This window comes from Pantoea sp. DY-5 (assembly GCF_019795955.1).
Lineage (GTDB): Bacteria > Pseudomonadota > Gammaproteobacteria > Enterobacterales > Enterobacteriaceae > Pantoea > Pantoea leporis.
Genome location: NZ_JAIMIE010000009.1, coordinates 111598 through 168913, shown reverse-complemented (window position 1 = coordinate 168913; position 57316 = coordinate 111598). Strand labels below are relative to the sequence as shown.

Genomic DNA, 57316 nt, shown 5'->3' with positions numbered 1-57316 from the left:
CGAAAGGCAAAACCTTCCGTGATGAGCTTTTTGAACACTACAAATCGCACCGTCCGCCGATGCCAGACGATCTGCGTGCGCAGATTGAGCCGCTGCATGAAATGGTGAAGGCGATGGGCCTGCCGCTGTTGGCGGTATCTGGCGTTGAGGCGGATGATGTTATCGGTACGCTGGCGCTAGAGGCGGAAAAACTCGGCCGTCCGGTGTTGATCAGCACCGGCGATAAAGATATGGCGCAGTTAGTGACGCCTGCGATTACCTTGATCAACACCATGACGAATACCGTGCTCGGTCCGGAAGAGGTCGAGCAGAAATATGGCGTGCCGCCAGCACTGATTATCGATTTCCTCGCCATGATGGGCGACAGCTCCGATAACATTCCAGGCGTGCCGGGAGTCGGTGAGAAAACCGCGCAGGCGTTGCTGCAAGGCTTGGGCGGTATGCAGTCAATCTATGACAATCTCGATAAAGTGGCCGATCTCTCGTTCCGCGGTGCGAAAACCATGGCGGCGAAGCTGGAGCAAAATCGCGACGTCGCGTTCCTGTCTTATCAGCTGGCAACCATCAAAACCGACGTTGAGTTGGATCTGACCTGCGATCAGCTTGTCGTCAATGAACCCAATGTCGAAGCGCTGCAAACCTTGTTTAGCCGTTATGAATTCAAGCGCTGGATCACCGATTTGCAGGATGGTTCATGGCTGCAACAAGGTAAGAAGAGCAACGCGCAGGCTAAGAAATTGCAGCTCAGCGAACCTGCTGCGCCCGTTGCCGAAGCGACCAGCGTGCTCTCTGCGGATGGCTACGTCACTATCCTCGATGAAGCGACATTTGCCGAATGGCTTAAAAAACTGAAAAGCGCCGAGCTCTTCGCTTTCGATCTTGAGACCGACTCGCTGGATACCTTAAGCGCCAATATTGTCGGCATTGGTTTTGCCGTCGCGCCGGGCGAAGCAGCTTATCTGCCGGTTGCCCATGATTATCTGGATGCGCCAGATCAGCTGGATCGCAGCGAAGTGCTGAAGCAGCTAAAACCGCTGCTGGAAGATGGCAACGCGGCGAAGGTTGGGCAGAATCTCAAATACGATCGCGGCGTGCTGAAGAATTACGACATTGAACTGAACGGCATCAAATTCGACACCATGCTGGAGTCTTATTGCCTGAACAGCGTGGGCGGAAAACACGATATGGATAGTCTGGCCGCGCGCTGGCTAAACCATAAAACGGTGACTTTCGAAGAGATCGCGGGTAAAGGTAAAAATCAGCTCACTTTTAATCAGATTGCTATCGAACAAGCGGGCCACTACGCGGCGGAAGATGCCGATGTCACGCTGCAATTGCATCTGAAAATGTGGGAGAAACTGGAGCCGGAAGCGGGGCCGAAACAGGTATTTGAAGAGATCGAAATGCCGTTGTTGAAGGTGATATCGCGGATTGAGCGCAACGGCGTGCTGATTGACCAGAATATCCTGGCGAAACACTCGCAGGAGCTGACCACGCGTGTGGCCGAGCTGGAGCTGAAGGCGCACGAGCTGGCAGGCGAACCGTTTAACCTCTCTTCACCTAAACAGCTGCAAACCATTTTGTTTGAAAAGCAGGGTATTAAACCGACCAAGAAAACGCCGGGCGGCGCGCCGTCGACCAGCGAAGAAGTGCTGGCTGAACTGGCTCTCGATTATCCACTGCCTAAAGTAATTCTGGAACATCGTGGTTTATCAAAGTTGAAATCGACTTACACCGATAAGCTGCCACTGATGATCAATCCGCTTACCGGCCGCGTACATACATCCTATCATCAGGCGGTAACGGCGACGGGACGACTCTCGTCTACCGATCCTAACCTGCAGAATATCCCGGTGCGCAACGAAGAAGGGCGCCGAATCCGCCAGGCGTTTGTCGCCGGATCGGGCAATCGTATTGTCGCCGCGGACTACTCACAGATTGAACTGCGTATCATGGCGCATCTGTCGCAAGACAAAGGCCTGCTGGATGCGTTTGCCCAGGGCGAAGATATCCACCGTGCCACCGCATCAGAAGTGTTTGGTGTGGCGTTAAGCAAAGTTTCAGGTGAGCAGCGTCGCAGTGCCAAGGCGATCAACTTTGGTCTGATCTACGGAATGAGCGCGTTTGGTCTTTCCCGCCAGCTCAATATCGGTGCGGGTGAGGCGAAGAAATACATGGATCTCTACTTTGAACGCTATCCGGGCGTGCTGCGTTATATGGAAGAGACGCGCGCGAAGGCAGCAGAGAAAGGCTATGTAGAAACGCTCGATGGTCGTCGTTTGTGGCTGCCTGATATCACCTCCAGCAATGCGATTCGTCGTAAAGCGGCGGAGCGAGCGGCGATTAATGCCCCAATGCAAGGCACGGCAGCAGACATCATCAAACGCGCGATGATTGCGGTGGATGGCTGGCTGTTGGAGCAAAAAGACGATGCCGTGCGCATGATTATGCAGGTACACGATGAACTGGTGTTTGAGATCCGCAGCGATGCAGTGGATAGCGCCATTAAGACCATCCGTGATCTGATGGAGAACAGCATGAAGCTGGATGTGCCGCTGCAGGTGGAAGTAGGCACCGGCGATAACTGGGATGAGGCACACTGATCATGCTGATTCAGCGGTATTTGCGTGCCGCTGGCATCATCATAAGAAAAAAGTTTACTTAATCGGTTCAGCAACCTCACAAAGCGGTCTATTAAATGCGCGTTTTGTAACTGCCTATCGTCTAAGCATTTTTTTAGTAATTAAACTACATCGAACGCGTGAAAGTGTGATGAGCTTAGTAAAAAAGATGTCGAATCCTGAAACTTAACAACAAAAAACCCTTTGTAGGGCGCTGAAAATCAGGTAGAGTTTGTCGCGTAGGGTACAGAGGTAAGATGTTCTATATTTCAGACCTTTTACTTCACGTAATCGGATTTGGCTGAATATTTAGCCGCCCCAGTCATTTATGACTGGGGCGTTTTTTATTGGGCTTTTTCTCAAAAGCCGCAACAAAATCACTCTGCTGTTTCTTCGCCGTCGCCTTCTTGCGCTGGCTCTAGTTCGCTAAACCAGCTGTCCAGCTTCTTACGCACAATATCAACGCCCATCTTCTTCAGCGACGAGAACATTTCCACCTGCACATCACCGTTAAAGGCCAGCGACGCTTCGCGCACCATCGTCAGCTGTGCTTTACGTGCGCCGGATGCCAGTTTGTCGGCTTTGGTCAGTAAGACCAGCACGGGAATCTGGCTCTGCACGGCCCATTCAATCATGTTCTGATCGAGGTCTTTCAGCGGATGGCGAATATCCATCAATACCACCAGACCCTTCAGCGCCTGACGTTTTTGCAAATATTCCGCCAGCGAGCGCTGCCATTTGCGCTTCATCTCTTCCGGAACCTGGGCATAGCCATAACCGGGTAAATCGACCAGACATTTACCTTCAACCACTTCAAACAGGTTAATCAGCTGAGTACGACCTGGCGTTTTACTGGTACGGGCCAGACCTTTTTGGTTAGTGATGGTGTTCAGCGCGCTGGATTTACCTGCATTCGAGCGCCCGGCAAAAGCAACTTCAATACCCACATCCGCCGGTAAGTGGCGAATATCGGGGGCGCTGAGCATGAAATGGGTCATGTGATAGTTCAAAGCAGACAAAGTGAAACTCCAGCAAAATGAATCGGGCAATTGGGCTGATTATACCTGTAATGGCGCAAAAGTGCCCGATAGCGTCCAAATGCGCCATTTTGTAAGAGATCTATGATTTTTACTGCCAGCGATTACCGCTTCATTGAATATTAACAATCCATTTAGATGTTATATTTCAATGATTTGAAATGAATTTAGGAAATGCCACTCTAAAATAGAGACAAGTCTCACTTGTTCATTTTACCTATTAGTCTACATTTGTTGTCAGTGCACGGCAGCACCCATCAGGATGATGAGCTCAGGAGTGTCGGGGATGACCAAGAGCATGGCGGGAAGCGATTCAGGCAGGAATCGAACAAGGACAGGGATTAATCGCAGGAGCGATGTGGCGATGGAGCAACCGGGACGTTGTGAGCCGTAAAGGATTTATTCAGTGTTTCCTTCATATGAAGGTGCGATAAAAGGCGATAGCATAGGCTATCGCCTTTTTTCTTTGCTTACTTTCTGCTAGATTTCGCCGCAATTCTATACTGAACTCACAAAGCACCGCCGAGACCGGACACCATGAAGCAACCTGCATCAGCCCCGCGTGGCAAACCTGCTGCGAAAGCCAAACGCAAATCGCGTGAAGACCTTAATCAGGAAGCGCGCGATCGCAAACGCGATAAAAAACATAGCGGCCATAAATCTGGCAGCCGCGCCAATCCTGAAACGCAAGCCGCTGGCAAAGGTCAGGGTAAAAAAGCTCAGGATCCACGCCTGGGCAGCAAAAAGCCGATCGCATTAGTTGCTGATGGTAAAACCCAGCCGGCAAAAAAGCCTGAAGCGAAACCAAAGCCAAAAGCAGAAAAAGTTCGCCTGACGCCGCAAGACGAGCTGGCGAAGCTGGAAAATGACGAACGTCTGGATACGCTGCTGGATCGCCTGGAAAACGGTGAAACCTTGAGTGGCGAAGATCAGGCCTGGCTGGATCAAACCTTAGACCGCATCGATGAGCTGATGGAAACGCTGGGCATCGCGCTGGATGACGAAGCGGAAGATGAGCAGGCTGAAGAAGATATGATGCGCCTGCTAAAAGGTAATTAAGGCAAATTTTGATCGGCATGCGTTTTCGCGCATGCCGCGCTAAACAGGTATTCACCTATGTTTTGGCCTGGATCAATTTTCGCGCTGCTGCTGACATGTTATCTGCTCTGGTTATTGTTTAAACTACGCCGCCTGTCGCGTCTTAAGTCGCGTTTACGTCGGCGTTCAGCCCATCGCTTCGTCCACTCTTCAGCTACGCGACCCTCTCTCAGACGACGTCACCGTAAGGAGTGAGCATGTCATCGCAGCAGATTGATTGGGATCAGCGCCTCATCGAAAAATACAACTACGCTGGCCCACGTTATACCTCTTATCCCACCGCGCTCGAATTCAGTGAGAAATTTGGTGAGGCAGATTTTCAGCAAGCCGTGCAACGCTATCCCGATCGTCCGTTATCGCTGTATGTGCACATCCCGTTTTGCCATCGGCTTTGTTATTTTTGTGGCTGCAATAAAATCGTGACGCGCCAGCTGCATAAAGCCGATCGCTACCTTGATGTGCTGGAGCAGGAAATCCGTCAGCGTGCGCCCTTCTTTGCGGGCCGCTGCGTCACTCAATTGCACTGGGGTGGTGGCACGCCGACATTCCTCAACCAGCAGCAGGTGAGCCGGCTGGTGGCGCTGCTACGCGAGCATTTTACGATTGCCGATGACGTCGAAATGTCGATCGAGGTTGATCCACGTGAAATCAAACTGGAGATGATCGATCATCTGCGCGCGGAAGGTTTTAATCGGCTGAGCATGGGTGTGCAGGACTTTAATAAAGCGGTACAGGAGCGCGTGAATCGCGTGCAGGATGAAGAAACCATCTTCGCTCTGGTGCAGCGTGCGCGTGAGCAAGGCTTCCGTTCGGTCAGCCTTGATCTGATTTATGGCTTACCGCTGCAAACGCCGGAAAGCTTCGCCTTCACCTTACAGCGCGTTATTGCACTCAATCCCGATCGCCTCAGCGTCTTCAACTATGCTCACATGCCTACGCTGTTCGCTGCGCAGCGCAAAATTAAAGATGAGGAGCTGCCAGGCGCAGCACAGAAACTGCAGATCCTGCAGGAAACCATCGCCACCTTAACCGGCGAAGGTTATCAGTTTATCGGCATGGATCACTTCGCGCGTCCGGATGATGAACTGGCGGTCGCACAACGCGCCGGCGAACTGCATCGTAATTTTCAGGGTTACACCACACAGGGCGAAACCGATTTGCTCGGCTTGGGCGTGTCGGCCATCAGCATGCTGGGTGACAGCTATGCGCAAAATCACAAAGAGTTGAAAGACTATTACGCAGAGATCGAGCAGCGCGGCAATGCGCTGTGGCGCGGGCTTACGTTGAGTGACGATGATTGTTTGCGCCGTGATGTGATTAAAGCCTTAATCTGCAACTTCGCACTGGATTTTGCCGCGATAGAGGCGCAGTACTCGGTTGAGTTTGAACACTATTTTGCCGAGGATTTAGCGCTGTTAGCGCCGCTGGTGACAGATGGATTGGTGGAGCAGCGCGGTCGCAGCCTGCACGTTACCGGCATCGGTCGGTTGCTGATTCGTAACATCTGTATGTGCTTCGATGTATATATGCGCCAAAAGGTGCGCATGCAGCAGTTCTCACGAGTGATATAAAAAAACGGGGAGCCTATTCGCTCCCCGGTTTCAAAACGCAAAACGTGCGCGTTATTCCATCCCCAGCTCTTTCAACTTACGCGTCAGGGTATTGCGTCCCCAGCCGAGCAAGCGTGCCGCTTCCTGTTTGTGCCCTTGTGTATGACGCAGCGCGGTGGTGAGCAGCGTGCGCTCCATCTCCGGCTGTGCTTCCGACAACAGGTTTTGATGACCGGAACGCAAGGCGCGATCTGCCCACTGCGCCAGCAGAGTAGCCCAGCTGTCCGGCAACGATTGCACCGGATTGTCTGGCGTGCTGGATTCAAACAGTTCAGGCGGCAGATCCTGAATCAACACTTCCTGGCCAGCTGCCATCACCGTCAACCAGCGACAGGTGTTTTCCAGCTGGCGCACGTTACCGGACCAATGCAGACGCGTCAGCGCGGTTTCGGTTTCCGGATGCAGAATCTTCGCTTCCACCCCTAACTCACGTGCAGCAACCTGCAGGAAGTAACGCGCCAGGCGCGGAATATCTTCGCGTCGTTCACGCAGCGGCGGCAGATGAACACGAATCACGTTAAGACGATGGAACAAGTCTTCACGGAATTTGCCTTCCTGCACGCGCAGCTCAAGATTCTGGTGGGTTGCCGCGATGATACGCACATCCACTTTCACCGGCGCATAACCGCCAACGCGATAAAACTGGCCATCGGCCAATACGCGTAATAAGCGGGTCTGCACATCAAGCGGCATATCACCAATTTCATCAAGGAACAGCGTGCCGCCATCGGCCTGCTCAAAACGTCCCTGACGAATCTGGTTGGCACCGGTGAACGCGCCTTTCTCGTGACCAAACAGCTCTGATTCAATCAAATCTTTGGGAATCGCCGCCATGTTGAGCGCGATAAAAGGAGATTTCGCGCGTGGACTGTGGCGATGCAGCGCATGTGCCACCAACTCTTTACCGGTACCGGATTCACCATTGATCAGCACGCTAATTGAGGAGCGTGAAAGACGACCAATGATGCGGAACACATCCTGCATTGCCGGCGCTTCGCCGATAATGTCGGTGGTTGGGCCGCTGACGGGCTGATTACGCGGCTGCTGCTGCTCCTGATAATGGCTAATCGCACGTTCAACCAGTGCGACCGCTTCATCAATATCAAACGGCTTTGGCAGGTAATCAAACGCACCTTGCTGATAAGCGCTGACGGCGGCATCCAGATCGGAGTGCGCGGTCATAATGATCACCGGAAGCATCGGATGGCGCTGCTTAATCTGTTTCAGCAGCGCAAGTCCATCCATGCCAGGCATACGAATGTCTGACAATAATACGTCTGGGGTTTTGCTTGCGAGCGCGTCCAATACCTCGTTAGCGCTGTCAAAGGTTGCACAGCTCAAACCGGCTCCAGTGAGTGCCCTTTCAAGCACCCAGCGGATGGAGCTATCGTCATCGACGATCCAGACTATCCCTCGTTGCATAGAAACCTCACTGGCGAATAGGCAGGTAGACCGAGAATTCGGTGTGACCTGGCCAACTGTTAAATTCTATTTTTCCTGAATGCTGATCGATCAGGCTACGGGCGATGGACAGACCTAAACCGGTGCCGCCTTCGCGTCCGCTAACCATCGGATAGAACAGGGTATCTTGTAGCTGGGCCGGAATGCCTGGGCCGTCATCTTCAATATCAATACGCGCGACTAAGCGGTAACGCGTGCCGTGCAGCGTGAGCTGGAAGGCGGTACGCGTACGAATCACAATGGTGCCGCCTTCATCGCCCAATGCCTGCAGCGCGTTTCGCACCACATTCAACAGCACTTGTTCAATCTGGTCGGGATCGTGCGGCAGTTCCGGCAGGCTTGGGTCGTAATCGCGCACCAGCGAGACGTTATCCGGCAGCTCCATTGATACCAGATTCACCACGCGCTCGGCGACCTGATGAATGCTTTGCGTTACGTGCAAGCCCGGCTGTTGCGGGCCAAGCAGACGATCAACCAGATTACGCAGGCGGTCGGCTTGCTCAATGATGATGCGCGTATATTCATGCAGGGAAGGATCGGGTAACGCGCGAGTCAGTAGCTGCGCGGCGCCACGTAATCCTCCCAGCGGGTTTTTAATCTCATGCGCCAGACCGCGCACTAAATCGCGGGCAGCGACCTGCTGAGCATGCTGAATTTGTTCCTGGCTAAGACGACGTTGATTATCCATCGGCGCCATTTCCAGTAGAATAAAGCCATCCGGTAAGCGCTGTGCCGTGAGCGACATAATGTGCGCGCGGCCATCGACCACTAGCGTGACTTCGCTATCGGTAAAGCCCTGGCCAGCTCCGAGACTCTCGCTCATCACCTCAATATTCAGCGAAAAATAGCCGGTTAATTCCGGTAATGGCGTGCCGAACAATTTACGTGAGCTTTGCGCCAGTAATTGCTGAGCCGCCGGATTGGCGTAATGGATAACTAAATCGTTATCGACCAGCAAAATACTGTTGATCAGGGAGTTGAGAATCTGCCCCGCGTCGGGCAGCGTGCCAGTTGCCATACAGCGTTCCTCTGCACTAATTTAGTGCATTATAGCCTTTCAGGACGGAAATCTGTGCTTCGAACCATGAATGCGCGGAGAAAAAAGCCCATCCGGAGATGGGCTAAAGTTTCCACGGCAATTAAAAATCTTTCAGGCTGTTCACGCAGCAAAAGAGTGCGTGAACAGGGATCTGAAATTTTTAAATTAAACGCTGTAGTACAGTTCGAACTCAACTGGGTGCGGAGTCATACGCACGCGGTCAACTTCTGGCTTACGCAGTTCGATGTACGCATCGATAGCGTCATCAGTGAACACGCCGCCACGGGTCAGGAACTCGCGGTCTTCGTTCAGTGCGTTCAGTGCTTCTTCCAGAGAACCTGCAACTTTTGGAATCTCAGCTTCTTCTTCCGGTGGCAGGTCATACAGGTTTTTGTCCATCGCATCGCCAGGGTGGATCTTGTTGATAACACCATCAAGACCGGCCATCAGCAGCGCGGTGAATGCCAGGTATGGGTTAGCCGCTGGATCCGGGAAGCGTGCTTCGATACGACGTGCTTTCGGGCTGGCAACCACTGGGATACGGATAGAAGCAGAACGGTTACGGGCAGAGTAAGCCAGCATAACTGGCGCTTCGTAGCCTGGGACCAGACGCTTGTAAGAGTTGGTGGTTGGGTTCGCCAGGGCGTTGATCGCTTTAGCGTGCTTGATGATACCGCCGATGTAGAACAGAGCAGTTTCAGACAGGCCGCCGTACTTGTCGCCAGAGAACAGGTTCACGCCGCCTTTTGACAGAGACATGTGGCAGTGCATACCAGAACCGTTATCGCCGAACATTGGCTTAGGCATAAAGGTTGCCGTTTTGCCGTACGCGTGAGCAACGTTGTGCACCACGTATTTGTAGATCTGAATTTCGTCAGCTTTTTTGGTCATGGTGTTGAAGCGGGTTGCCACTTCGTTCTGACCAGCTGTGGCTACTTCGTGGTGATGTGCTTCAACCACCAGACCCATCTGCTCCATGGTCAGACACATGGCAGAACGGATGTCCTGTGCTGAGTCAACCGGTGGCACTGGGAAGTAACCGCCTTTCAGACCTGGACGGTGACCTTTGTTACCGCCTTCGTACTCTTTACCGGTGTTCCAGGCTGCTTCGATATCGTCGATAGCCACGTGTGAACCTGAAGTAGAAGAACCGAAACGGATGTCATCGAACAGGAAGAACTCTGGCTCTGGTCCAAACAGCACGGTATCCGCGATGCCTGAAGAACGCAGGAACTCTTCTGCACGCTTAGCAATGGAGCGTGGGTCACGGTCGTAGCCCTGCAGTGTACCTGGCTCAAGGATGTCGCAACGGATGATCAGGGTCGAGTCTTCGAAGAACGGATCCATGACTGCAGTGGTTGCATCCGGCATCAGCACCATGTCTGATTCGTTAATGCCTTTCCAGCCACCGATGGAGGAGCCATCGAACATTTTGCCTTCTTCGAAGAAGTCAGCGTTAACCTGGTGAGCAGGGATAGTAACGTGCTGTTCTTTACCTTTGGTATCGGTAAAACGCAGGTCAACAAACTTAACTTCATGCTCGTTCATCATCGAGAGAACGTGTTCAGCGGACATACTCAACTCTCCTGGAAATGGTCATTATCGTCATGGTGAGAGAACTTCGTTGCCGGGAATGTGTCACGACTGCTGACCACTCCTAACCAAAGATCTCGGCAAGCTCTTTCAACCGTTTTATAACTGTCGTTTTCGCTTAAAATATATAAAGCGAATTCTGTGCCAACTTTATGACAATGGCGAAAATGGCGCTACAATGCGCCCTTTCGTGAGTCGAAGGCTGCACCAGGATGGATTGCATGCATCGTTATGGTGCGCCACAGATGAAGTTAAGCACCAATTTGGTGCAAATTACTATCGCAGTGCAGATTAATGCACCGTAAACGGTGCTAAAAACCAGCGCTACAAGAAACTTTCGGCGAAATCTGTGATCATGTTCAGTCTTCCGCTTAATCCGTGTACAATACCGCGTTATTTCTATAATGCCTGAGGCAAAGCTGTGATCGAAAATTTGCGTAACATCGCCATCATCGCGCACGTTGACCATGGTAAGACCACCCTGGTTGACAAGCTGCTCCAACAGTCCGGTACTTTTGATGCTCGTACCGAAGCGACTGAGCGCGTAATGGACTCCAACGATTTGGAGAAAGAGCGTGGGATTACCATCCTCGCAAAAAACACCGCCATCAAATGGAATGACTACCGTATCAACATCGTTGATACCCCAGGACACGCCGACTTCGGTGGTGAAGTGGAGCGCGTCATGTCCATGGTGGATTCGGTGCTGCTGGTTGTAGATGCGATGGATGGCCCTATGCCGCAAACCCGCTTCGTAACCAAGAAAGCATTTGCTCATGGTTTGAAGCCGATTGTGGTTATCAACAAAGTTGACCGTCCGGGCGCGCGTCCTGATTGGGTTGTTGATCAGGTATTTGACCTGTTCGTTAACCTGGATGCGACTGACGAGCAGCTGGACTTCCCGATCATCTTCGCTTCGGCGCTGAATGGTATCGCGGGTCTGGAACACACCGACATGGCTGACGACATGACCCCGCTGTATCAGGCGATCGTTGACCACGTTTCTCCACCTCAGGTTGAAGTTGAAGCGCCACTGCAGATGCAGATCTCGCAGCTGGACTACAACAACTATCTGGGCGTGATCGGCATCGGCCGCATCAAGCGCGGTACCGTGAAGCCGAACCAGCAGGTCACTATCATTGATAGCGAAGGCAAAACCCGTAACGGTAAAGTCGGTAAAGTGCTGGGCCACTTGGGTCTGGAGCGTATCGAAAGCACCCTGGCGGAAGCGGGCGACATCATCGCCATCACCGGTCTGGGCGAGCTGAACATTTCTGACACCATCTGCGACACGCAGAATGTGGAAGCGCTGCCAGCCCTGAGCGTCGATGAGCCAACCGTTACCATGTTCTTCAACGTGAACACCTCACCGTTCTGCGGTAAAGAAGGTAAGTTCGTGACCTCGCGCCAGATCCTGGAGCGTTTGAACAAAGAGCTGGTACACAACGTGGCACTGCGCGTTGAAGAAACCGAAGATTCGGATGCGTTCCGCGTTTCCGGTCGCGGTGAGCTGCACTTGTCGGTTCTGATCGAGAACATGCGTCGTGAAGGTTTCGAGCTGGCGGTATCCCGTCCGAAAGTCATCTTCCGTGAGCACGAAGGTCGTAAGCAGGAGCCATTCGAAAACGTTACTCTCGACATCGAAGAAACCCATCAGGGTTCTGTGATGCAAGCGATGGGTGAGCGTAAAGGCGACCTGAAAAACATGGATCCAGATGGTAAAGGCCGTGTACGTCTCGACTACATGATCCCAAGCCGTGGTCTGATCGGCTTCCGTAACGAATTCATGACCATGACTTCAGGTACCGGTCTGCTGTACTCCACCTTCAGCCACTACGACGACGTTCGTCCGGGCGAAGTGGGCCAGCGTCAGAACGGCGTGCTGATCTCAAACGGTCAGGGTAAAGCGGTAGCGTTTGCCCTGTTCGGTCTGCAGGATCGCGGTAAGCTGTTCCTCGGTCACGGTGCGGAAGTGTATGAAGGCCAGATCATCGGTATTCACAGCCGTTCTAACGACCTGACAGTAAACTGCCTGACCGGTAAGAAACTGACCAACATGCGTGCGTCAGGTACTGACGAAGCCACCACTCTGGTGCCACCACAGAAAATGACGCTGGAACAGGCTATCGAGTTCATCGATGATGATGAACTGGTAGAAGTGACTCCGCTGTCAGTCCGTATTCGTAAACGTCATCTGACCGAGAACGATCGTAAACGTTCTTCTCGCGGCAGCAAAGAGTAAGCGAAACAGTCTGATATTGAGCCCCGCACTTGCGGGGCTTTTTTATGCCTGCAAGCCGCTGCAATGCTCGCTTAATGAAGTTTGGCTCCGCTTCCAGATTACTGATTTCCCGCCTTTCGTCCCTGTTCAGCTCCCACTTTTGCCGCTAAAGTGAATGATCCAGGGAACGAAAAGAGGAGGCGTCATGCTGTACATCTTTGATTTAGGCAATGTGATTGTTGATATCGATTTCAATCGTGTGCTCGGCGTCTGGAGCGACTTAGGGCGCGTGCCGTTATCCACGCTACAAAGTCGTTTCCGCATGGATGAGGCTTTTGAGAAACACGAACGTGGCGAAATCAGCGATCCAGAATTCGCTGCGCGCATTTGCGACCAGCTGGATATCGCGCTGAGCTATCCGCAATTCACTGCTGGCTGGCAGGCGGTTTTTGTCGGCGTGCGTCCGGAAACGCTGGCGATCATGAACAAGCTGCGTGCCAATGGCGAGCGCGTGGTGATCCTGTCCAATACCAATCAGCTGCACTTCGAGTTCTGGCCAACCCAATATCCCGATGTTCAACAGGCGGCCGATCATCTTTATATGTCGCAGGATATCGGCATGCGTAAGCCGGAAGCGCGCATCTACAACTATGTGCTGCAGCACGAAGGTTATCAGGCCGATCAGGCGGTATTTTTCGATGATAATCAGGCCAATATCGACGCTGCGCGCGCACTCGGCATTGAGAGCGTGCTGGTGGTTGATGAGAAAACCGTGCCGGACTGGTTTGCGGGTCGTCTCTGAGTGCTGAACCATCGACATCTGCGCCATTCGGCGCATGCCTTTTATTTGTGGGTAAAACTGCTGTGGCGACGCGTTGACGATGACAACATGACGACACAGGCGGGGAATCTCGCCTACGTCTCATTGCTGGCATTGGTGCCGCTGATTGCCGTGGTGTTCGCACTGTTTGCTGCTTTTCCGATGTTCTCGGACATCAGCGTGCAGTTGAAGAACTTCATCTTTACCAACTTCATTCCGGCAACGGGCGACGTGATTCAGCGTTATCTCGACCAGTTCGTCGCCAACGTCAATAAGATGACGGCGGTCGGCATTGTGGGGTTGATCGTCACCGCGCTGCTGCTGATGCATTCGGTGGACAGCGCGTTGAACGCCATCTGGCGCAGCGATAAACCGCGTCCAATGGTCTACTCCTTTGCTGTTTACTGGATGATCTTAACGCTGGGCCCGCTGCTGGCCGGCGCAAGCTTAGCGCTCAGCTCCTATCTGCTGTCGCTGCGCTGGGTGAACGTCACGGGCGTCACCAGCTTGATCGATCATCTGCTGCGTATATTCCCGCTGTGCCTCTCTATCCTCGCTTTCTGGCTGCTGTATAGCATTGTGCCGACGCGGCGCGTGCCGACGCGTGATGCACTGATCGGCGCCATCGTTGCCGGGTTGCTGTTCGAGCTGGGTAAAAAAGGCTTTGCGCTCTATGTTACGATGTTCCCTTCGTATCAGTTAATTTACGGCGTTCTGGCGGTCATCCCCATTCTGTTCCTATGGGTCTATTGGTCGTGGTGTATTGTGTTGTTAGGCGCGGAAATCACCGTCACGCTGGATGACTATCGCCAGCTAAAACAGCAGGAACGCGAAAAAGAACGTGAGGAAACATGATTGCTTTGATTCAGCGCGTCAACCGCGCCAGTGTCAGCGTTGACGACGCGACAGTGGGCGAAATTGGCGCCGGCTTGCTGGTGTTAATGGGTGTGGAAAAGGGCGACGATGAACAAAAAGCGCAGCGATTAACCGAGCGCGTGCTGGGCTACCGCATCTTTGCGGATGAGAACGACAAAATGAATCTCAATGTGCAGCAGGCAGGTGGCAGCGTGCTGGTGGTGTCGCAATTCACCCTCGCCGCAGATACCAATAAAGGTATGCGTCCCTCTTTCTCTGGCGGCGCAGAACCGGCGGAAGCCGAGCGCCTCTATGAATACTTTAGCGATTGCTGCCGAGCACAGGGTGTGGCCACTGCAAACGGGCGCTTCGCCGCCAATATGCAGGTTTCGTTGGTAAACGATGGTCCGGTGACCTTTTGGTTACAGGTGTGAAGTTTTCAGCCGAGCGGCAAGGACTTAGCCACGCAAGCTTCGAACGAGAGAATCACTTTATGTATCATCTTCGCGTACCGCAAACGGCGGAAGAGCTGGATATGTATTACCAGTTCCGCTGGGAAATGTTACGAAAGCCGCTGCGTCAGCCGCAGGGTTCTGAGCGTGATGCCTGGGATGCGCTAGCGCATCATCAAATGGTGGTGGATGAGCAGGGCAAACCGGTGGCAATCGGCCGTCTGTACATCAATGCCGAGAACGAAGCGGCGATTCGCTTTCTCGCCGTGCATCCTTCTGTACAGGGCAAAGGTCTTGGCACGCTGGTGGCGATGACACTGGAATCGGTCGCGCGTCAGGAAGGGGCAAAACGCGTCACCTGTAGCGCGCGAGAAGACGCCGTCGAATTCTTTGCCAAGCTCGGCTACGTCAATCAGGGCGAAATCACTGCGCCGCAAACTACGCCGGTGCGTCACTTCCTGATGATCAAACCGGTCGTGACGCTCGACGATATTCTGCATCGCGCCGACTGGTGCGGGCAGCTGCAACAAGCCTGGTACGAGCACATCCCGCTGAGTGAAAAAATGGGCGTACGCATTCTGCAATACACCGGGCAGAAATTCGTGACCACCATGCCCGAAGCGGGCAACCAGAATCCCCATCACACCCTATTTGCGGGCAGCTTGTTCTCGCTCGCTACGCTCACCGGCTGGGGGTTAATTTGGCTGCTGCTGCGCGAGCGCCATCTCGGTGGCACCATTATTCTGGCGGATGCGCATATTCGCTACAGCAAACCGATCAGCGGCCGTCCGGGCGCGATTGCCGATCTCGGCTCGCTCAGCGGCGATCTTGATCGTCTGGCGCGTGGCCGCAAAGCGCGCGTGCAGATGGAAGTGGAGCTGTTCGGGGATGATGAGCTGGGCGCGGTATTCGAAGGAGTGTATATCGTGCTGCCCGCCGATTCTGACGGAGCGCTGGAAGAGGGCGGTTCCGGCGCCCGTATCAACTAGCATGTAGGGTCGCCATTCATGGCGACCTTGTTGAACCCTTATTGAACCTGCCCGTCCCGCATCGTCTGCTGCACCGACTGCGCATCGGTGGTTACCGACAACGTGCCATCCACGCTGGGGCGCAGCGGCGCGCTGGCGTTCAGCGAACCTTTCAGCTGCAGCTGTAAATTACTGTTACCGCTCAACTGCAGCGTTGGCCAACCCCAATTGCCTAGCACGTTTGCCGGCACAGCCTGGCCTTTCAGATTCAGCGTCAACGGACGTTGCGCATCCTGCCCAACCGTTGCTGATCCTTCCAGTAAACCGCTGCCGTTAAAGGCGCTCAATTCCGTTACCTGAATCTGTTGATCGTTGGCATTCAGCGCAATGGACGGATGACGCAGATCGGTACGATTGAAGGTGGCTTCGGCCGCGTTGAAGCTGGCTTTACCGGACCAGATTCCCCACTGATGTTGACGCGCCAGTAGCAGATTATTCGCGTTGCCATCCAGTGACGTCATCTGGAACGGGAACGCCGGATTGATATCAATAATCAGGTTACGGTTGGCAGTAGCGCGGGTTATTAGCACGCTATCCAGCCAGTCCGGTAAGGTTTGCTGCCAGCGTTCACGCCAGTTGTGCGGCAAAGTATATTCCAGCCCGGCGATCGCCAGTTCATCCAGCGTCAGACGTTTGTCGCTGCGCGTCCAGTTGCCGCTGGCGCGCACCACGCCATTCACCCAGCGCGAACTGAACTGCGTCAGCGCGATGCCCTGCGCCGAGAATTCGGCATTGACGATAGGATCGTTGAGCTCAAAGCCACCGTTAATAAAATTCCCGGCATTCATGGAGAGAGAACCGCCATCGCTTTCCCAATCATCGCCGCGCAGCGTGACATTTTTCAGGGTTAAATCGAGGTCGGTCACCGCCCAATCAGGTCCTTGCAGGCGCGCATCTGTCATATCCAGACGGTTGATGCTCACTGAAGGCACATCGCGCAGCGGATTGAGGAAGTCGCTCAGGCTTTGATGGGTTTGCAGGCGGATATCGTTGAGGCGCAGTTGATCGATCTTCCAGTTACCCTGCGCATCACGCTCGGCGTTGCCGGTCATTGAACCGCGCGCCAGATCGGCGCCGATATTGCTCAGCACCAGACGACGTTGCTTGATACTGCCCTGCAGCAGCACGTTGTTACCCGGTACGCCATCCAGCGTCAGGGTGCCAGCGCTGATCTGGAACTGCGCATCGCTGCCCAGCACGTCGTTAGGCAGCGGTTTCCACGGCAGAAGACCGCCATTAACGCGCTGAGCGGTCATCGGCAATGCGCTGTGCGGATTCTCAATACGCACATTATTCAGCTGCAGGCGATTGGCCTGAATCGGCAGCGTGGTATCAGGCGCTTGATTGGCGAGATTGATTTCACCGTCGCGCACTTCGATGCTGTTGAAGTGCAGTGGATCGCTGAACTGAACCAGCGCAAGGCCAAGATCAACGCGTTTCGCCACCAATACGGCGGGTTGACCATCATGACCAAAGCTGAAGTCATCGAGAATAATATGCGAAGGGGAGGAAAAGTCGTGCTCAATCTTGCTGAGAGAGAGATGCCAGGCGGTTTTATCGCTTACCCAGCGGCTAAACCAACCTGCGCCCCATTGTGTTTGTAGCAACACATACAGCACTACCAGCGCCAGCAGAATTAGCAGCAGTAAGGTAAGGAAAAACTTGCCTAAAAATTTCATCGCACTCATCCATCCCGATATTTATCCGGTGAGTGGTTGTTATGCCTGAATTACCGTTACAGCTCAACAGCCTGGATGTAAATGCGGATAAATATCAGGCAGGCCGAAGCCTGCCTGCAGGATTACTTTTCTTGCGGGAAGATCAGGTTCAGCACGATGGCGGTAATACCACCCGCCGCAATGCCAGAGGAAAGCAGGGTTTTCAGCCAGTCCGGGGCAAATTGCAGAATCAGCGGCTGCTGAGAAACGCCCAAACCTACCGCCAGCGACAGTGCGATAATCATGATGGCACGACGATTCAGCGGTTCACGCGAAACGATGCGCACGCCAGATGCGGCGATGGTACCAAACATCACAATGGTGGCACCGCCCAGCACCGGTTCTGGAATATGCTGCACAAAACCACTCACGGCTGGGAACAGGCCAAGCACGATCAGCATCAGCGCCACGACAAACCCCACATAGCGGCTGGCAACGCCGGTAAGTTGAATCACGCCGTTGTTCTGGCCAAAACAGGAGTTCGGGAAAGTATTGAACAGCGCCGAGACAAAGGAGTTTAGCCCGTTGGCCAACACGCCGCCTTTCAGACGCTTCATATACAGCGGACCACTCACCGGCTGCTCGGAAACATCAGAGGTCGCGGTGATGTCGCCAATGGTTTCCAGCGAAGTCACCATAAACACCAGCATCAGCGGAATCAGCAGATTCCAGTCAAAGCCCAGGCCGTAGTAGAGCGGCGATGGCACGGCAATCAGCGGCTGATCGGCTGGCGTGCTGGTGGCAGGCAGCATATCCAGCGCCCAGGCCAGCGCATAACCTACCGCCATGGCGATCACCAGCGAGGCCACACGCAGATAAGCATTACGCTGACGATTAAGCAGGATAATCACCACCAATACCGAAGCCGCCAGCAACAAGTTTTTCGGAGCGCCAAACGTGTGATCGCTCATCGCAGCAAAGCCGCCGCCGATGGAGGTCAAACCGACCTGAATCAGCGACAGACCAATAATCATCACCACAATGCCGGAAACCAGCGGCGTAATGATGCGGCGCGCCAGGTGCAACACGCGTGACAGCACCATTTCGGTACAAGACGCCACCATCAGCGTGCCAAACAGCGCCGCCATCATGGTCGGCACATCAACGCCACCATTTTTCAGCGCCATGCCGCCCATGATCAGCGGCGTCACGAAGTTAAAACTGGTGCCCTGAATCGACAACAGGCCGGAACCCACCGGTCCCCAGGTTTTGATTTGCAGAATCGATGCCACGCCCGAGGCAAACAGCGACATACTGATGATGTGCTGCGTATCCTGCGCCGGTAAACCCAGCGCCTGGCAAATCAGCAGCGCAGGCGTAATCACCGCGACAAACATCGCCAGCAAATGCTGGCAGGCAGCAAACAAGGTTTGTGGTAACGGTGGACGGTCTTCGAGGCGGTAAATCAGTTCACTTTTCGGGCTTGCAGCGCTGGCAGGCTGGCGAGTTTCAGCGGTGTTGACGGACATGGTGGACGTTCTCAATTACAACAAAGGGGCGATTTTAAACGGTTGCGTTGTGAAAGCAATCGTTTGCAATACCCCTTTTTACTTCTGTTGATTTAGAGCGTAAACACCGTGCGGCAGCGGCTATCATCTTCCGGCCACGCCAGCGCGACGTCACTCAGCGAGCGCATCTGGAAGGCGATCGAAAAATCGCTCTCGGCGGCGGCCGTCAGCATTTCGCCGATGCAGGCGATCAACTCTTTATCCGACACGCTGCCGAGGCCGCTGCCCATTAATGTCAGCCCGGACGAGCGCAGCAGTTTGCTATGCAGGGTAATTTCCTGTCCGCTTAAGGAACCGATTTGCACAAAGCGCACCGTTTTTTCACCGCCCGCCACGGCGGCGTGCATGATATCGAGTGCGCTCTGTCCCCACAGATAATCCAGCACCACATCAACGCCTTCTTTCATCAACGCCGGTAATGCGCCCGGCAGTTCATCCAGCGTGAAAGTGAGGTCGGCGCCCTGAGTGCGCAGTTGATCCAGCGCGGCGCGATTACGGCCGGTGGCGATAATTTTGCCTGCACCCAGATGCTGTGCAATACGCATCGCTAAACCGCCCGACGTGCCAGTTGCGCCATTGATCAACACGGTTTCACCGACGCGCAGCTGAGCGCGTCGGGATAACGCCGCCCAGGATGACATGCCCGGATTCGCCAGCGCCGCTGCCAGCACCGGATCCAGTGTGGCCGGCAACGAAACGATGCTTGCGGCGGGCACTAAGGTTCTTTCTGCCATGCTGCCCCACGGCGCATTAAAGGCGAGGAAGTAAACCGCATCGCCATTGCTCAGCGTGCCAGTGCCATCAATGCCGGTAATAAAGGGATAGTGCGCGGCCGCGCTGTAATGCGTACCGGCGGTGCGTGCTTTTGCCAGCTGGCTGACGGCGGCGGCTTTCACTGTCACCACCACATGGTTTTCATCGGCCTGTGGTTCAGGAAAATCACCGTAAACGGGCAGTTCACCTGCCGCGGAAACTATCGCTGCTTTCATGCTTTCACCTTCAGTTAAGTGGAAACTATGTGTAATATGCACACATTAGGCTTACCTCAGGATAACGTCAATGGAAAGTGTGCAAAATACACATAATGATGCTGCATTTGATGATCTGCACAACGCGCTGCTGATGATTGTAGGAACTTTCAATCGTCCGCAACGCGATGAATTATTGATAAAAGAGTCAAATATTCAGCTCGACCGCGCGCTGTTTCCACTACTGATTCAAATTGGTCGCTTCGGGCCAATTGGCGTGGTGGAGCTGGCGGAGCGGGCCGGACGCGATTACACCACCGTCAGTCGTCAGGTGGCGAAGCTGGAGGAGTTAGGGCTGGCGCAGCGCCAGAAAAATGCCAAAGACAAACGGGTGAATGAAGCAGTGATCACTGCGGCAGGTAAAGCGATGACTGACAAAATCGATGCGGCGCGCGCGCAGATCTATCAGAACCTGTTTGCCCGTTGGCAGGATGAAGAGCGCGCCGAGCTGGCGCGTCTGCTGCAGAAATTTGTCGGGGATTTTATTGCCATCGATAAAACCAGGATGGCGGATTAAGCGTTACTGTAGCGCTCGGTTTCCGGCAGCCAGCGCTCAATAAGTGCCTGCGCCTGCTCTTGATAGTGCTGGTGGATATGACGCGCCACGCGCTGAACTTCGGGGATCATGCCCTGATCGCGCAATAAATCCGCCACTTTAAACTCGGCGTTGCCGGTTTGACGTGTGCCGAGCATCTCACCCGGACCGCGAATCTCAAGATCGTGCTGAGCAATCACGAAGCCGTCGTTACTATCGCGCAGCACCTGCAACCGCTTCTGCGCGGTTTTGCTGAGCGGCGCTTTGTACAACAACACGCAGTGTGAGGCGACAGCACCACGGCCCACGCGACCGCGCAGCTGATGCAGCTGAGCTAAACCGAGACGTTCAGGGTTTTCGATAATCATCAGGCTGGCATTCGGCACATCCACGCCCACTTCGATCACCGTGGTGGCGATCAGCAGCTGGATTTCATTGGCCTTGAACGCCGCCATCACCGCCTGTTTTTCGGCGGGCTTCATGCGGCCATGCACCAGGCCAACCTGCAAATCGGGTAGCGCCACTTTCAGCTCTTCCCAGGTTGCTTCCGCCGCCTGCGCTTCCAGCACTTCTGACTCTTCAATCAACGTACATACCCAATATGCCTGACGCCCTTCGTGACAGGCGCTTTGCACGCGCGTGATGATCTCACTGCGGCGGCTATCGGGAATCGCCACCGTGGTCACCGGCGTACGACCTGGCGGTAATTCGTCGATGGTGGAGGTATCGAGATCGGCGTAAGCGGTCATCGCCAGCGTGCGCGGAATCGGCGTGGCGGTCATGATCAGCTGATGCGGATGGAAGCCTTGTTCCTCGCCTTTTTCCCACAATGCTAAGCGCTGATGTACGCCAAAGCGGTGCTGTTCGTCGATGATCACCAGCGCCATGCCGTTGAATTTCACCTGCTCCTGGAACAGCGCGTGGGTGCCGACCACCATCGCAACCTGGCCGCTGGCAATGGCTTCCTGCTGCGCTTCGCGCGCTTTGCCTTTCTGCTTGCCCGCCAGCCAGCCCACTTCAATTCCCAGCGGTGCAAACCATTGGCGGAAGTTGTTGGCATGCTGTTCGGCCAGCAGTTCGGTCGGCGCCATCAGCGCTACCTGTTTGCCGTGTGCGATGACGTTCAGTGCCGCCAATGCGGCTACCAGTGTTTTACCGGAGCCGACATCGCCCTGCACCAAACGCATCATCGGAAAATCGTTGGCCAAATCTTTTTCGATTTCTGCCACCACGCGCTTTTGCGCACCGGTTGGCGAGAAGGGCAGCGCCGCCAGAAGTTGATCAGCCAGCTCGTGGCGCACCGTCATCGGCAGCGCATGATGGCGCTGTGCACCGGCACGTACCGCCAGCATGCTGAGGTTATGCGCCAGCAGCTCTTCCAGAATTAGGCGTTTCTGTGCCGGATGGCGGCCGGTTTCCAACTCGCTCAGACGCAGATCCGGCGGTGGACGATGTAGCGTTCGCAGGGCATCCGGCAGGCTAATCAGCCCGCCGCTCAGTTCCGATGGCAGCAGCTCGGCAATCGGGCAACTCTCCAGCAGCGTCAACGCCTGATCGGTGAGATTGCGCAATGTCGCCTGGCGAATGCCTTCGGTGGTGGGATAAACCGGCGTCAGGGTTTCCTGCAGCTCTACGCCACCTTGTTCGCCCTGCACGCGATACTCGGGATGAATGATTTCTGCACCGCGCTGGCCGCGCTTAATCTCGCCATAGGCGGTAACGTGGCGGCCCGTCGCCAGGCTGCTTTTCATCCCGGCATTGAAATTGAAGAAGCGCATGGTCAGCATGCCGCTGCCATCGCTGATCTGGCACACCAACATGCGGCGGCGACCAAAAGTGATTTCGCTGCTCAGCACTTCACCTTCCACCGTGGCATAAACGCCGGGCAGCAGGTCATTGATTTTATACAGTTGGGTGCGATCTTCGTAACGCAGTGGCAGATGCAGCAGTAGATCCTGAATGGTGAACAGGCCAAGTTTGGCCAGCTTGCCCGCCTGACTGGCGCCGACGCCGGTCAGGGTACTGAGCGGGATGGCATCCAGCAGACGGCCTTTCATTTTCTACCTGTAGATTGCATGGTGGCCCACCACTCGGCGTCGGCTTCTACTTCGCCCTGACCATTGATGTGCGGATACGGCAGGCCTTTCTGCTTGGCGACGCGCGCCAGCACCGGGTAACCGCCTTCGAATAGCAAACGCTGCTGCTCATCTTCATCCAGCAGGCTATAGGTGCGCTGATACATGCCGGCGTTCTGTCGCTGACGCTGCGCTTCATACAAAATCAGCGCGGAAGCCACCGAGACATTGAGCGACTGCACCATGCCGACCATCGGCACAATGATGTCCTGATCGGCCAGCGCCAGCGCTTCAGCGGTAATACCGGTTTTTTCCTGACCCATCAGAATGCAGGTCGGTTTGGTGTAATCGATGTCGCGAAAATCTACCGCTTTGGCGGACAGATTAGTCGCCAGCACCTGCATGCCTTCATCCTTCAGATGACGCACCGCATCTGCAATATGCAGATGCGTTTTGACTTTCACCCAACTGTTGCTGCCGGCCGAAGCGGAAACCATGGTGCGCATACGCACGCTTGGCCAGACGGCGTGCACTTCATGGATGCCCACCGCATCGGCAGTACGGATCACCGCCGAGACGTTATGCGGTTTATGCACTTGTTCCATGCAGACGGTGAGATCGTGCTGGCGCAGGGCCAGCATCTCCTGAATTCGGGCAAAACGTTGAGCGTTCATGGGCTAATTACGGTTGCGGTGAACTTTGATCACGTCCGGCATTACGCGGATTTTGCGCATAATATTCGCCAGATGGACGCGATCGTTCGCGGTGAGGCGGATAAAGGCGCTATACACGCGACCATCACGCTCTTCGGTATTCAGGCTCTGAATATTGGAACTGGCAGTGTTGATTGCCGCGGTCAGATTCGCCAGTGCGCCCTGATGATTGAACATGTCGACTTTAATCTCTGCGACAAATTCCTGGTCGGTCACTTTATCCCACTCAACCGGCATGAACTTTTCAGGCTCTTTTTGGTAGCCGCGAATGTTACGGCAGGATTCGTGATGCACCACCAAACCTTTGCCGGGACTAACGTGCGCCACAATCGGGTCACCAGGAATTGGACGGCAGCATTTGGCAAAGGTAATTAGCACGCCATCCGCGCCTTTGATCGGCAGCTTTTTGCGTTTGCTGTTGCTCTGCGGCTCTTCACTGCCTGACTGCAGCAAGTTCTTTGCCACCACCACGCTCATGGCGTTGCCCAGGCCGATTTCTGCCAGCAAATCATCGATGGCGGTCAGCTTCATGCGCTCAAGTTCGTGCTGAATGTTCTCAACCGGAATCTCTGCCAGCTTCTTGCTGCCGCCGAGCGCGTGGCTCAACAGACGACGACCCAGGTTGACGGAGTCTTCACGTTTGAGGTTTTTCAGCAGCTGACGGATTTTGGCGCGCGCTTTCGAGCTGACGACGAAATTGAGCCAGGCAGCGTTCGGGCGAGCGCCCGGCGCGGTAATAATTTCAATGGTTTGACCGCTGGTCAGCGATTGTGACAGCGGATAAGGCTGGCGATCGACGCGTGCGCCGACGCAGGCATGACCGATATCGGTATGCACCGCATAGGCGAAATCGACCGGCGTGGCGCCAGCCGGCAATTCGACGATGCGGCCTTCTGGCGTGAACACGTAGATCTCATCCGGGAAGAGATCGGATTTCACGCTTTCGATAAATTCAAATGAGCTACCGGCGCTTTGTTGCAGCTCCAGCAAGCTTTGCAGCCAGCGTTGAGCACGAATCTGCGCGGTAGTGCCGCTGACTTCGCCGCTCTCTTTATACGCCCAGTGTGCTGCCACACCCATTTCTGCCATCTGATCCATATCTTCAGTACGGATCTGCACTTCAACCGGCACGCCGTGCGGGCCAATCATTGAGGTATGCAGTGATTGATAGCCGTTGGCCTTGGGAATGGCGATGTAATCTTTCACGCGTCCGGGACGCGGTTTGTACAAGCTGTGCATCTGTCCGAGCACGCGATAACAGGTATCCAGATCTTTCACGATGACGCGGAAAGCGTAGATATCCATGATCGAGTGAAAACGCTGCTCTTTCAGGTGCATTTTGCGGTAGATCGAGTAGAGATGTTTTTCGCGTCCACTTACGCGGCAGGGAATACCTGCTTCCTGTAAGCGACCATCGATTTCAGCAAGGATCTTCTGAATCATCTCTTTACGGTTACCGCGCGCCGCTTTCACCACCTCTTTAATCACGCGGAAACGGTTCGGGTAGAGCGCTTCAAAGCCGAGCTCTTCCAGTTCTGTTTTCAGGTGATGAATACCAAGGCGGTGCGCCAGAGGACTGTAAATCTCCAGCGTTTCCAGCGCGATACGACGTTTTTTATCCGGACGTAACGCGCCGAGCGTGCGCATGTTGTGCGTGCGGTCAGCCAGTTTGATCAAGATGACGCGGATATCCTGCACCATCGCCATGATCATTTTGCGGAAGTTTTCAGCCTGCGCTTCTTTCTTGTCGCGGAACTTCAGCTTATCGAGCTTGGATACACCTTCCACCAGTTCGGCAACGCTTTTACCAAACAGCTGTTCCATATCCTGGTAAGTGGCGGGCGTATCTTCGATCACGTCATGCAGCAGCGCCGCCATTAGCGTTTCATGGTCGAGTTTCATCTCGGCCAGAATGCAGGCAACAGCAACAGGATGGGTGATGTAAGGCTCGCCGCTGGAGCGTGTTTGACCCTCGTGGGCATCACGCGCGACTAGATAAGCTTGCTTGAGGCGCTTAATTTGCTCCTCAGGCAAGTATTTTTCAATCAGTTGATTGAGGCTTTCAAACAGATACAAGGGCGACCTGCGAAGTGCTGTTAACGACGACCTTCAGCGATAGCGGTAACGGCTTGTAACTCAGCGGCTTCCTGCTCATGCTGTTCCTGACGATCACGGACATCCAGAATCTGGGTAGTGATCAGACCTTCTTCGATTTCGCGCAGGGCGATAACGGTTGGCTTATCGTTCTCTTCCGGAACCAGCGCATCTTTACCGCCTACCTGCATCTGACGTGCACGACGTGCAGCGACCAACACCAGGTCAAAACGGTTACCAACTTTCTCTACTGCGTCCTGAACGGTTACGCGTGCCATAGGTGTGCTACTCCACAGATGATGAAGAAATGACTGGGCATAATACTGAAAGTGAATTCAGACTGCCAATAGTTTGCTGATTAAAGCATCATGTCGCGATTTTTGGCGACCCATACGCAGACGTTCTGCGCGAATAATGGTTTTCAGATCTGACAGCGCCAGATCGAAATCATCATTAACAATTAAATAGTCATACTCGGCGTAGTGGCTCATTTCTGCCACGGCCTGTTGCATACGACGGGCAATCACCTCTTCGCTGTCCTGACCGCGGCCACGCAGGCGACGATCCAACTCTTCGGTAGAAGGCGGCAGCACAAAGATGCTGCGTGCGGCAGGCATTTTCTTGCGAATCTGCTGCGCACCTTGCCAGTCGATATCCAGGAAGACGTCCACGCCGGTCGCCAGCACCTGCTCAATTGCAGCGCGTGACGTACCGTAATAATTGCCAAACACTTCCGCATGTTCGAGGAAGTCGTCTGCTGCAATCATGGTCTCGAATTCGGACTTAGAGACGAAAAAGTAGTGCTCACCATGAGCTTCACCGGGACGCACGCCACGGGTGGTATGAGAAATAGACACCTGCGTATCGTACAGCGGTTGTGTCTTTAACAGCGCCTGAATCAGGCTGGATTTACCCGCGCCGCTGGGGGCGGAAACTATATAAAGCGTGCCTTGAGCCATGGTTATCTTGAATTGAGTAAAGAGCGGAGTCGATTTCCTGCACAGTATACACGGCTTGGGGTGGTCACGCAGCGTTTGCCGCTTGGCTGAGGCAATTCTTTTTTCTGTGAAGCCGCGCCAGAGGCTGATGTAGCAGGCTGCAACAGCGATTAAATGCCTTGAATCTGTTTCCAGCACGCAATTTTCATGGCTGGTAAATGGCAGCGCTGCGCTTTCCAATAGCAAAAAAGGAGAGCGAAGATGAAAGGATGCCTGAGTCTATTGTGTTGCTTATTCAGCATCGGTTGCTGGGCCGAAGCGCTCTGCCCGAACTGGTCGCCGATGCGTGCGGGGCAGGAAATCACACAGCTGCAAACCCAGCTACGGCAGTGGGATGACGCATATTACCGGCAGGGCACTAATCTGGTGACCGATGCCGATTACGACAGCCTGCAACAGCGATTACAGCAGTGGCAGCGCTGTTTCACGCCGGCGCAAGCCACCTACGATGCACAACTTACCACCGATGGCAGCACACATCATCCGGTGGCGCATACCGGCGTGCGCAAATTGCGCGATAAGCTGGCGGTGGCGTACTGGATGCAGGACAAATCTGCGCTATGGCTGCAGCCGAAAGTCGATGGCGTCGCCGTTACTTTGGTATATCGACAGGGTAAGTTGGCGTCATTAATCAGCCGCGGTGATGGTTTACGTGGGGAAGAGTGGCTGGCCAAATCCGCACATATTCCCTCCATCCCGCAGCAGCTGGATACCTTGCGCGAGGAAGTGGTGCTGCAAGGTGAGTTGTTTCTGCAAATGACCGATCATCAACAGGCGCGTGACGGCGGCAAGAACGCGCGCGCGCAGGTGGCGGGAGCGATGATGCGCCACGACAACAGCCCGCTACTTGAGCAGCTTGGTATATTTATCTGGGCGTGGCCGGATGGGCCCAATTCGATGCCCGATCGTCTGGCACAACTCACACAATGGGGATTTGGGCTGGCGCAGAGCTGGAGCCGTCAGGTGAGTAATGAAGAAGAGGTCGCGGTATGGCGCGATCGTTGGTTCCGCGAATCGCTGCCGTTTGTCACCGACGGCGTGGTAATCCATCAATCACCCGTCAGCGCAGGGCGCGATTGGCAGCCCGGCCAGGGCAGTTGGTCAGCGGCATGGAAGTATCAACCAGCAGAAGTCAGCAGCGAAGTGCTGTCAGTGGATTTTAATGTGGGCCGCACGGGCAAGATCGCCGTGGTGCTAGATCTAATACCGGTGCAACTGGAGGACAAAACGGTACGCCGGGTAAACATTGGTTCCCTGCGACGCTGGCGGGAACTGGATGTGATCGCGGGTGATGAGGTGACGCTCACGCTGGCGGGATTAGGCATTCCGCGACTGGAGCGCGTGATTTGGCGTGTGGCGCAGCGCGATTATCCAGCGTCGCCACAGGAGGGCGAATTCCACGGCTTAACCTGTCTGCACTTTAGCGCCGACTGCCGGGCGCAGTTTTTGTCTCGCCTCAGCTGGCTCAGCCAGAAGTCGGTACTCGATATTGCGGGCGTACAGCGCAGCAGCTGGCAGCGCCTGCTGGATAGCGGGGCTATCACCCATCTTTTTTCCTGGCTGACACTGACGCCGGAGCAGATTGCGCAGGCCAATGGCATCACGCCAGCTCGCGCACAACTTATCTGGCACCGCTTTAACCTGACGCGCCAACAGCCGCTGCGGCGCTGGGTGAGCGCACTTGGCTTGCCGTTACCGCGCACGGCGTTACAGGCTTTACCGGATGCGCAGTGGTCGCAGTTGCTGACGCGAACGGCGGAAAGCTGGCAGCAGCTGCCCGGTATCGGTAGCGTGTTGGCACAACGGATTGTGATGATGCTGCAGGATGCGCACCTGCAGCAGTTGATTCACTTTCTGCAGCAGCAGGAGATTCCTGCAACTGATTCAATGTTCAGGATGGGGATAGTTGAAGATCGGCAAACCGAGGCGGAAACGCAGCGCCAGCAAGCGGGCGAAGAAGCCGAACAGTAGCGTGATGATCACCACCGCTTCATGCGCCAGCGGCGTTTTCAGCAACAGGATATACATCCAGCCCGAGGCGAAAGCGATACCGGCATACAGCTCTTTCTGGAACACCAACGGAATGCGATTGCAGAACATATCGCGCAGCACTCCGCCGAATACGCCGGTGATCACGGCGGCGATGGCTGCAATGATGGAGGCGTGCCCGCTATCCAGTGCAACCTGGGCGCCAATAATCGAGAACACCACTAAACCCAGCGCATCCAGCACCAGAAACACTTTGCGCAGGTGCGTCATCAGCGGTGCGACAAAGGTAGTCACAACCGCAGCCGCAGCAACGATCATGATGTATTCAGGATTCTTAACCCAACTGAGCGGATAGTGGCCCAGCAGAATGTCACGCACCGAACCGCCGCCAATGGCGGTGACCGAGGCGATGATAATCACGCCGAACAGGTCCATTTTACGACGTCCTGCCGCCAGCGCGCCGGTCATGGCTTCGGCCGTAATACCAATAATATAGAGAACGGTTAATAACATAGAGCACTCCAGTAAATTGGCGGCAAGGCTAAAGATTTCCCAGAGTGTAGACCACTGAGATTTTCTAAATACAGCGCTATCGGATTAGGCATTTTGATGGCGAGCCTGATAACAGGCTTAGCGGGCGGGATAAATCGGTAGTTAATGACCCTTTCGCATAAGTATAAATGATGCGAAGAGGCTAAGAGCCTTTCTTCTTAAGTTCCATCCAGTTTGTGTCGTACGTGATTACTGGCAAATAAATCCGGCTTTCCGCTCTCAGGTATCACGCGTAGCAACTATTGGACAGGCATGAAAACTCGCAACGAAGACATTCTCTTTTTCTCCTCTGACAAACTGGCGGCGCTGGGGCTGGAGAGTCTTTTGTCCACGTTACCCGTTGCGTGTCAGCTGCATGAGCTATGGTCTCTCAGCACGGTCATGGCGAAGTGCGAAAAGATGAAACCGCGTTTGCTGGTGTGTATCTTTCATGAAAATATGCCGCTAACCGGCACTTTAAAAGTACTTTACGCCTTACAGCAGCAGTTTCCCGCGATGCAAATCGTGGTGCTCACGCGGCGTTTGTTACCGCTGATGCATGCGCTCAGTCGTTACCTGCCTTCGCTCACGGTGTTGGACTTAAAATCCTCTCGTCAGATACTTTCCAGCCGTCTTCTCACCAGCATCAATACTAATGCCCAAATTCAGTTAGTTGAAGGCGCGGATATTCTTCTGCCAGACAGGCAATTACGGGTGCTACTGATGATGGCGTGGGGTTACAGCATTGAGCACATCGGAATTCGCCTGGGCATCAGTCATAAAACAGTGAATGCACACAAACTCAATGCACTGGCGCGGCTGCAGGTCAAAAGCAAGAATGATATGGCCGATCTCTACATGGTGATTGATGAGTTACGCATGATAGTGAGTTGGCTGCGTTTGCAGCGTAACGGCAAGTTAAATGAACTCAGTTTTCAGTCACTGGAAGAGTTACTGGAAGCCTAAAAAGAAAAAAGCGTGCTGGCGACCAGCACGCGAACGCATCTTTTCAGATGCCCAGAGCCCACCATACAGACTTGTTTTTATTATCCGTTTCTTGCTCGCACGTTAGCGAAACTTTTCAGGCTAAAACGGTATTCTGGCTGGAACCAAGAGCGACCGTAGTAGCAGTAAATCAGCATTCTGATGGATACCATGGCGAGGTAGCCCCAGATGGCGCATAGCACTGAAGGTGTTAGCCACACGGTAAACAGCGTGACGCCCAATCCCACCAGCACAGAAGCTATTTCCGCAAATGCGATGCGCGAAAATTGGTTTTCCCGCTGTAATATGGCGCGATAATGTTGTCCCTGCGGAATAATAATGAAGATGACCGAAATCATTTCCAGCATTATTGCCATTTCGGGTTGATTCATTATTCTGCTAGAAATGTCGCTGCCAATAAACAGCGCGGCAAAAATAGCGAGTCCGCTTAATACATTCCCCCAATACAATATTGAGAGATCGCTATTGTTCAGGTCGTTACTTCTGATAATGGTATTGCCAAATCCGCGATCGGCCAGTGTGTCAATAATCAATAACATCACAATAGCAATGGCGAGTAAATTTAACTCGTTTGCCTGGAGTATTTGTGCCAGAAGTGAAAGTTGTAAAACACCAATGCCGACGATTTTAATCGATGACAAAATTGACCATTTAGCGTTGGCCAGATTTTTTTCTCTTATCGCCATATTCTGCTCATTATGGTACATGTACCAGTGCAATTAAGGGTTTACCCTGGCCGCAGGCCAAAGCACAGCTTACATCAATGCAGCGCTTCCTGACGTAGCCCTGATATACCTTTCAGGTTTTGCCACGTAAAGATGCGTTCAATTAAATGATGTTCTGAATTTATTAAGATGCCCCTGGCGCTTAATGGTGTTGTTGTCTTAATGGTATCTCCTCCTGTGCGGAGGAAATCCGTAAGATCATTATAAAATCCCTTTGAGTTTATATATTCCCCGGCCAGCATCCGACTGGCAATCTCAACAAATTCTTTTTCTGATAACAAAGGATAGGTTGAGCGATCCATGTTATTTCCCTGTTGTTATTATAGGTTACTGCTGTGTGTGGAAAGAGTTATACCGTGTTTTAATTAAATTAACACCATCAGAAAACTCCTATAAATTCACCGCAGGAATAAATGGTTTCAGAATTTGCATCAGAATATATAAGGCGAGTGATTTACTATTTATTAGTGCTTTTCTTCATTCCAGACAGGTGAATGAATCGGTGATTAAGCAAAAAAGAAAAAACTTCGATAAATCAGAGGTACTCAGCATTTTTCTGCACATCCTCACCAGGAATTTTCCTGCTGAGGATGCTTAAGCCAGACTGGTGATTAGCAGATAAATACATGAAGGTTTGAGCAAAACAGTTAAACGCTACTGTGCAAAAAAGTAACCGATTTTTATTGATTGATTCCAGCGTGCGTTAAAGAGGTGAGATCTTCATAATCCATTGATTCTAATGAGTTAACAGATGAAGAAGCTGTTCCAGATCGCGTTTTACCCATGCAACATCCTCGGCAAACTTCTCGTCAGACATGAATGGTTGACGGTAAACCACCATCACGACTTCCGCGCCTTGCTCATTAGCAATCACCCGCATCGGCATATAAATCTCTTTACCGGTTCCGGTATCAATCCAGTGATCCATCACGCCAAATGGATTGTGCGGGGTAAAGCGAATCTTCACCGTTCCTTCGGGACCTTTGGCTTTCCAGCTGTTCCCTTCCTGTGTAAGCGTACTGGCGCTTAGTCCGCTAGCCCATTTGGCAAAGCATTCCGGTTTCCAGATGGTTTCATACAAATCTAACCAGTTGCGTGGGACCGTGAGTGTGACTGTCTGAGATGGCAGCATGGAACCTCCTGATGAGCTAACAAGAAGTCATTAAAGCACGCTGATACCGGGCTGCAAACGGCCCGGTCATGGAAGTGTGGGACAGCAGCGGTTTCCGTGAAAATGCTGTAATCAGATAAACTTGCCGCGCCCCTGAATGTCCTGCTCTTTACCTGCACCATCAGCATGGCGCAGCACGAAGCGATCGGACTGCGCAACCACCGCGCAGCTGTGATTAGGGAAGATGCGCAGCAGCGCGCCAACGGTGGGCGCCTGCTCTGCGTACTGCAGGAAACCATGCTCTTCCGACAGCTTCAACACTTCATAATGATTGCCTTGCTCGTCCACGGCGATACCAAATCCGCTAGCATTGGTGCCGTGCGGGCCTTTGTCAGAACTGAGCATTTTGGAACCGGCATCAATAATAGCGAAGTGCGGATTGACCGCCACCACGCGTGTCACCACGCTCAGCGCCAACGCATCTGGCGTGCAGAGACCCAAACGCCATGCGGTGAGATCGAGCAGCGCGTAATTGCCGGGGCGGATTTCATCGCTGCCCTGCGCGACAGGCGCTGCCAATGCCGTTGGCGTTGAACCGACCGAAATCGGGCAGTGCGCAAAACCAGCGGCAATCAGGCGCTGCTGCAGATCACGCAACAATGCGATTTCCTGCAGGGCAACGTCGGCAATCGCTGCGGCGTTGCCCGCGCCATAAGCGTGACCGGCATGAGAAACCAGCCCGGCAAACGTGAGGCGCGCATCGTGAATCTGTTGCGCCAGCGTAACGGCGGCATCGCCGTGCGGATCAACACCGATACGATGTAATCCCACATCCACTTTGATGGCTAACGCCAGCTGGCAATCGGGCTGGCGCTGATGTGCAGCCGCTATTGCTGCCACGCCATGCGCGCAATCCGCAATGCAGGTAATACGCACCTTATGTTGTGCGGCTACCGCCAAAAGTTCTTTCAGCGTATCGGCATGCACAACTGGGTAAGCCAGCAGCAGATCGCGTTCGCCACCGAGAATAAAAGCGATACCTTCACTCGGTTTAGATACGGTAATGCCGCGCGCGCCGAGCTTTCGCTGGTGCTCAGCTATCCAGACGCTTTTATGGGTTTTGATATGAGGACGTAGCGTGACGCCAGCGGCATCGGCTTTTTGTTGCATCTGTTGCAGGTTGCGTTGCAGGCGCGCTGCATCAATTTCGAGGTAAGGCGTGAGTCGGTCGGCAATCAGAGGCCGCAGCCAGCCAGCCTCAATAGTATGTTCCATTGTCATTGTCCACACATTAGATATAGAGCGAAGACTCACCCGGCGGACGGGTTTTGAAGCGGCGATGCAGCCACAAATATTGATCGGGGGCGCGCAGAATCTCTTTCTCAATGACTCTGTTCATAAACGCTGCCGCAGCGGCTTCGTCCTCATAGGGATAGCCTTCAAGTTCAGGCTGAATGATCAGCTGATAACCGCTTTTATCCTGATTACGAATCAGCACGATAGTCAGCATCGCCGGTTTTGCCAATCGAGACAAAACATAGGTGCCGTTGGTGGTCGCCGCTTGTTTAACAGCAAACAGCGGGGCAAACACGCTACCTTTCGGGCCATAATCCTGATCCGGTGCGAACCAAACCGCTTCGCCTTTTTTCAGCGCCTGCACCATTCCGCGCAGATCGCGACGATCGATCATTGCTTTGTTTGAACGCATGCGACCTTTAGTCTGTGCCCACTCCATCGCTTGATTATTATGTGGACGATACATCGCCATCATTGGCTGGCATAAACCAGTAATGCGGCCGCCAAGTTCCAGCGACATAAAGTGCACACCAATAACCATCACACCGCGCTGGTGGCTTTGTGCCTGCTGCAGATTTTCGAGACCGCTAACGTTGAAATAGCGACGTACGCGCGTATCGGACCAGAACCATGCAATGCCGGTTTCTGCCAGCGCCATACCCAGTGATTCGAAGTTGCCGGCGATCATCGCTTCTTTCTTCGCTTCATCAATATGAGGGAAGCACAGCTCGATATTGCGACGGGTAATGCGTTCGCGCCGCTTCAGGAAGTGACGTGACAATTTGCCAGCGCCAGCGCCAAGCCGGATCAGAATGGGGTAAGGAAGTTGCACCAGCAGCCACAGAACACCTAGCCCAAACCAGGTAAACCAATAACGGGGATGCAGAAGTTTGGAACGGAACTGCCTGGATTTCGTCATAACGCCTTCATGTCGGGGAAAAATGTATCGCACGAAGAAAAAGGGTCCCTGAGTTCCTGGAGCGGTACAACTGTATTGATTACGACCACCACTTTAGCAAAAAGTGCCGTCAATGTTACCCTATCTCTGCAATCCTCAGGATTGAGCACATTTAGGGTTAGAACGGGCTCATTCTATCACCTTTTATTCATTCCCTTTAAAAACAGCAGGGTAATCTCATCTTAAAGAAGTCAAATTACCCATCACGTGGTGGATTAGGAACTGTCTGTTAATAAGGAAACATTAATCTTTACGCTTTATTTACTTTGCACAGGAAGATTAAAGCGTTTGTCTTCTGGAAAAAGCTGATGACCGCGCTGATGCAGTCTCTGTTGCCATTCCATGTCTCCCTGCAATATGGCGATCTCAAGTAGTGAGAAGGTAACGTTGGCATCATGGTGCTTTTTCAGATATTCCTTTGCCCACAGTTTGAATTGGATTAATTGCCCGACATCTTTTGTGCTGTTGAACGTCATTAGACGATGAAGGCTTGCATCAAACTGATAGCGCTCCCATTGGGCGTAAGGATTAATAAGTTGCTCAGCATGGGAAAAATCAGCAAACCTATTGCGCTCAATTTGCGTCAGGATGGCATTGGTGTGCAAACCTGTTGCCGCAAAAACCATCAACGCGAGTGCAAAAAGGGCGACAAACCCAGCTGCGGCATAATGTGCCCACGGGTGCAGAGTCAGGCTTCGCAGATCTGACTCAGACTGCATCAGACGGATCAGCAGTAGTAATACCAGACCATGCGGCGCGGACTGGTAGAGCGGATACTCAAAAAGCAGATGTATCACGATAGGTAAGGTCATCGTCCATACCCTAAAGGCGCGTCGCCTTGCATAAGGGCTGCCGGTTACGACGGGCTTGAACCAAGCCAATATTATTAGCGCCATTCCCGCCAGCGCAATAACGCCATTTTCCACCCATTGAAAAAGGATTTCATTATGCGGGTGCGTTGGGGGACGAGAGTTCAATGAATGCGCCGTTTCCTCACGCACGTGCAGCAGATAATCGTGTTCAAAATGACCAGCACCCCAACCGCTTAAAGGATGTTCGGCGATCATATGCAGGCTGTGCATAATCATCTTCACTCGAACTGCCGTTGAATGGGTTTTATCCACTTTATTTAATCCTGCAATGGGGGCATACGCGAGCAGGGTCTGGCAAGCTACCACAATTGCTAATGCAATGGGGAAGCCAATCATGAGGTGTTGCCGCCAATGGCGATGCCGGCGGAATGCCCAGATAAGTAAAGCGCTACTGGCCGACGCACCAAGCCAGGCAACACGAGACTGGATGGTCACTAAAATCACCAGCAATACAGCCATGATCGCTGCCAGCAGTAAACGAAGCACGCCATGACGCGCCTTAAAGCTAAAATATAGTGCTAACGTCCAGCCTGTAGCCAGAAAACTACCCAGCAAATTTACCTGCTGGAAAATGCCATAGACGCGGGTGCCATCTGCCGGAAATTCCATCCAGTTATTCGCTCCCGTCATGAAGAGTTGGCATAGCGCCAGCATCGCTTGCGCTACGGCCGCAATCAGAATGCATACCAGCCAGAACCTCTTCACGTTCGGTGAAAGGGGGATTTGTAGCATGGCCAGGTAAAATAGCATTGCCAGGGCATAGGCAGTTAACTGGGGGAGTAAGGTCACATCATGATTGCCGTAAAACGTCCAGAGTATGGGCTGGCTAAGGAGCAGAAACGCTAGCAGCCATATCGGTGTCACCTTTGCCACTCGCACCCCGCCCGTTGAGGGGGAGAAAAAGAGGTATTTTATTGCCACGATAAAAATACAGATGGCCATAAAAATGAGCGTAATAAGATTTTGCGGCAGGCGAAAACCTGAACCGCCCATATTGGCAACGTAGACTTGCAGCATCAACATTAAGTCGATCGCCACGATCAGTGAGACGAGCAATGTAGTAAATGGGCGCTTGGAAAAAATAGGACTAAAATACATGGTTTTCTTCAAATTAATAAGCTGAGATGATGAGCGTGCCGGCGCCATTAAATGCGCCAGGTGCGACCGTACCATGAGTACGCAGCGTTGAGCTAAGCGTAAAAGTTGCCAGCGAGTTGGCCGAATTCACCTCAATATTAATGCCTTCAGAAGCATCTTGATCATTGACATTTAATTCAGTCTGCAAACTGTCATCCGAACGGAGCGAGACAATATTAGCCTCAAACCCTGTCGCGTAAATTTTTGCCGTTGCCGCTTTGCTACAGGAAAGTGTTAACTGCGTTTGAGCAGTATTACCATTTATGGTTTTATCAGAAACATAGCCGTGATAGAGATTAGTATCACCCAAAAGTGAACAGCTAACGGGATATTTATGATCTCTGATACATATATTATCAGGCAGGAAGGTTGCATCATGCCAATCATTTTGAAACGTTGCCAATCGGAAACATTTATATTCAGGTGATCTTCCATCTATTTGAAAATTATGTGCTGTCGATAAAGGATACTTAGCTTTATACGCTTTTCCCAGTTCACCAATGGTTTCATAGTTTTCCGCAGACAAGACATTTGGTGCATTAATGTCAACGGGTACATTATTTACTCCCGGAAAAGACGCGATTTTACAGCCCGGCTGCTTATAACACGGATTTTTCAAAGAGCTATCTTCATCCCAGTGGTCAACATATACAGAAAATGTAGTAAATTTCCCGCCCCAGGACAAATAACTATTATGACCGATGATGATGGCTTGTGATGATGCAGAAGTAATTATGAAAATAAAAAAAGAGATTAAATTTAAAATGCGCATTAGTGATACTCCAGTTCCAAAATTGCATTGGCATTGATTGTTCCGGGATGCAATGCGTTATTTTTAATGCTTTCATTGTCAGCAGACAGGAACAAGTCAAAAACCATTTTGTTGTCACCAGAATGGAAATTTTTCTCGACGCTTTTATTTATCGGAATGAAGATCCCTTTTTCTTCAACGCCAATGGCGATGCCTTTTGCGGTACTGGATGGATCAAGCATTATCATGCCTGCTTGTTGCGCATCCTCCGTTGCCTTAAAGGTGATTGAGAGTTTATCGGTTGCTGAGGTATCGCAACCCTGTAAAATAAGCGTTATGGGAATACCTGCGGTACGTTGATAGCGATAAAGAAATTTATTAATAACGCTTCCAAAATCAATGAAAATATCACTGCTGTTGGGGGCGAGCATGCAGGGTTCCTGCACCAATCCGCCCTTAAATGAGAAGTCAGCAGCTGCATAAGCGGTCACAGAACATGTCGATAGCAGGGCTATGGTTAACATAATATGGAAGCGCATAATCACTACTCGGACTGAATAATAAGCGTTGCCAGCGCATTAAAACGCCCGCTTTTCAGATCGCTGCCAGCCCGCTTTACCGGAACGGCATAAAACACAGGTTGCGTGGCATCATCAAGCGTAAAGCGTTGATTAATTATAATGGGTTGATTATTTTGCATTATCCTGATGCCTAAATCTTCCATCCCTGTGAATAACGCACTGGCATCAAAATTACTGGTTATGCCCGAAAACGCCAGTTCCAACTGTTTTCCCGGAGGGGTCCGGCACACGATGCTGATGGGAATACGCTGTTGATATCTCACACCATCAATATGATTTACTCCTACAGTATCACCAAAATCAATCTCTGCCGGCTTGTCATTATTTACTACGCAATTGACCCTGATAAGGGTGGCTGAAAAGTTTATTTTCACAGCATAAGAATAACAACAATAAATAAAGAGTGGCAATATGAGTAATGCAGTTTTCATTCACTGAGGCTCGACAATCAGTTGTGCGCTTATCGTTAGCTTACCCGGCAACGGTATTGAACCAGATTTTTTAACAGGAACCACCTTTAGCGAAAAATCCCCCGTCTGCACGTAATTGTATTTTTTGTTTATTTCAAGTGGAGTGCCATCTTTACCATTGATGAATTTTATTCCCACGTTAGTGATGTTAGTGCGTATTGCTGCTTTATCAAATATTGCTGCGCTACCAGATACACTGAAGTAAAGGTTTTCGGAATAGTTTTCGTCGCACTTAATCGACAGTGTCAGCAATTCCGTGTATTTCAGGCCATCTATTTCATTAATATCCACTCTGTCACCAAAGTTGACATCTATATCTTTGTTATTGTCAATTTTACACGGGACGTTAATCAGCTTTCCTGAAAAGTTGACACCTGCACTGGCGTTAGACAACGTGCTATGCAATGCAGAGGCAATGATCAGTACACAGAGCAGTTTTTTTGTAATCTGCATTCCACGTCTCCTTAACGAACATTTAATACCATGGTAGCGGTTGCAGTAAAGTTACCTGCTGTGACGTTGACATTGTTTTTAATCGGCACGGCAATCAATCTGTTTGATGTTCGCCAATCAATATTGTGTGCTTTATTTATTTCAATGTTTTTACCGTTCAAAATTAATTTAATACCCACGTTGCTGTTGGTGGTATAAATGACATTAGTATCAAACGCCGCCGCTGTAGCTGCGATATAAACTTCCTGCTCTCCGTTGAAAGCATCCGGACAAGAGACGGTGAACGGCACTGATTTGCTGAACCGGATACCATCAATTAATTGAATAATGATATCGCCGAAGTTCACGCTACTTTCTTGCTCACCATTCAAAGTGCATTGGGAGCTGACGATAATCCCCGACACATTAATTGGATATCTGGTGGTGCCGGGGATAACTTCTTCATACGGCGTGATCGGCGCTGAGAAGAGCATTTCGCAGCGCAGTAGTGCGAAAGATATGAACAGCCACTTCAAGCTGTTCATGGTTATTCGCGGCTATCAGTGACACGACACACATTGGCATTGCAACTGAATATCAATTTTGGCCGACCGCCAAAATCGTCGATATAGCTTAATACCGGATGCGAACCTAACTTACTGGCTTTGAGGTTAATAGCGGCACTGCTTTGTGGCGCAATCATAATCGGATCAAAATCATTCTCTTCTTTACCATCAACATGACTGGCTGCAGTAATCAGCGTGACATAATAACCGGTAGGATTTATCACCGTGTATTGATCACCGTTTTTTTTCAAGGTGAGTTGATTTTGTACAGGTTTGATTGAAGCCTGTGGATCGATCATTAATTTTTCTGGGCGATAAAACAATTTGATGCGTGTCTGCAACGCAATTTGTAACACGTTTTGTTTTTCACTGCGTGGCGGAATCTCTCGCAAATTAAAGTAAAACAAAGATTCACGATCCTGAGGCAATGATTTTGCGGCAGGTAAAGATTGGATTTTGATGGCGCTTTTATGTCCTGGCTCAATACGCTGAACGGGAGGGAGCGCCATAAGCGGCGACTTTATTTTTTTTCCTTGCTCATCTTCCAGCCAGCTTTGCGCCAGATACGGACGCGCTTTATTTTCATTGCTGATATTCAAACTGATTGAGCGTTCAGCGCCATCATAAATGACGCGGGTCCGATCCAATGCAATAGCAGCCAGCGCGCTCTGCGAAAAGATCATAGCGCCAAACAGCATCGCCACGGTAGCGAGAGAAGCCTTCAGGTTCATAATATTATTACTCACTCTATATGTCTGGTGTGATAGAGCGACAAATATTCAACAAACTTTAATGTGTAAGAATTATTCCCTTTCTGTACACGGAAGCAGCAGATTCGTTTCTCCACTCTCATCAGTGGGTAGTACTTTTGGCATGGCAATTTGGCATTGAATACTGCCGTTCCAACGGACATCCATCAGCGTTTCAGGGTTTACACCACTAAGCCAGACGCTGCCCATCTCATCAACAATACCGGTCTCACGCCCTTTACTTAATACGCTCGCGCCAAACGGAGGATAACTGCCATTACTCAGGCGAATCACCGCCATTAGCTTTTGCCCTTTAATTAATTTAAAGCGACGATAGCCAATGGCTCCTTCGGTTAAGGTTAATTGCAGAACGGGCGACTCCGCTTCAATCTCATCGCTAAGTTGGTTGATATCCAGATGTGCCTGATTACGTGTATAGCTACTGAAATCCGTCAGTACGGCTTTTCCAAGCTTGTTGCTATGAGTGGACACACCGGAAGACTTAATGGGCACATCACTGATGCCTTCAGTATCCAGCATCAGACGTGTGCCACCAGGTATTGTAGTGCGATGTAATGCTGCACCATGCGCTGTGGCCGTTAATCCCCCCAGCATGGACAGGGCCGCAGAGCGATACTGACCTGGTTTATAACTGGCGCTATAGTTCGTCAGCGTGGTATCGCCGGTATGCGTGTAATAGCCACTGTAAGTGCTTCGTTGTTGGTGATCGACATTGGCGCCTAAGCGATAGCTGTTGCGTTCATCCATGCGGTTATACCAACTCAGGCTATTCATTGGGCCGGTATCCGAATTCTGAGCATTGATATTTAAGCCCGACGAGGTCCCGAAAGGTACGTTCAGGCTCAAAAACACCCCGTCATCTTGTATACCTGAATTTTGTGTGCGATAGGCGGAGAGATTGAGACTGACGTTTTTAAAATTCCCCACATCGAAATAGCGCGCAAACGACATATTCCAACGGCTGATCGCCTGACGATTCCAGTAAGTCTGATAGTTATAATTTAAAAATGCGCTGACGCCGAGTGTGCGGAATTGCTTATTAAGTGAAACGGTATAGGTGTGCTTATTCGCTGCATTATTGCGAATAAGCAAATTTTTACGGCTTGCCTCAAGATATTGATTTAGACTGAGATAGCTTTTCTCCGAAAAGCGATAACCTGTGAAGGTCACTTGCGTGTCATAGTTCTCGAAGCGTTTAGAATAACTCAGGCTATAGGAGCCGCCAGAGCGTGCTTTGTTGTGAGGCAGCTTTGCATAAGATTGAGTTGCGGTGAGTGCTAACGCCCCAAACGAGAAGAGGTCACGCCCTGCACCCAGTGACGCGGCATGATAATTTCCAGAAGATAATCCGCCCCCGAGCAGCGACCAACCGTTACTAATACCCCATGAAAATTCCCCTGCCATTAACATTTCATTCTGCAGATGAAATCTATCGTCTGTCGTTTGCCCTACCGCCGCTTTAAAGCGAACCTGGCCTGGGCGGCTAAGATAGGGAATGGATGCGGTTTCAACCTGGAAGGTCTGAACGCTGCCATCTTGCTCTTCAACTTTGACATCCAGAGTGCCACTAATAGAGTCGCTTAAGTCCTGAATAATAAAAGGACCGGGAGCAACCTGGCTTTCATATAACACACGTCCAGCGTGGCTAATGGTGACTTTTGCATTGGTCTTCGCTATGCCGCGGACTTCCGGTGCGTAGCCACGCAAGTTGGGGGGTAACTGGTTGTCATCACTGAAAAGGCCGGCGCCAACATAGCGTGCGTTCTCAAACACATCACTGGCGAGGTCATTTTGGCCAACAGTTAATTTTGCGCCCCAGGGCTTGATTGCCCTGAATGCCTGATATTGATTCCAGTTAAAAGTAGAGGTTTTGGTGTTATTGGCAGTGTAATAATTACCATTCCAGAACGCACGCATACGCCAGTGACCGGCGTTGACACCCACCACGCCATTACCGCTTAATTCGCGTGTTTCACTGCCTTTTGTCGGGGAGGAGTAATTGAAATTGGTGTTATAATCTGCAATAAATCCAGCAATCCCCTCATCCCAGCGTGAAGGGGGATCCCAGTTAGCGGCTTGATATTCAATATACGCCTGAGGAACACTCACGTAGAGCGTTGATGACGCTAAATCAGGACGCAAAATGATACCCGGCATAATATCAAGCCGGGCACATTGTTCATTATTCCAGTAGGTAACTTTATCTAACCAAGCCTTCTTTAAACCGAAGCCTGCCATCATTTGTGGCGTCAAACAGGCGACGGTTTCCTTTTCATCATGTTCAGACGGTAAAAAGATTATCTCCTCTGCGGACGATTCAATATCATTAATCTTAATTGCCATGTCATATTGACCAGGCATCATATAACCTGCGCGGGAAAACTGACTCATATCAATATTTTCCCGATCGGAGAGATCCATATTGTCCAGGTTAAACTCAACTTCCTCTGCTAATGTGCTGCTAATTGCACTGGTAAAAAAAGCCAATGACAAACCAGCAACTAACGGGCGTAAGCGCCAGTTATTTTGAAAAGAAAATGAGTTCCTGGTATGGACTGACATACTACTAACACCTTGGCGAAATTAAAAAGAGATGCGTAGATTGCGCATGTCTCTGATTAGCTTGGGAAATAATTACTGATAATCCAGGCCAAAATCGACGGTGCTCTGATATACCCCCGGTGTGATGGTTGCAGAGGGACCATCGCCCTGTAGATATGCAGAGAACGACAAAGTATTGCTACCACTCTGCAGAGTCATGGTTGATGGCTGACCCAATTTAATTAGCTTGCCTGAGCCATCTGTCAGGCCAATGCTTGCCCCACCAACGGTACCGGTCATCCCAATCAGAGTCGGTGCGGCTTCAGATGCCATGGCGGTAAAGGTCACTTTCACATCTTTACCTGCGGTGAAATCGCAATTCTCCAGTTTGATGTTGAACGGTACCGGTGTTGATTTACCACCCGCTGCCAGCTGCTTTTTCGATACCTGGCCCAGATCAATGGTTTGATCCTGCGAGCCTGGGTTGATTGAACAAGGTGCATCAATAATTGAGCCCTTGATGGTGACAGTACCCCCGCCCTGGCTAATGGCAGCGTTAGCCAGGCTAGCGGTAATCATCACTCCCAAGCCGAGTGCAACTACGATTTTGTTAAATTTCATAATGTTTACCTATTCCTATGTTGATTTTTGAAGGCACAAAGGAAATGAACCACGTCAGTGATGAACATAAAATTCATTTTCCTTATACGATCCATTGCATGTGCCTAATAGTATGGCGACAGGTTTCTCGATAAATTAATAGGAGAAATAAAATTTTAATGTCATGAAAAATGTTTATAAATAGAACGTCTTTTCTTTTTTTAAAGACAGCCTTATGCGCAGCGAAGGAAATAAATTTTTTTAGAATTATTTAATGTGATTCTTATGCATTGCCTGATAAGAATTATGGTCTTTTTATGGATAGCTTTCTCTGCCCCTTAGCGGGGGTTATATTGTATTGATCAATATATTCGACAGTGAATACGCTGTTATTCATGGCATGCCCGCAAACATTGTGATGGAACAAACCTTATATGAATAATGCCGGCTGACCGGGCGTATGATAGGGGGCAATTTTGAAGCGGTAGATCCGGGTTTTAATGGCACGCATCTCGATGGATCAAAAATAGTGCCTGGGGCGCGGCAACAGCGGAAAACGCCTGCCGTTTGGTACAAATGGGGGCCAAAATTTTGGTTCTGACGGGCAATCCTAATTACGGTATGAGCAATCGGTAACCAGCATTCATCGTCAAGCCCGTAGGATTACAGACTTGACGTTATTAATGGAATGCGTGATTACTCAATATTCTGAATCTGCTCGCGCATCTGCTCAATCAACACTTTCAACTCAATCGCTGATGTCGTGATCTCGGCATTAATCGATTTCGAAGCCAGCGTGTTCGACTCGCGGTTGAACTCCTGCATCATAAAGTCGAGGCGGCGGCCAACGGCTTCTTTCTTTTTCAGGATGTTGTAGGTCTCTTTGACGTGCGCATCCAGGCGATCCAGCTCTTCCGAAACATCGGTGCGCTGCGCCATCATTACCAGCTCTTGCTCGAGACGATTATTTTCCAGCTGCACTTCGGCTTCTTCCAGCTTGGTGACCAGACGCTCGCGCTGCCATTTGATCACTTCTGGCATCTGCGCGCGCACTTTGCTGACTTCGTGCGATACGCCTTCCAGACGCTGTTCAATCATCGCTTTCAGCGCGGTGCCTTCGCTTTCACGCGCTTCGATAAAGTCATCTAATGCGCCATCCAGCGCCACCAGCAGTTCGGCGTTGATGGCGTCGAGATCCTGCTCTTGCGCGGACATCACGCCTGGCCAACGCAGAATATCCAGCGGATTAATCGCGCCTTCATCACTCTGCATCTTCACCCAGTTGGCGGCCTGCACCAGCTGTTTGGCCAGCGATTCATTCAGCTGCAGTTCGCCTTGCGCGCTGGCATCGGCGTCATAACGCAGGTTGCATTCGATTTTACCGCGAGTCAGGCGATTGCGGATGCGCTCGCGAATTACCGGCTCCAGGCCGCGAAATTGCTCCGGCAGACGGATATAGGTTTCCAGATAGCGCTGGTTAACCGAACGGATTTCCCAGGCGGCGCTGCCCCAGTGGCCTTTGGCTTCGCGGCGGGCGTAAGCGGTCATACTGCGGATCATAATCGTCTTCTCTTTTTCAGAAATGTTGGGTGAAGTATAGCGAGGCAGCCTCGACGCTAACAGGCATAAGCGCACATAAGCGTGAATAACAAAAAATTACCTCTTTTACCGACAGACACTTATGCTTAGCGCTGGTTCGCTTAAAAGGATGAAGTGATGTTCCGCTCTCTGGCTCTTCCTGCTTTATTAACCTTACTGCTCGCTGGCTGTCAGGCTCCGTCGACGAAAACGCATCAGATCCCGCCCAACACCGCGCCGGTTGCGGTATGCGGTTCTGGTGACGTGATGATGCAAACAACGTTGTGGTTTGGCATGAACAAACCGAAAGGTGGCATCGTCAGCAGCAGCGAATGGCAGCAGTTTGTCGATAACGATGTGACGCCGCGTTTCAAAGACGGTTTATCGGTATATGACGCCAAAGGTCAGTGGCTGGGCGAGAACGGTAAGCTGGCGCGGGAAAACAGCAAAGCGTTGATGCTGATTCACACTCCGGATGTGGCGAGCTCTGACAGCATCAATAAGCTTCGTGACGTTTATAAACAGCGTTTCGAGCAGGAATCGGTGATGCGGGTTGATTCGCTGGTGTGCGTGGCGTTTTAAAAATGGCGGCCATGCAGCCGCCATGCGTTATCAGATAAACAACCCGGCGAATGCGGCCGACAGCAAGCTCACCAGCGTGGAGCCATACACCAGCTTCCAGCCACAGCGTGAAACCACATTGCCCTGTTTTTCGTTCAGGCCTTTAATCGCACCGGCAACGATGCCGATTGAGGCGAAGTTAGCGAACGACACCAGGAACACTGACAGAATCCCCAGTCCGCGTGGCGTCATTTCAGCCGCCACTTTCTTCAGCTCGATCATCGCGACAAATTCATTCGCTACCAGTTTGGTGGCCATAATACTCGCCGCCTGCAAAGCATCGGCGGAGGGAATGCCAACCAGCCACGCAAACGGATAGAAAACGTAGCCGAGTAAATGCTGGAAGCTGTAACCAAATACTGACGCAAACAGCGCATTGATCGCCGCAATCAGCGCGATAAAGCCAATCAGCATCGCCATGATGATCATCGCCACTTTAAAGCCGGCGAGAATGTATTCGCCCAGCATCTCAAAGAAGCTCTGATCTTCATGCAGCTTATCCAGCGCAATCTGCTCCTCGTTTTCCGGGCGGGTTGGATTGATGATCGACAGGATAATAAAGGTGCTGAACATATTAAGGAGCAGCGCCGCAACCACATATTTGGCATCAATCATCGACATATACGCGCCAACAATCGACAGCGAAACCGTCGACATCGCCGTCGCCGCCATGGTGTACATGCGTGGCGCGGAAATATCGGCGAGAATGCCTTTATAGGCAATGAAGTTTTCCGACTGGCCGAGAATCAAGGTGCTGACGGCGTTAAACGATTCCAGCTTGCCCATGCCATTCACTTTTGACAACAGAGTGCCAACGGCGCGAATCAGCAGCGGCAGAATGCGCCAGTGCTGCAAAATGCCGATCAGTGCGGAAATAAACACAATCGGGCAGAGCACGCCGAGGAAAATAAAGGCTAATCCCTGATCTGCCATATTGCCGAAGACAAAGTTGGTCCCTTGCGCGGCGTAGGTTAATAAGATTTCAAAGAAGCCGCCCACCGCAGTGACTACCGATTGGCCGCCCGCCGAGTGCAGGAAGAACCAGCCCAGCGCGGCTTCGACAATCAGCAGCTGAATAATAAAGCGGGGACGAATGCGTTTGCGGTCGTGGCTGACCAATAGCGCAAGGGCAAAAATCACCACCAGCGCCAGCAGGAAATGGAGTATCGCGATCATCATTTATCTTTTTAAGGGAGGAAACGCGCATTTAGCCACAGCCACCATAGAATTTCATCCAGGATTGTGGCGATCGCGGGCGGGACAGCCGCAGCTGAAGTCCGTATAATGCGCAGCCAAACCTAAGCAAGCCGGAGAGAAACCATGCGTCCAGCAGGCCGTAGTGCATCTGAAACACGTCCCGTCACACTCACTCGTCACTACACCAAACATGCAGAAGGCTCTGTGCTCGTTGAATTCGGCGAAACCAAAGTGCTGTGCACCGCAACCGTCGAAGAGAGCGTGCCGCGTTTCCTCAAAGGCAAAGGTCAAGGCTGGATCACCGCTGAATACGGCATGCTGCCGCGTTCTACCCACAGCCGCATGGCGCGTGAAGCCGCCAAAGGCAAACAGGGCGGACGTACGCTGGAAATTCAACGTCTGATCGCCCGTTCACTGCGTGCAGCAGTGGATTTACAAGCGCTAGGCGAATTCACCATCACGCTGGATTGCGACGTGATTCAGGCCGATGGCGGTACGCGTACTGCATCCATTACCGGCGCCTGCGTGGCGCTGGCCGATGCGTTGAATGCGCTGGTTGCTGCGGGCAAGCTGAAAGCCAGCCCGCTGAAAGGCATGGTGGCGGCGATTTCTGTGGGTATCGTCGGCGGTGAAGCGCTGTGCGATCTGGAGTATGTTGAAGATTCCGCCGCAGAAACTGACATGAACGTGGTGATGACCGAAGACGGCCGCATGATTGAAGTGCAGGGTACCGCAGAAGGTGAGCCCTTCAGCCACGACGAGTTACTGCAGCTGCTGGCGCTGGCGCGAGGCGGCATTGAGCAGTTGATTCAGGCGCAGAAAGCGGCGCTAACTAATTGATGTAACAGGCGACCATAGAGTCGCCTTTTCTTTATTTGAGGAGTGAGAAATGAAAGCCTGGCAGCGTCAGTTTATTGAATTCGCCCTGAACAAAGGGGTGCTGAAGTTTGGTGAGTTCACCCTGAAATCGGGACGTAAAAGCCCCTATTTCTTCAATGCCGGTCTGTTTAATACCGGTCGCGATTTGGCGCTGTTAGGCCGTTTCTACGCGCAGGCGCTCGTTGATGGCGGCGTTGATTTCGATCTGCTGTTTGGCCCGGCGTACAAAGGCATCCCAATTGCCACCACTACCGCAGTGGCGCTGGCCGATCATCATGAACGTGACGTGCCTTACTGCTTCAACCGCAAAGAAGCCAAAGATCACGGCGAAGGCGGTTTGCTGGTGGGCAGCCCGCTGCAAGGCAAAGTGATGCTGGTGGATGATGTGATCACCGCCGGTACCGCGATTCGTGAATCAATGGATATCATCAGTGCGCACAACGCGACATTGGCGGGCGTGTTGATTTCGCTGGATCGTCAGGAACGCGGCCGCAGCGATATTTCGGCGATTCAGGAAGTGGAACGTGACTATAAGTGCAAAGTCACGGCGATTATTACCCTGGCTGAGCTGATTGATTACCTGGAAGAGAAGCCGGAGATGGCTGACCATCTGGCGAAAGTGCGCGCGTATCGTAAAGAGTACGGGATTTAATTATTCGGGAAAGGTGCGTTCGGTAATGAGGTCGGCATTTATGCCGACCTGGCCCTTTTAAACCAACTGCGCCGCCATCAGCGGCCAGCGGCTCTCGAAATCTGCGGTCGGGCGAAAGCGGAATTCGGAGCGCACATAGCGCGACAACAGCCCTTCACAAAACGCCAGTAACTGGCTCGCCAGCAGCGTTTCGTCGTTCTGGAAACCTTCACCATCACGCATTTTCTTCTCGCGCATTACCTGACGCAGCTGCACTTCAATACGCTCAAACAGCTGATTAATACGCCCTTGCAGGCGATCCTGTTCAAACATCAGCGCGTGGCCGGTCAAAATACGCGTCAGCCCCGGATTACGCTCACCAAATCCCAGAATCAGCTGCACGATTAAACGCAGGCGCGTCAGCGTCTCTTTTTCATCTTTCAGGATCAGATTGATGCGGGTAATCAGACTGTCTTCAATAAACTCGATCAGGCTGTCAAACATGCGCGTTTTGCTGGGAAAGTGGCGATAAAGCGCCGCTTCCGACACGCCGACATTCGCAGCCAGCTTCGCGGTGGTGATGCGCTGACTGCCATCGCCCGACTCCAGCATTTGCGCCAGCGCCTGCAAAATCTCTTCGCGACGATTCCGTTTCGCGACTTTTTTTTCTGCCATGACCTTCAACACCCCTGAAATTCACCAAAAACAGGCAATACTGCCTCATCTGCCACAGATATAGCGGCCTGTGGCGACAAGAAATAAAAAGATGGCTAAGCGAAAAGTGTCGCGTGTTACTGACGGCCTGAGTGACCGAAGCCGCCTGCGCCGCGGTCGCTGGTGTCAAAATCTTCCACCAGGTTAAATTCGGCCTGCACGACCGGCACGAAGACCAGTTGTGCTAAACGGTCGCCTGGCTGCAGCGTGAAGCTGTCCTGGCCGCGGTTCCACACGGAAACCATCAGCTGACCCTGATAATCGGAGTCGATCAAACCGACCAGGTTGCCCAACACGATGCCATGTTTATGGCCAAGACCGGAGCGCGGCAAAATCACGGCTGCAAGAGCAGGATCGGCAATGTGAATCGCCAGACCGGTGGGAACCAGTGTGGTCATGCCGGGTGTGATTTCCAGTGTATCATCCAGGCAGGCGCGTAAATCGAGGCCTGCGGAACCAGAGGTTGCATAAGTCGGCAGCGGGAATTCGTTGCCCACGCGTGCATCAAGAATTTTAACGTCGATTTTTTTCATCATAACGGCTGACAATCTCGTCTATTAATTGTTGGCCAAGGAGCGTCTTATCACTGAGCGGTAAGACTTTTTCTCTTTCCTGCCAAAAAAGGTGAAGAGCATTGGTGTCGCTATTGAAGCCCTGACCCGCCTGCGCCACATCGTTGGCACAAATCAGATCCAGGTTTTTTCGCACCCGTTTTTGCCGCGCGTATTCTTCCACATTCTGGGTTTCGGCAGCAAATCCCACAACATAAGGGCGATTTTCCTGCAGCGCCGCGACGCCTGCGACAATATCGGGGTTCTTCACCAACTGCAGCGTGACGCTATCGTCGCCACCCTGTTTTTTGATTTTCTCTGCGGCAATGTTAGCCGCCCGGTAGTCTGCCACGGCTGCGCTGGCAATGAAAATATGTTGTTGCTGGATTTGCGCCATCACCGCTGCCTCCATCTCCAGCGCGCTGTCAACGTCCACGCGTTGTACGCCAGCTGGCGTTGGCAGCGCCACCGGGCCGGTAACCAATGTCACCTTCGCACCGCGTTTGGCCGCAGCCGCAGCAATCGCAAAGCCCATCTTGCCCGAGCTGTGATTGCTGATATACCGCACCGGGTCCAGCGCTTCGCGGGTTGGACCGGCGGTGATCATAATGCTGAGATGTTGCAGATCGTTGACGGGCGCAGCCCACTCCAGTGCGTGCGCCACAATCGCCAGCGGATCGAGCATGCGGCCGGGACCCACATCGCCGCACGCCTGGCTGCCGCTGTCGGGGCCCCAGATCAGCATGCCGCGCTGCTGCAGACGCTGCAGGTTCTCTTGCGTGATCGCCGCGCGGTACATCTGTTGATTCATGGCCGGGACGATGGCAACCGGCGCTGCGCTTGCCAGGCACGCGGTGGTGACCAAATCATTCGCCATGCCGGCAGTGACGCGGGCAATCAGATCGGCGGTAGCCGGCGCCAGCACAATTAAATCGGCCCATTTCGCCAGTTCAATATGGCCCATCGCCGCTTCGGCTGCCGGGTCGAGCAAATCATCAAATACCGGATAACCGGAAACCGCCTGCAGGCTCAGCGGAGTAATAAAGGCCCTGGCCGCTTCGGTCATCATTACGCGCACATCAGCACCGCGATCGCGCAGCCGACGCACCAGCTCCGGCGCTTTGTATGCAGCAATGCCGCCGCTCACGCCCAGCAGAATTTTCTTTCCAGCTAATCCCGTCATGTTGTTCGCCTCAAAGCAAATTGCCGCGTCAGGGGCGGCAGATGCAGGCAACTTTATCACAAAATCCACAGTGCGCCTTTTCACTGCCTGCGGCCTTTGCGAGCTGGCTCTGAAATCGTTCAGCGCGTGCTGGCGCTGACGGTGGCTGACGCGCAGAATCGCCGCATCGCAGGGAGGAGATGGTCATGACGGAACTGGCACCACGGGAAAAACTGATGTTAATGGGCGCTGAAGTGTTGAGTGATGCTGAGCTGCTGGCGATTTTTTTGCGTACCGGCATCAGCGGCACCAGCGTGCTGCTGTTGGCGCATCAGATGTTGAACGAGTTTGGTTCGCTCTATCGCATTATGACGGCCAGCAAAGAGGAACTCGGGCAGATTAAAGGCGTGGGTAGTGCCAAAATGACGCAGCTGTATGCCATCGCCGAGCTGGGAAGGCGATTTTTTGCCAGCCAGCTGGCGCGGGAAAACGTGATGGAGAATCCGCAGGTGACGCGCCATTACCTGCAAAGCGTGCTGGCGCATCAGGAGCGCGAAGTGTTTATGGCGCTGTTCCTCGATAATCAGCACCGCGTGTTGCAGGCGCAGAAGATGTTTTCCGGCTCGATTGCCAGCGTGGAGGTTCACCCGCGCGAAATCGTGCGCGAAGCGCTGAAACTTAACGCGGCGGCGGTGATTCTGGCGCACAATCACCCGTCGGGAATCGCTGAACCCAGTCGCGCCGACCGCGATATTACGGGAAAAGTCGGGCAAGCGTGCGCGCTGCTCAATATCCGTTTACTTGATCATTTGGTGATTGGTCACGGCGAGTTTACCTCTTTCGCCGAGCGCGGTTGGTTGTAATTCATCGATTCAACTGAACAGAAATAGGGCATTTTTGCGCGATCCAGAGGGATCTTTATCTGTTCGGGACTTGAGCACTCGGGCTGAGCGGCGTATACTACGCCACCTTTGAGAATCTCGGGTTTGGCGTTTGGGCCAGCTTAGCGGGTTCACATGGAACTCGCCTGGGCGGGCTAAGGCCTGACGAGGCGGCCAAAACCTAGTTTTTAAAGCTCGAGCTGATTTGATTTTTGGAGAATAGAAATGTCACGAGTCTGCCAGGTAACTGGAAAGCGTCCGGTAACGGGTAATAACCGTTCCCACGCAATGAACGCGACGAAACGCCGTTTCCTGCCGAACCTGCACTCTCACCGTTTCTGGGTTGAGAGCGAAAAGCGCTTCGTTACTCTGCGTGTATCTGCTAAAGGTATGCGTGTTATTGATAAAAAGGGCATCGATACGGTTCTGACCGAAATCCGCGCCCGTGGTGAGAAGTACTAAGGAACTGAATCATGGCTAAAGGTATTCGTGAGAAGATCAAGCTGGTTTCCTCTGCTGGTACAGGTCACTTCTATACCACCACGAAGAACAAACGTACTAAACCAGAGAAATTAGAACTGAAAAAGTTCGATCCGGTTGTACGTCAGCACGTGATCTACAAAGAAGCTAAAATTAAGTAATTTTAGTGTTCTGTGAAAAACCCGGCTTCGGCCGGGTTTTTTGTTTCTGCGATTCGTTGAGGAGATGAGATGCCTGAATTACCTGAGGTAGAAACCAGTCGTCGCGGTATCGAACCCCACATGGTCGGTGCCACGATTCTGCATGCGGTGGTGCGCAATTCACGTTTGCGCTGGCCGGTTTCGCATGAAATCCACGCGCTGAGCGACCAACCCGTATTGAGCGTGCAGCGTCGCGCTAAATATCTGCTGCTCGAACTGCCGCATGGCTGGATCATCATTCACCTCGGCATGTCCGGCAGTCTGCGCGTGCTACCCGGCGAACAACCGGCCGCCAAACATGACCACGTCGATTTGGTGATGAGCAACGGCAAAGTGTTGCGCTACACCGATCCACGTCGCTTTGGCGCCTGGCTGTGGAGCAATGACCTCGCAGGCAGCAGCGTGCTGGCCCATCTCGGTCCGGAACCGCTCAGCAGCGAATTTGATGGCGCCTATCTGTTTGAAAAGTCACGCGGCAAACGCACCGTGATTAAACAGTGGCTGATGGATAACAAAGTGGTGGTGGGCGTCGGGAACATCTACGCCAGCGAATCGCTGTTTACCGCCGGGATCTTGCCCGATCGTTCGGCAATGAGTTTGAGTCAGGAAGAGGCCGAGCTGCTGGTTAACACCATTAAAGCGGTGTTATTACGTTCGATTGAGCAGGGCGGCACCACACTGCGAGATTTCCTGCAAACGGACGGTAAACCCGGCTACTTCGCGCAGCAGTTGCAGGTTTATGGTCGCGCCGGCGAACCTTGCCGTGCCTGCGGTACGCCGATTGTCAGCGGCAAACATGGTCAGCGCAGCACCTTCTGGTGTCCACGCTGCCAGCACTGAGTTAAGGCTGCGCCAGTCGCGCCAGTAACGCCTTGTGCACAACGGCAGGCAGAAATGCCTGCACGTCACCGGCATGGCGCGCGACTTCTTTGACCAGCGAAGAAGAGACGAACGAGAAACCTTCTGACGGCATCAGAAACACGCTCTCCAGCGTGGGCAACAGATGACGATTCATCTGCGCCAGCTGCAGCTCATATTCGAAATCCGATACCGCACGCAATCCACGCACCAGCACATTGGCATTCTGCGCCTGGGCAAAGTTCGCCATCAGGTCGCTAAACCCGATTACTTCGACATTCGGCAGATGTGCCGTCACCTGACGCGCCATATCTACGCGCTCATCGAGACTAAACAGCGGCTTTTTACTCGGGCTGGCGGCAATCGCCACGACGATGCGGTCAAACATCTTCGCTGCGCGCGTCACAATATCCAGATGACCCAACGTGAAGGGATCAAAGGTGCCGGGATAAATCGCTTTCGTACTCATACGCGACCTTGTGTTGAGGTGTGATGCAGCGCCCAGAGCGCCGAGTATTTGTTGAAAGTGTACTGCGCATTAACCACCGCCAGAATCCAGCCCTGTTTGCCATCGAGAAAACCCGCACGCAGCAGCAGGGTTTTAACGAATGCGCCGAGCGTGTGGCTAAAGATCGACAACAAGCCGCAGCGTTTGCCGCGCTGGAAACGCTCATTTGCCCAGGCTTCGGCATAGTTCATCTGCTTACGCTGAAACGCAATCAGGTCACGACAGGTGAGATGTTGCAGATCGCCCGCCAGCTTCACTACCGGCGCACCCTGCGTCTCCAGTGATTCATGCACCAGATTGTCGTTGTAATTGAACTTGCGCGGATAGAGGCGCATAACGCGATCGGGATACCAGCCGCTGTGGCGCATAAAGCGGCCAAGAAACAGGTTGCTGCGACCGAGGCTGTAAACATTGTCCGAGGCAGGCTGTGCGAGAACCTGCTCGATAGCGCGACGCAATTCGGGTGTAACGCGCTCGTCGGCATCGATCATCAAAATCATCTCGCCTTGCGCATGGGCCTGAGCGCGCTGGCGCTGCTTGCCAAATCCCTGCCAGCCTTCAGCCTGGAAAACCTGCGCGCCCTGTTCGCGTGCGACCTGCACCGTGTTGTCGCTGCTGCCGGAATCGAGCACCACAATCTCATCCGCCCAGCTGACAGAAGCCAGCGCCTCCGGCAGCAGTTCAGCTTCGTTTTTGGCGATCATCACCACGGAGAGACGTTGGCGTTGCGACATGAATTAGTGAGCTCGCGGCGGTAAGTGAGGTTCGAGTAACTGTAGCAGACGCTGTAATGCGCCCTGATTTTGATGCAGCACTTCCACAGCATGACGGCCGTAATAGCGGCGATAATCGTCATCCTGCAGCAGGTTAGCGACCTCTTTCTGCAGCGATACCACGTCAGTGACGGTAATCAGCCCTTCGGCCTGCTGCAGCTTGGCGCAGATATCTTTGAAGTTCCAGATGTGCGGGCCCATCAATACCGGAATGGCATGTGCTGCCGGTTCCAGCGGATTGTGGCCGCCGCGCTCAACCAGGCTGCCGCCAACAAAGGCGAGGTCGGCGATGCCGTACAGCATCATCAGTTCGCCCATGGTGTCGCCAATGACCACCTGCGTGGAGCTTGATGGAATTTCGCCGCTGCTACGCAGGATAAAGCTGAAGCCGCGTTTTTGTGTCAGGTCGCAGGCATCTTTGAAACGTTCCGGATGGCGCGGCACCAAAATCAGCAGCAGATCGGGGAACTGCTGCAGCAGACGACGATGAGCATCGAGCACAATTGCCTCTTCGCCTTCGTGGGTGCTGGTCGCGATCCACACCGGACGACGCGACGCCCACTGACGACGCAGCGTGACCGCTTTTGCCGCCAGCTCTGGCGTTACGGAGATATCAAACTTGAGGCTGCCGGTAACGGTGAGATGCGAACGTTTCAGGCCAAGGCTGAGGAAACGGTCGCCATCTTCGGCGTTTTGCGCGGCAATCAGCGTGATGCGCTGCAGCAGGTCGCGCATAAAGCCGCCGAGCTTCTTGTAGCCTTTGGCCGAGCGCTCAGACAGGCGCGCGTTGGCAATCACCAGCGGAATCTTGCGCTGATGCAGAATACGGATAATGTTTGGCCACAGCTCGGTTTCCATGATGATTACTAGTCGCGGATCGACGGTATCGAGGAAACGGTTAATCGAACCTGGCAGATCGTAGGGCAGGTAAACGTGGTGCACATCCTTGCCAAACGCGGACTGCGCACGTTCGGAGCCGGTTGGCGTCATGGTGGTGACGGTAATCGGCAGCGTTGGATAGCGGTGGCGCAGCGCGCGCACCAGCGGCACTGCCGCCAGCGTTTCGCCGACGGAAACCGAGTGCAGCACAATGCCATGCGGCAGTACTTTTCCGCTGCAATAGCCGTAGCGTTCTGCCCAGCGTTTACGATAGGCCGGTGCTTTTCGACCGCGCAGCCACAGGCGCAGCCAGATCAGTGGCTGAATCAGGTAGAGCAAGGCTGTGTATAGAGTCGTCATAGTTACCGTTACGACAGAATCGCGTCAAAAAACAGATGAAAGGCGGCATGTTATCAGAAATTAACCGCCTGCTCATACCACTTCGTCAGCTGGTCTGCAGCACTTGCTGATACAGTGAGGTCAGCGCTTGCGCCAGCCGCTGCGGACCATAAGGTTCAATTCTGCGACGTGCGGCTTCGCCCATGGCAGAATTGTGTGAAAGCGCCGGTGTTGCCAGTACGGCTTCGTTTAACGCGTTGATATCTAATGCATCGCAGACAAAACCTTCCTGACCCGCGGTGATAAACTCCGCGCCGCCGCAGCCGGTGCTGGTGATCACCGCCAGGCCGCAAGCCATCGCTTCCAGCACCACATTTGGGAAGGGATCATAAAGCGTGGGCAGCAGCAGCGCATCGGCTGCATGGTAGAACGGTTGCACGTCCTGCTGCACGCCGACGAAGCGTAAGCGATCGAGGCAGTTCAGCTGGTTTGCCAGCTGCTGATAGCGCGACAGCTGCTTATCCTGGCCGACCACCACCAGATAGCGATCGCTTTTCGCCACCGCTTCAATCGCCGCTTTTAAGCCTTTGCGCTCAAAGCCCGAACCTACGTAAATCATTACCGTGGCATCCTGCGGCAGTTTGAGCTGCTGACGTGCCGCATGACGCAGCGCTTCGCTGGCCGGCTGGAAGCGTTGGCTATCAATCGCGTTGTGAATTACATGGATCTTGCTGGCATCGAGCCTGAAGTGACGCAAAATATCCTGCTTTACCATCTCTGAATTACAGATCACCGCTTTCAACGATGGCGCGTTGAACATGTCGGCTTCTGCCTGTAACACATAACGATGATAAGGACTGAGGCGGGCGCTTAAGCGCTGCCACGGCGACACGATGCGCGCGCGCTGCTCCAGCCAGACGCGATGCACGCCATCACCGGCACGAAAGATATCGCAACCAGCGATACGTTCGTGGCTTTGCACAATATCGAACTTTTCGCGTTCCCAGCATTCACGCGCGGCACGCGCAAAACCGCGCTCGCGCGAGATGCGACCGAACTTCGCTGGATTGCAGATGTGCAGATGCCAGGCCGGATTCGGCGTGCCCTGCCAGCTGCGAGTGATGATATTGAGATCGAGCTGCTCACCGTCCAGCGCTTCCAGCGCACGCGAGATAAAGCGTTCGGCGCCGCCGTCTGGGCGGTATTTCTGCCGGACAATCGCCAGGCGTAACTTACTCATGCAAAAAACTCCGGGCGGCAGCCACCACATCCTCAACGGGAATGGCAGAAAGATAGCGCTGTTGCGTGTTGGTATCGATGTCGTCTGGCGAGGGGAGCGGGCCATAATCACCGGCCCAGATCACGCGATTGTGATCGCCCCACGGACGCCAGTGTTGCAGCTTAGTGGGTCCAAACAGCGCAAGACACGGCGTTTCCAGCGCGGCGGCCATGTGCATCGGCGCAGAATCTACGCCGATAAACAGCTGTGCCGCATCAATCAGCGCCGCCAGCTGCGGCAAGGATAATTCTCCCGCCAGCGACACCACATTGTGGCTGCGACACAGCGACTGAATATTGGCGATCATTGCCATTTCTTTCTGGTCCGGCGCCGCCGTCAGTACCACGGTGCGGCCTTCGGCAGCGAGCGCATCAATTAGCTGTGAGACTTTTTCATCTTCCCAGCATTTGAACAGCCAGCGTGAAGTGGGTTGCACCACAACAAACGGCATTTTCACCGCATGCTGAGCCAGTACATCCTGCACTTTCTGTTGATCGGCTGTGCTGAAATGCATTGAGGCTTTTGCGCCAGCGGCGCTGATGCCCAGCGGCTTCAGCGCGGCCATATTCTGTTCGACGGTATGCAACTGATTATGATCTTCCGTACTGACCAGCTGATTGTGCATCCAGCGCCATAAGGCGTTATCACGTTTGCGGAAGGCAAAACCGATGCGCACCGGCGCGCCAGAGAATCCGGTAATGATAGCGCTGCGCCACTGATCGGCGAGGTTAATCACCAGGTCATAACGACAAGCGCGCACCGCGGAAAGCAGGGCCATTTCATGGCGGAATTTCTGCCAGCCGCCTTCCTTCTTCCAGTTGCGATCGATGATGTGTAACTGGCGTATAGCTGGATGTGCTTCCAGCATTGGACGGGTTTCTTTATACAGCAGAACGTCGATGTTCGCCTGAGGATAGCGTTGGTGCAGCGCGTTAATCGCGGGCGTG

At 52.8% G+C, this 57316-nt stretch carries 55 protein-coding genes (2 of these 55 running past the window's edge); 18 read left to right on the top strand and 37 right to left on the bottom strand.

All coding sequences use genetic code 11. The features are described from left to right. Positions 1 to 2603: the 3' portion of a DNA polymerase I gene (gene polA / locus K5Y30_RS23175; protein WP_222213555.1), read on the top strand. Its footprint begins 190 nt before the window's first position; 2603 of the gene's 2793 nt are visible here — the last part of the coding sequence; its start codon lies off the left edge, out of view; the stop codon is at positions 2601 to 2603. 395 nt (positions 2604 to 2998) lie between these two features. On the opposite strand, the gene yihA is transcribed toward polA, so the two are convergent. Beyond that, positions 2999 to 3640 carry a ribosome biogenesis GTP-binding protein YihA/YsxC gene (gene yihA / locus K5Y30_RS23170; RefSeq protein WP_101760721.1) on the bottom strand — a complete coding sequence of 214 codons (642 nt, stop codon included), beginning with the start codon at positions 3638 to 3640 and terminating at the stop codon, positions 2999 to 3001. Between the two features lie 555 nt (positions 3641 to 4195). On the opposite strand from yihA, the gene yihI reads away from it, so the two are divergent. Further along, the gene (gene yihI, locus K5Y30_RS23165; protein ID WP_222186123.1) at positions 4196 to 4717 is read left to right on the top strand and encodes a Der GTPase-activating protein YihI; all 522 of its coding nucleotides are present in this window, start codon (positions 4196 to 4198) and stop codon (positions 4715 to 4717) included. 236 nt (positions 4718 to 4953) lie between these two features. Continuing rightward, positions 4954 to 6327, top strand: a complete 1374-nt coding sequence (hemN, locus tag K5Y30_RS23160; protein WP_222186122.1) for an oxygen-independent coproporphyrinogen III oxidase — start codon at positions 4954 to 4956, stop codon at positions 6325 to 6327. A 51-nt stretch (positions 6328 to 6378) separates the two neighbouring features. On the opposite strand, the gene glnG is transcribed toward hemN, so the two are convergent. From glnG to glnA, 3 genes are all read right to left on the bottom strand, one after another. Further along, positions 6379 to 7788 carry a nitrogen regulation protein NR(I) gene (gene glnG, locus K5Y30_RS23155; RefSeq protein WP_008109800.1) on the bottom strand — a complete coding sequence of 470 codons (1410 nt, stop codon included), beginning with the start codon at positions 7786 to 7788 and terminating at the stop codon, positions 6379 to 6381. A gap of 7 nt (positions 7789 to 7795) precedes the next feature. Next, a complete protein-coding gene (glnL, locus tag K5Y30_RS23150) occupies positions 7796 to 8845 on the bottom strand; it encodes a nitrogen regulation protein NR(II) (RefSeq protein WP_008109798.1) in 1050 nt (349 codons plus the stop codon). Positions 8846 to 9031: 186 nt separating this feature from the next. After that, positions 9032 to 10441, bottom strand: a complete 1410-nt coding sequence (glnA, locus tag K5Y30_RS23145; protein WP_007885243.1) for a glutamate--ammonia ligase — start codon at positions 10439 to 10441, stop codon at positions 9032 to 9034. Positions 10442 to 10880: 439 nt separating this feature from the next. Between glnA and typA the strand changes: the two genes are divergently transcribed. From typA to fabY, 5 genes are all read left to right on the top strand, one after another. Further along, complete coding sequence (gene typA / locus K5Y30_RS23140) at positions 10881 to 12701, top strand: ribosome-dependent GTPase TypA (RefSeq protein ID WP_008109794.1); 1821 nt, start codon at positions 10881 to 10883, stop codon at positions 12699 to 12701. Positions 12702 to 12885: 184 nt separating this feature from the next. Beyond that, the gene (gene yihX, locus K5Y30_RS23135) at positions 12886 to 13482 is read left to right on the top strand and encodes a glucose-1-phosphatase (RefSeq protein ID WP_101760718.1); all 597 of its coding nucleotides are present in this window, start codon (positions 12886 to 12888) and stop codon (positions 13480 to 13482) included. Then, positions 13483 to 14355 (top strand): virulence factor BrkB family protein, encoded by an 873-nt coding sequence (locus K5Y30_RS23130; RefSeq protein ID WP_101760717.1) that lies wholly within the window; start codon positions 13483 to 13485, stop codon positions 14353 to 14355. Next, positions 14352 to 14789, top strand: a complete 438-nt coding sequence (gene dtd / locus K5Y30_RS23125) for a D-aminoacyl-tRNA deacylase (RefSeq protein ID WP_222213554.1) — start codon at positions 14352 to 14354, stop codon at positions 14787 to 14789. Before K5Y30_RS23130 ends, dtd begins: the two co-directional genes overlap by 4 nt. 59 nt (positions 14790 to 14848) lie before the next feature. Further along, positions 14849 to 15796, top strand: coding sequence for a fatty acid biosynthesis protein FabY (gene fabY / locus K5Y30_RS23120; protein ID WP_008109787.1), 948 nt, complete (start codon positions 14849 to 14851; stop codon positions 15794 to 15796). A 38-nt stretch (positions 15797 to 15834) separates the two neighbouring features. On the opposite strand, the gene K5Y30_RS23115 is transcribed toward fabY, so the two are convergent. From K5Y30_RS23115 to K5Y30_RS23105, 3 genes are all read right to left on the bottom strand, one after another. Next, positions 15835 to 17514, bottom strand: coding sequence for an AsmA family protein (locus tag K5Y30_RS23115; RefSeq protein ID WP_222213553.1), 1680 nt, complete (start codon positions 17512 to 17514; stop codon positions 15835 to 15837). 122 nt (positions 17515 to 17636) lie between these two features. After that, positions 17637 to 19022 carry an NCS2 family protein gene (locus K5Y30_RS23110; RefSeq protein ID WP_008109781.1) on the bottom strand — a complete coding sequence of 462 codons (1386 nt, stop codon included), beginning with the start codon at positions 19020 to 19022 and terminating at the stop codon, positions 17637 to 17639. A gap of 92 nt (positions 19023 to 19114) precedes the next feature. Then, entirely contained in the window at positions 19115 to 20050 is a 936-nt protein-coding gene (locus K5Y30_RS23105; RefSeq protein WP_222186119.1) for a zinc-binding alcohol dehydrogenase family protein, read from the bottom strand. A 70-nt stretch (positions 20051 to 20120) separates the two neighbouring features. Here K5Y30_RS23105 and K5Y30_RS23100 point away from each other — a divergent pair, with 70 nt between their 5' ends. Beyond that, positions 20121 to 20606: a MarR family winged helix-turn-helix transcriptional regulator gene (locus K5Y30_RS23100; RefSeq protein WP_222186118.1), complete on the top strand. Its 486-nt coding sequence runs from the start codon at positions 20121 to 20123 to the stop codon at positions 20604 to 20606. Here the strand turns inward: K5Y30_RS23100 and recG are convergent. The 5 genes from recG to gmk are packed head-to-tail and all read right to left on the bottom strand — an operon-like array spanning position 20603 to position 26465. Then, complete coding sequence (recG, locus tag K5Y30_RS23095) at positions 20603 to 22681, bottom strand: ATP-dependent DNA helicase RecG (RefSeq protein WP_222213552.1); 2079 nt, start codon at positions 22679 to 22681, stop codon at positions 20603 to 20605. The two genes, K5Y30_RS23100 and recG, sit on opposite strands and share 4 nt — an antisense overlap. Next, positions 22678 to 23373 carry a tRNA (guanosine(18)-2'-O)-methyltransferase TrmH gene (trmH, locus tag K5Y30_RS23090; protein WP_222213551.1) on the bottom strand — a complete coding sequence of 232 codons (696 nt, stop codon included), beginning with the start codon at positions 23371 to 23373 and terminating at the stop codon, positions 22678 to 22680. The genes recG and trmH overlap by 4 nt, the downstream gene beginning before the upstream one ends. A 3-nt stretch (positions 23374 to 23376) precedes the next feature. Further along, positions 23377 to 25488, bottom strand: a complete 2112-nt coding sequence (gene spoT / locus K5Y30_RS23085) for a bifunctional GTP diphosphokinase/guanosine-3',5'-bis pyrophosphate 3'-pyrophosphohydrolase (RefSeq protein WP_101760709.1) — start codon at positions 25486 to 25488, stop codon at positions 23377 to 23379. A 20-nt stretch (positions 25489 to 25508) separates the two neighbouring features. Next, the gene (rpoZ, locus tag K5Y30_RS23080; protein WP_007885265.1) at positions 25509 to 25784 is read right to left on the bottom strand and encodes a DNA-directed RNA polymerase subunit omega; all 276 of its coding nucleotides are present in this window, start codon (positions 25782 to 25784) and stop codon (positions 25509 to 25511) included. A gap of 57 nt (positions 25785 to 25841) precedes the next feature. Continuing rightward, positions 25842 to 26465 carry a guanylate kinase gene (gmk, locus tag K5Y30_RS23075; protein ID WP_222186116.1) on the bottom strand — a complete coding sequence of 208 codons (624 nt, stop codon included), beginning with the start codon at positions 26463 to 26465 and terminating at the stop codon, positions 25842 to 25844. Between the two features lie 240 nt (positions 26466 to 26705). Between gmk and ligB the strand changes: the two genes are divergently transcribed. Next, on the top strand, positions 26706 to 28475 hold the full coding sequence (gene ligB / locus K5Y30_RS23070) for an NAD-dependent DNA ligase LigB (RefSeq protein WP_222186115.1): 1770 nt from the start codon (positions 26706 to 26708) through the stop codon (positions 28473 to 28475). Here the strand turns inward: ligB and K5Y30_RS23065 are convergent. After that, positions 28389 to 29006 carry a trimeric intracellular cation channel family protein gene (locus K5Y30_RS23065; protein WP_008109765.1) on the bottom strand — a complete coding sequence of 206 codons (618 nt, stop codon included), beginning with the start codon at positions 29004 to 29006 and terminating at the stop codon, positions 28389 to 28391. The genes ligB and K5Y30_RS23065 overlap by 87 nt on opposite strands. Before the next feature lie 291 nt (positions 29007 to 29297). Here K5Y30_RS23065 and K5Y30_RS23060 point away from each other — a divergent pair, with 291 nt between their 5' ends. Further along, positions 29298 to 29990, top strand: coding sequence for a LuxR C-terminal-related transcriptional regulator (locus K5Y30_RS23060; RefSeq protein WP_222186114.1), 693 nt, complete (start codon positions 29298 to 29300; stop codon positions 29988 to 29990). 80 nt (positions 29991 to 30070) lie between these two features. Here K5Y30_RS23060 and K5Y30_RS23055 read toward each other — a convergent pair whose 3' ends face one another. The 15 genes from K5Y30_RS23055 to K5Y30_RS22985 all read right to left on the bottom strand — a co-directional run bounded on the left by K5Y30_RS23055 (position 30071) and on the right by K5Y30_RS22985 (position 44399). Further along, entirely contained in the window at positions 30071 to 30715 is a 645-nt protein-coding gene (locus K5Y30_RS23055) for an oligosaccharide flippase family protein (RefSeq protein WP_222186113.1), read from the bottom strand. A 74-nt stretch (positions 30716 to 30789) separates the two neighbouring features. Then, complete coding sequence (locus tag K5Y30_RS23050) at positions 30790 to 31056, bottom strand: hypothetical protein (RefSeq protein WP_222186112.1); 267 nt, start codon at positions 31054 to 31056, stop codon at positions 30790 to 30792. Positions 31057 to 31490: 434 nt separating this feature from the next. After that, positions 31491 to 31886 (bottom strand): polyketide cyclase, encoded by a 396-nt coding sequence (locus K5Y30_RS23045; RefSeq protein WP_176971633.1) that lies wholly within the window; start codon positions 31884 to 31886, stop codon positions 31491 to 31493. A 111-nt stretch (positions 31887 to 31997) separates the two neighbouring features. Then, positions 31998 to 33140 (bottom strand): alanine racemase, encoded by a 1143-nt coding sequence (locus K5Y30_RS23040; RefSeq protein ID WP_222213549.1) that lies wholly within the window; start codon positions 33138 to 33140, stop codon positions 31998 to 32000. Positions 33141 to 33156: 16 nt separating this feature from the next. Next, the gene (gene lpxP, locus K5Y30_RS23035; protein ID WP_222186111.1) at positions 33157 to 34080 is read right to left on the bottom strand and encodes a kdo(2)-lipid IV(A) palmitoleoyltransferase; all 924 of its coding nucleotides are present in this window, start codon (positions 34078 to 34080) and stop codon (positions 33157 to 33159) included. 296 nt (positions 34081 to 34376) lie between these two features. Then, entirely contained in the window at positions 34377 to 36137 is a 1761-nt protein-coding gene (locus tag K5Y30_RS23030; protein WP_222186110.1) for a PglL family O-oligosaccharyltransferase, read from the bottom strand. Next, on the bottom strand, positions 36103 to 36900 hold the full coding sequence (locus K5Y30_RS23025; protein ID WP_222186109.1) for a hypothetical protein: 798 nt from the start codon (positions 36898 to 36900) through the stop codon (positions 36103 to 36105). Before K5Y30_RS23025 ends, K5Y30_RS23030 begins: the two co-directional genes overlap by 35 nt. Then, positions 36900 to 37403, bottom strand: a complete 504-nt coding sequence (locus K5Y30_RS23020) for a fimbrial protein (RefSeq protein ID WP_255606765.1) — start codon at positions 37401 to 37403, stop codon at positions 36900 to 36902. Before K5Y30_RS23020 ends, K5Y30_RS23025 begins: the two co-directional genes overlap by 1 nt. Before the next feature lie 20 nt (positions 37404 to 37423). Beyond that, positions 37424 to 37891, bottom strand: a complete 468-nt coding sequence (locus tag K5Y30_RS23015; protein WP_222186107.1) for a fimbrial protein — start codon at positions 37889 to 37891, stop codon at positions 37424 to 37426. Continuing rightward, positions 37892 to 38383 carry a fimbrial protein gene (locus K5Y30_RS23010; RefSeq protein ID WP_222213545.1) on the bottom strand — a complete coding sequence of 164 codons (492 nt, stop codon included), beginning with the start codon at positions 38381 to 38383 and terminating at the stop codon, positions 37892 to 37894. Positions 38384 to 38394: 11 nt separating this feature from the next. Further along, the gene (locus K5Y30_RS23005; protein ID WP_222213542.1) at positions 38395 to 38907 is read right to left on the bottom strand and encodes a fimbrial protein; all 513 of its coding nucleotides are present in this window, start codon (positions 38905 to 38907) and stop codon (positions 38395 to 38397) included. A 2-nt stretch (positions 38908 to 38909) separates the two neighbouring features. Continuing rightward, positions 38910 to 39662 carry a fimbria/pilus periplasmic chaperone gene (locus K5Y30_RS23000; protein ID WP_370634237.1) on the bottom strand — a complete coding sequence of 251 codons (753 nt, stop codon included), beginning with the start codon at positions 39660 to 39662 and terminating at the stop codon, positions 38910 to 38912. A gap of 69 nt (positions 39663 to 39731) precedes the next feature. Continuing rightward, on the bottom strand, positions 39732 to 42260 hold the full coding sequence (locus K5Y30_RS22995) for a fimbria/pilus outer membrane usher protein (RefSeq protein WP_222186104.1): 2529 nt from the start codon (positions 42258 to 42260) through the stop codon (positions 39732 to 39734). Positions 42261 to 42332: 72 nt separating this feature from the next. Further along, complete coding sequence (locus K5Y30_RS22990; RefSeq protein WP_222186103.1) at positions 42333 to 42860, bottom strand: fimbrial protein; 528 nt, start codon at positions 42858 to 42860, stop codon at positions 42333 to 42335. 675 nt (positions 42861 to 43535) lie between these two features. Further along, complete coding sequence (locus K5Y30_RS22985) at positions 43536 to 44399, bottom strand: YicC/YloC family endoribonuclease (protein WP_061720336.1); 864 nt, start codon at positions 44397 to 44399, stop codon at positions 43536 to 43538. Positions 44400 to 44555: 156 nt separating this feature from the next. On the opposite strand from K5Y30_RS22985, the gene K5Y30_RS22980 reads away from it, so the two are divergent. Further along, the gene (locus K5Y30_RS22980; RefSeq protein ID WP_210081787.1) at positions 44556 to 44999 is read left to right on the top strand and encodes a DUF3574 domain-containing protein; all 444 of its coding nucleotides are present in this window, start codon (positions 44556 to 44558) and stop codon (positions 44997 to 44999) included. 30 nt (positions 45000 to 45029) lie between these two features. Here the strand turns inward: K5Y30_RS22980 and K5Y30_RS22975 are convergent, their stop codons facing one another. Continuing rightward, entirely contained in the window at positions 45030 to 46214 is a 1185-nt protein-coding gene (locus K5Y30_RS22975) for a NupC/NupG family nucleoside CNT transporter (RefSeq protein WP_222213572.1), read from the bottom strand. A 144-nt stretch (positions 46215 to 46358) separates the two neighbouring features. Here K5Y30_RS22975 and rph point away from each other — a divergent pair, with 144 nt between their 5' ends. Further along, complete coding sequence (gene rph / locus K5Y30_RS22970) at positions 46359 to 47075, top strand: ribonuclease PH (RefSeq protein WP_101760691.1); 717 nt, start codon at positions 46359 to 46361, stop codon at positions 47073 to 47075. A gap of 49 nt (positions 47076 to 47124) precedes the next feature. Next, on the top strand, positions 47125 to 47766 hold the full coding sequence (pyrE, locus tag K5Y30_RS22965) for an orotate phosphoribosyltransferase (protein WP_008109749.1): 642 nt from the start codon (positions 47125 to 47127) through the stop codon (positions 47764 to 47766). 57 nt (positions 47767 to 47823) lie between these two features. On the opposite strand, the gene slmA is transcribed toward pyrE, so the two are convergent. From slmA to coaBC, 3 genes are all read right to left on the bottom strand, one after another. Further along, a complete protein-coding gene (gene slmA, locus K5Y30_RS22960) occupies positions 47824 to 48420 on the bottom strand; it encodes a nucleoid occlusion factor SlmA (RefSeq protein WP_008109747.1) in 597 nt (198 codons plus the stop codon). A 116-nt stretch (positions 48421 to 48536) separates the two neighbouring features. Beyond that, positions 48537 to 48995 (bottom strand): dUTP diphosphatase, encoded by a 459-nt coding sequence (gene dut / locus K5Y30_RS22955; RefSeq protein WP_222186102.1) that lies wholly within the window; start codon positions 48993 to 48995, stop codon positions 48537 to 48539. After that, positions 48973 to 50193, bottom strand: coding sequence for a bifunctional phosphopantothenoylcysteine decarboxylase/phosphopantothenate--cysteine ligase CoaBC (coaBC, locus tag K5Y30_RS22950; RefSeq protein WP_222213540.1), 1221 nt, complete (start codon positions 50191 to 50193; stop codon positions 48973 to 48975). Before coaBC ends, dut begins: the two co-directional genes overlap by 23 nt. Positions 50194 to 50378: 185 nt before the next feature. On the opposite strand from coaBC, the gene radC reads away from it, so the two are divergent. From radC to mutM, 4 genes are all read left to right on the top strand, one after another. Next, positions 50379 to 51035, top strand: coding sequence for a DNA repair protein RadC (gene radC / locus K5Y30_RS22945; RefSeq protein WP_101760688.1), 657 nt, complete (start codon positions 50379 to 50381; stop codon positions 51033 to 51035). A 243-nt stretch (positions 51036 to 51278) separates the two neighbouring features. Further along, a complete protein-coding gene (gene rpmB, locus K5Y30_RS22940) occupies positions 51279 to 51515 on the top strand; it encodes a 50S ribosomal protein L28 (RefSeq protein ID WP_007885297.1) in 237 nt (78 codons plus the stop codon). An 11-nt stretch (positions 51516 to 51526) separates the two neighbouring features. Then, positions 51527 to 51694 carry a 50S ribosomal protein L33 gene (gene rpmG / locus K5Y30_RS22935; RefSeq protein ID WP_001051798.1) on the top strand — a complete coding sequence of 56 codons (168 nt, stop codon included), beginning with the start codon at positions 51527 to 51529 and terminating at the stop codon, positions 51692 to 51694. Positions 51695 to 51763: 69 nt separating this feature from the next. After that, a complete protein-coding gene (mutM, locus tag K5Y30_RS22930; RefSeq protein ID WP_222213536.1) occupies positions 51764 to 52573 on the top strand; it encodes a bifunctional DNA-formamidopyrimidine glycosylase/DNA-(apurinic or apyrimidinic site) lyase in 810 nt (269 codons plus the stop codon). A gap of 1 nt (position 52574) precedes the next feature. On the opposite strand, the gene coaD is transcribed toward mutM, so the two are convergent. The 5 genes from coaD to rfaQ all read right to left on the bottom strand — a co-directional run. Then, positions 52575 to 53060, bottom strand: a complete 486-nt coding sequence (coaD, locus tag K5Y30_RS22925) for a pantetheine-phosphate adenylyltransferase (protein ID WP_110868213.1) — start codon at positions 53058 to 53060, stop codon at positions 52575 to 52577. Continuing rightward, positions 53057 to 53833 carry a glycosyltransferase family 2 protein gene (locus tag K5Y30_RS22920; RefSeq protein ID WP_222186099.1) on the bottom strand — a complete coding sequence of 259 codons (777 nt, stop codon included), beginning with the start codon at positions 53831 to 53833 and terminating at the stop codon, positions 53057 to 53059. The genes coaD and K5Y30_RS22920 overlap by 4 nt, the downstream gene beginning before the upstream one ends. Positions 53834 to 53836: 3 nt before the next feature. Next, a complete protein-coding gene (waaA, locus tag K5Y30_RS22915) occupies positions 53837 to 55111 on the bottom strand; it encodes a lipid IV(A) 3-deoxy-D-manno-octulosonic acid transferase (protein ID WP_101760684.1) in 1275 nt (424 codons plus the stop codon). Between the two features lie 85 nt (positions 55112 to 55196). Beyond that, positions 55197 to 56330, bottom strand: coding sequence for a glycosyltransferase family 4 protein (locus K5Y30_RS22910; RefSeq protein WP_222213534.1), 1134 nt, complete (start codon positions 56328 to 56330; stop codon positions 55197 to 55199). Continuing rightward, positions 56323 to 57316 carry the 3' portion of a putative lipopolysaccharide heptosyltransferase III gene (rfaQ, locus tag K5Y30_RS22905; protein ID WP_222213532.1) on the bottom strand. Its footprint extends 83 nt past the window's final position, so 994 of the gene's 1077 nt are visible here — the last part of the coding sequence; its start codon lies off the right edge, out of view; the stop codon is at positions 56323 to 56325. Before rfaQ ends, K5Y30_RS22910 begins: the two co-directional genes overlap by 8 nt.

What these genes read in the sequence shown, in the direction of transcription:
- yihI (WP_222186123.1), top strand. Translation starts at nt 4,196, where the DNA reads ATGAAGCAACCTGCATCAGCCCCGCGTGGCAAACCTGCTGCGAAAGCC.
- hemN (WP_222186122.1), top strand. Translation starts at nt 4,954, where the DNA reads ATGTCATCGCAGCAGATTGATTGGGATCAGCGCCTCATCGAAAAATAC.
- glnG (WP_008109800.1), bottom strand. Translation starts at nt 7,788, where the DNA reads ATGCAACGAGGGATAGTCTGGATCGTCGATGACGATAGCTCCATCCGC.
- glnL (WP_008109798.1), bottom strand. Translation starts at nt 8,845, where the DNA reads ATGGCAACTGGCACGCTGCCCGACGCGGGGCAGATTCTCAACTCCCTG.
- glnA (WP_007885243.1), bottom strand. Translation starts at nt 10,441, where the DNA reads ATGTCCGCTGAACACGTTCTCTCGATGATGAACGAGCATGAAGTTAAG.
- yihX (WP_101760718.1), top strand. Translation starts at nt 12,886, where the DNA reads ATGCTGTACATCTTTGATTTAGGCAATGTGATTGTTGATATCGATTTC.
- dtd (WP_222213554.1), top strand. Translation starts at nt 14,352, where the DNA reads ATGATTGCTTTGATTCAGCGCGTCAACCGCGCCAGTGTCAGCGTTGAC.
- fabY (WP_008109787.1), top strand. Translation starts at nt 14,849, where the DNA reads ATGTATCATCTTCGCGTACCGCAAACGGCGGAAGAGCTGGATATGTAT.
- K5Y30_RS23115 (WP_222213553.1), bottom strand. Translation starts at nt 17,514, where the DNA reads ATGAAATTTTTAGGCAAGTTTTTCCTTACCTTACTGCTGCTAATTCTG.
- K5Y30_RS23110 (WP_008109781.1), bottom strand. Translation starts at nt 19,022, where the DNA reads ATGTCCGTCAACACCGCTGAAACTCGCCAGCCTGCCAGCGCTGCAAGC.
- K5Y30_RS23105 (WP_222186119.1), bottom strand. Translation starts at nt 20,050, where the DNA reads ATGAAAGCAGCGATAGTTTCCGCGGCAGGTGAACTGCCCGTTTACGGT.
- K5Y30_RS23100 (WP_222186118.1), top strand. Translation starts at nt 20,121, where the DNA reads ATGGAAAGTGTGCAAAATACACATAATGATGCTGCATTTGATGATCTG.
- recG (WP_222213552.1), bottom strand. Translation starts at nt 22,681, where the DNA reads ATGAAAGGCCGTCTGCTGGATGCCATCCCGCTCAGTACCCTGACCGGC.
- trmH (WP_222213551.1), bottom strand. Translation starts at nt 23,373, where the DNA reads ATGAACGCTCAACGTTTTGCCCGAATTCAGGAGATGCTGGCCCTGCGC.
- rpoZ (WP_007885265.1), bottom strand. Translation starts at nt 25,784, where the DNA reads ATGGCACGCGTAACCGTTCAGGACGCAGTAGAGAAAGTTGGTAACCGT.
- gmk (WP_222186116.1), bottom strand. Translation starts at nt 26,465, where the DNA reads ATGGCTCAAGGCACGCTTTATATAGTTTCCGCCCCCAGCGGCGCGGGT.
- ligB (WP_222186115.1), top strand. Translation starts at nt 26,706, where the DNA reads ATGAAAGGATGCCTGAGTCTATTGTGTTGCTTATTCAGCATCGGTTGC.
- K5Y30_RS23065 (WP_008109765.1), bottom strand. Translation starts at nt 29,006, where the DNA reads ATGTTATTAACCGTTCTCTATATTATTGGTATTACGGCCGAAGCCATG.
- K5Y30_RS23060 (WP_222186114.1), top strand. Translation starts at nt 29,298, where the DNA reads ATGAAAACTCGCAACGAAGACATTCTCTTTTTCTCCTCTGACAAACTG.
- K5Y30_RS23055 (WP_222186113.1), bottom strand. Translation starts at nt 30,715, where the DNA reads ATGGCGATAAGAGAAAAAAATCTGGCCAACGCTAAATGGTCAATTTTG.
- K5Y30_RS23050 (WP_222186112.1), bottom strand. Translation starts at nt 31,056, where the DNA reads ATGGATCGCTCAACCTATCCTTTGTTATCAGAAAAAGAATTTGTTGAG.
- K5Y30_RS23045 (WP_176971633.1), bottom strand. Translation starts at nt 31,886, where the DNA reads ATGCTGCCATCTCAGACAGTCACACTCACGGTCCCACGCAACTGGTTA.
- K5Y30_RS23040 (WP_222213549.1), bottom strand. Translation starts at nt 33,140, where the DNA reads ATGGAACATACTATTGAGGCTGGCTGGCTGCGGCCTCTGATTGCCGAC.
- lpxP (WP_222186111.1), bottom strand. Translation starts at nt 34,080, where the DNA reads ATGACGAAATCCAGGCAGTTCCGTTCCAAACTTCTGCATCCCCGTTAT.
- K5Y30_RS23030 (WP_222186110.1), bottom strand. Translation starts at nt 36,137, where the DNA reads ATGGCGCCGGCACGCTCATCATCTCAGCTTATTAATTTGAAGAAAACC.
- K5Y30_RS23025 (WP_222186109.1), bottom strand. Translation starts at nt 36,900, where the DNA reads ATGCGCATTTTAAATTTAATCTCTTTTTTTATTTTCATAATTACTTCT.
- K5Y30_RS23020 (WP_255606765.1), bottom strand. Translation starts at nt 37,403, where the DNA reads ATGTTAACCATAGCCCTGCTATCGACATGTTCTGTGACCGCTTATGCA.
- K5Y30_RS23015 (WP_222186107.1), bottom strand. Translation starts at nt 37,891, where the DNA reads ATGAAAACTGCATTACTCATATTGCCACTCTTTATTTATTGTTGTTAT.
- K5Y30_RS23010 (WP_222213545.1), bottom strand. Translation starts at nt 38,383, where the DNA reads ATGCAGATTACAAAAAAACTGCTCTGTGTACTGATCATTGCCTCTGCA.
- K5Y30_RS23005 (WP_222213542.1), bottom strand. Translation starts at nt 38,907, where the DNA reads ATGAACAGCTTGAAGTGGCTGTTCATATCTTTCGCACTACTGCGCTGC.
- K5Y30_RS22995 (WP_222186104.1), bottom strand. Translation starts at nt 42,260, where the DNA reads ATGTCAGTCCATACCAGGAACTCATTTTCTTTTCAAAATAACTGGCGC.
- K5Y30_RS22990 (WP_222186103.1), bottom strand. Translation starts at nt 42,860, where the DNA reads ATGAAATTTAACAAAATCGTAGTTGCACTCGGCTTGGGAGTGATGATT.
- K5Y30_RS22985 (WP_061720336.1), bottom strand. Translation starts at nt 44,399, where the DNA reads ATGATCCGCAGTATGACCGCTTACGCCCGCCGCGAAGCCAAAGGCCAC.
- K5Y30_RS22980 (WP_210081787.1), top strand. Translation starts at nt 44,556, where the DNA reads ATGTTCCGCTCTCTGGCTCTTCCTGCTTTATTAACCTTACTGCTCGCT.
- K5Y30_RS22975 (WP_222213572.1), bottom strand. Translation starts at nt 46,214, where the DNA reads ATGATCGCGATACTCCATTTCCTGCTGGCGCTGGTGGTGATTTTTGCC.
- rph (WP_101760691.1), top strand. Translation starts at nt 46,359, where the DNA reads ATGCGTCCAGCAGGCCGTAGTGCATCTGAAACACGTCCCGTCACACTC.
- pyrE (WP_008109749.1), top strand. Translation starts at nt 47,125, where the DNA reads ATGAAAGCCTGGCAGCGTCAGTTTATTGAATTCGCCCTGAACAAAGGG.
- slmA (WP_008109747.1), bottom strand. Translation starts at nt 48,420, where the DNA reads ATGGCAGAAAAAAAAGTCGCGAAACGGAATCGTCGCGAAGAGATTTTG.
- dut (WP_222186102.1), bottom strand. Translation starts at nt 48,995, where the DNA reads ATGATGAAAAAAATCGACGTTAAAATTCTTGATGCACGCGTGGGCAAC.
- coaBC (WP_222213540.1), bottom strand. Translation starts at nt 50,193, where the DNA reads ATGACGGGATTAGCTGGAAAGAAAATTCTGCTGGGCGTGAGCGGCGGC.
- radC (WP_101760688.1), top strand. Translation starts at nt 50,379, where the DNA reads ATGACGGAACTGGCACCACGGGAAAAACTGATGTTAATGGGCGCTGAA.
- rpmB (WP_007885297.1), top strand. Translation starts at nt 51,279, where the DNA reads ATGTCACGAGTCTGCCAGGTAACTGGAAAGCGTCCGGTAACGGGTAAT.
- rpmG (WP_001051798.1), top strand. Translation starts at nt 51,527, where the DNA reads ATGGCTAAAGGTATTCGTGAGAAGATCAAGCTGGTTTCCTCTGCTGGT.
- mutM (WP_222213536.1), top strand. Translation starts at nt 51,764, where the DNA reads ATGCCTGAATTACCTGAGGTAGAAACCAGTCGTCGCGGTATCGAACCC.
- coaD (WP_110868213.1), bottom strand. Translation starts at nt 53,060, where the DNA reads ATGAGTACGAAAGCGATTTATCCCGGCACCTTTGATCCCTTCACGTTG.
- K5Y30_RS22920 (WP_222186099.1), bottom strand. Translation starts at nt 53,833, where the DNA reads ATGTCGCAACGCCAACGTCTCTCCGTGGTGATGATCGCCAAAAACGAA.
- waaA (WP_101760684.1), bottom strand. Translation starts at nt 55,111, where the DNA reads ATGACGACTCTATACACAGCCTTGCTCTACCTGATTCAGCCACTGATC.
- K5Y30_RS22910 (WP_222213534.1), bottom strand. Translation starts at nt 56,330, where the DNA reads ATGAGTAAGTTACGCCTGGCGATTGTCCGGCAGAAATACCGCCCAGAC.